Source organism: Parabacteroides gordonii MS-1 = DSM 23371 (genome assembly GCF_000969825.1).
Lineage (GTDB): Bacteria > Bacteroidota > Bacteroidia > Bacteroidales > Tannerellaceae > Parabacteroides > Parabacteroides gordonii.
In genome coordinates, this window is record NZ_KQ033920.1 from 1,415,075 (window position 1) to 1,472,745 (window position 57,671).

Here is a 57,671-nt window from a genome sequence, read left to right on the forward strand (position 1 = left end):
ATCAAAACCAATATCAATCAAATCTGCTACAGGCATGCTTCTTATCTTCTTCATTTTGTCATGCAAAGAAGATTTATCAGATTGCTTTAAGAAATAAAATCCCACTTTCTACTATTCTATTTTTTATTCAAATACAAAATCCGGTTTCTCTGAGTTACCTGTCAACCAACCATACAGTTGTCCCATCTGCTCTGACACTACGTTTACTGCATATTTTTCAAGGACTAACCTGCGTCCCCGCTCACCCATTTCATATAAAAGTCTTCTATCTAATGACAAAACTTCCCGAAGTACATCCATTAATGTTTCCAGATCATTATTCACCCACCAGCCACACTGATAGGTATTTAAATCCTCCCACGGTGTTGCTGTCGATCCGATAACGGGTACATTTTGAAGTAATGCTTCTGGAATGATCATTCCGAAGTTCTCAAAATCACTGGGTACAACCAGACAGGTTAACGAAGCCAGTAAACGTTGTTTTTCCATCCCGCTTACCCAACCAGTAAAGCGGACTTTATCCAATCCCGCCTCCTGCACTATCTTCCGTATCCCCGAAACATATCTCGGATCTCCATCACCCATTATCACCAACTCTCCGGGTTCATGCAGTTTTTTCCATATTTCGATCAGACGGTCTACCCGTTTATAAGGTTGAATACGTCCCAAATAGCCGACTCTTTTTATCTTATCTTTAAAAAAAGGATCGACCGGTTCACTGCAATCTATCGGGTTAGGTACTATTGCCACCGGATTAGTAAATCCCAGTGAACGATAATGTTTCATTTCCTCTTTACAAGTAACATGAACACAGGATGCCTTCTGTAGCTGCTTGCGTTGGTAAAGAGAAAAAGCCGTTTTTTTTATTAAAGAAGAATAAGACAATGCTTCCGGATGTAATGCTCCATGTAATGTTACCACATAAGGAAAGTGATTTTCAATTGCAAACCGGGCAGTAATATAACCTTGATATTGCCATATCCCCTGAATATGATAAATATCTGCCCCAGAAGTCTTTTTCAACACTTTACTCCAAGCTGGCGAATAGCCAAAACGACTGTTATAATAGGCTGGAAGTTCCAAATAATGAATAAACGGTTCTTCCGAAACTGGCATTTCTCCCGGTTGTATCCGGTTCGTTAATATCTTAACTTCCCATCCCAGGTTTTTCATACCCTGTACTGTTAGCAACGTTGTACAGGCCGGTCCTCCACAAGACTTACTCATGGAGTTTATTACATATACAATATTCATATCACCATCTCCAATAAACATTCTCTTTCAAAACCCTGGCAGGTACACCACCTACCAGACATTTCGACGGTACGTCCTTGGTAACGACAGCTCCCGCTGCAACAATAGCACCATCACCAATATGTACTCCTCTTTGTATTATTGCATAAGAACCGATCCAGACTGAATTGCCGATCACTACCGGTAGACATCTTTCCCTATCGCCCGACGCATCTCCATGATCATGACCGTCCGAATCACGGATGGTCACATTACGGCCGATTCCTACATCATTTCCGATCGTAATACTCGATTCACATTCTATATAAGTATCATTATTTATAACACAATCATCTATTATTAAATTAGCACCGGGATGAACCCAAAGTGTTATATTGTCAATCAATAAAAGTTTCTTTTTTATAATCAGATTACCTCCCTCTACCATAATTACACATGGCTTTTTTAAAACGGGAGTACTATATAATCGTCCCTCAATAGATAGATTTCCATTATTATTGATTCTTAAGTCCGATTTTTTTAATAGTTGTATTTTTCCTCGGGATTTTAAATAAGTCCATACCTTGTAGGTCAAAATAAAATTCCAATAATAGCCACCTCTTCTCCTGAGAAAAGTTATTTTCGATAATAATTTCTGTGTCATTTTTTCATATTCCCTATTTAAGTATTTAATAAGAAGCTTCGACTACCATTGATTCAAGCCTAGTAAGTCCCGGAAAGTTCACTTCATCATGTTTTTCTATGCCCCGAAGAGTTACATGTTCGCTCTCTCCTACTTCACATCTTTTTATTTTCTTATAGCCGCATTTCCGTAACAGCATTTCCAACGTTTTATAGTCATAAATCATCTGATGTCCCCAGTCCCGATAAAAGTTATTGATGACAAATACTTCCGGATATTTCCCTGGAAATAACTCTTCCACTTCCGGTAAAAATTTCTTTGTACACCATTTCAAATATTCCCGGTACTTCTCCGGATGAAAATACATATCCAATAAAAAGCCCATATCGGGTAAGGTTATTCTTAGGACACCGTTTTCCTTCAACACCCTTCTACATTCCAACAGCATACCTGTAGCATCTTTCAATGAAAGATGCTCGAACATATGTTCGGAAAAAATATAGTCGAAACTCTTATCTGCAAAAGGGTAAGGCTTTGTTGCATCCAAATAGATCTTTTCACCTCTTACCGGTACCAGAATATCCGTATTTAACCAACCTGGTATCTGATTTGCGCCACATCCTAAATGCAAACAATGAAGAACATTTTCACGTGCCATGTAAATCGGAACTTGTTTTCTGACATTACGGGTGATCAAGATTCTTCTCAGTAAATCATATTTCTTCATATCTATTATCAAATTAAAAGTTACTTGGCATTTGCATTATAATGAGAAAGATTTCCTTATACCTGTCGCTATCTTATGCAATAATATCTTTGCATTTATTATAGCCAATGAGTAATAACTCCTGCAATACAACTCAATCGTTCCTGCTATCGGTTCTTTCTTCCATATTGCAGGACATAAATCTCTGGTGTCTCTTTTCACACCGGAAGGTGCAAACCACGGAGTAGGACAAACGATCTTTTTCTCCGGATTCGGATTAAGCCACGCACCCCACCAGCCAAAGGAAGAATTACTAATTATATTGTGTGTACATAAAGATTGAAGATATAAATCTACAATCGGAGGTTCATCGTCTACAAAAAAGAAGTTTTCCCCTCTGAAATGCTTTTTACACCATGTAATATCATCACTGATAATAAGGAAAACAGAACCGGAATCAAAAGTTGCCATTGCTTTTTTATAATAGCTCATCTGACAGACCGGATGTTTGAATTGTAATTTCAAATAATCACCACGGCGCACTAGTATGGATACCGGAGTCCTCTCAAGTATATGACTATATTTCTTTCTTATATAGGACAGTGTTTCCGTATCTATACGGAACAAATTCCGGACAACATCTTCTTCAAAATATCTTTCCGATTGAAAATACCCGTGCAATACAATATCACTTTCTTCAGGAAGAGGTCGATAGGGAAAAGTCTGCTCTTGATATACTTTCTGATTTTCTGGATACTCATTCGAAAAATCAATATTACGTAATATTGATTTTCGAAATTGTTCCACATATTCCGAGATGGAACAATTATCAGGTTCCCCAAAGATATCCGGAGAACACGTCAATGCTTTAAACGGAACATTCCTTCTTTTAGCCAAGGAGGCACCTGCTGCAATTTCAAACAGGATATTACCCAGCCTTCCTTTTAAATAGGAATAAATCATAATTTTATATTTCTAAACCACCAGATCTTTCCTGTTTTGACTCTAAAAACAAACAATCAACAGATGGCGGATATACCGTATTATTTATCATTCAAATCATTAATATCTATTATCTTACTACACACTGCCAGTGATTCCGGACGATGTGAAATAACCAGCAATGTCATTCCCGGACATTCCTCCAACAAGCGAACAATAGCCTCGTTGATAGATTGTTCGGTAGCTTCATCCAAAGAAGAAGTAGCTTCGTCGAACATCAGGATCTCCGCCTGTTTATATAAAGCACGAGCAATACCCAGACGTTGTCTCTGTCCTCCGGAAAGCAGACAACCAGCCTCACCAACCGGAGTATCTACTCCCTGGGGCAATGTTCTGATGAAACTATCCAGACAAGCCTGACGGATTATCCGATCAATCCGTGTTCTGTCGACCTTCTCTTTCTCCGAGCTCATTATGATATTATCCAATAAAGTTCCTTCTACCATAAATAACTGTTGTGAGACATACCCGATCTTACTTCGCCAGGCAGACAGCCTGTCCGGCGATAACAATACATCATCAATATAAATCCCTCCCGAATCGGGTTGAATAAACCCCAGTAACAAATGAAACAAGGTCGACTTCCCTGATCCCGACTCACCACGGAAACCGATTATATCTCCTTTATGAATGTCCAATGAAATATTATTCAGCACCTGGATCTTTTTGTCGTATGAAAAAACAAGGGAACGAATTGAAATAGCTTGTTCAAAGTCTATCGGTTTCTGCTCCAATTCTTCCGATTCTGTTTGTTCAGCATCCAGATCCAGCAACAATTCGCCGGAATACGAATTCGATTTCATCTGAAAAATAAAACTGGTACTACGCACAAGACCAGGAAGAACACGGTAAACGGCAATAGCAAACAAGCCTATTATCAATCCTAAAGAGGGTAACTTAAACAACTGTGTTGCCAAGATAAGTACAACCAGTGAACAAACGATCGCTATTTCCAGTGCCTTCTGTATCGATCCGCTAAGCAGCAGCGTCCGTACATTGATATGATTCTGCCTTTCCATCAACTCGTCAAAACCGTTCACACTTTCAGGAAAAGAATTACTCATCTCCATATCGGTATACCCGACAAAAGTTTGTTGCAATATTTTATTCTTCAAAGGGATCAACTGAAACAACATAGTTCCGTAGCGCATCATGCGGGCACGGGAAAAACGGTAATATATTAATGTGATCGGAACAAAAGTCACCAGTACTAACAAGAATACATATATATTGAACAGCATCAGACCTATCAGAATGGAAATCATCACTGCACACTCACAAATCAACTGGGTATAAGGTACCAGATATCCCTGGATCAAACTCTGGGAAACCCCATTGACCCGGTTAATCAACTGGTGACTGTTATTCTGTTTGATATAAAGAAAACCCTTTGAATAATAATAACGATATAAGCGTAAGGACAAATAACTGGAAATGGTGAATAACCGCTTATTCTGTTTATATTGAAGCCAGGCACAAATCACAATACGACCGATTGAAAACAACAAAATAACCACACAAATAAAGATCATAAAAGAAAAAAAATCCTCGAAGCCACACCAATTAAACAACCCGGACATATACCGGTTCTCTGTTACTGCATCTTCATTCAGAACCAGAAGTAATACGGGTACCAACACCCCTATTCCTATCAGATCGAAAACAGACATTATAAAAATAGTCAAACCTGTCATCCAGATACGCAAACGGTACTGGCGAGGCAATAATAAATACAACCGGGATATGATCGACGGTATTATTGGAATCATACTTATAAAAACTTGTTATTACTATTTTGTAGAATTTGTTCGCCCTCCGATAAGGAAAGCCATAAAAGAAAACAGAGATAGGATCCGGAAGCTATGACAAATCCTTCAACCAGCATATGAACGCTAAACAGCGTCATGATAGAACCGACCAGCCCTCCGTTCAGACCAGTCCCGGAATCCTTATAAAGCATACATATTAAATAGATTATTGGTAATAAAAATGACAAAAAACCGTATAACCCAAGCGACGATAGCAGAAAAAGCCAGCTGCTACCTGGTTCTACAGTTCCACTTTGCAGGTTTATGGAATGTTCGCTCTGTATATAATTAAGATTATAACTGGCAAACCCTACACCAAAAATCGGAAAAGCTTTAAATTCTTTTATCCGATCCTCCCATAGCCCGTCACGACTAGACGTTAGACTACCGGTATTTTCACTCGAATCCATTTTTTCCCTTATTCTTTCGGTATAAGACCACCAGAGTGAGGAAGTCGATAATACCAGTAAAGAGAAAAATAATACTATTTTGGCTAACTGTCCTACGCGGTATTTATACAGACGCACATAAAAGAAAGCGACACCAGCTAATGTGGCAGCCAAAGCACCACGGGAACCCGCCAGTATCAATACCAGAAAAGAGACACCGGTATATATCATTTCTTTATACCGTTCTGGCTTTGTTTCCGACAAATAAAACCGGTAAATGCCATAAAGCATACAACCCCCCGCCAAAGGAGATAACAACATCGAATGGTTAGTCAGCCCTGTAAATCCAGATTTTCCCATTACCATATCAGGTGCTATAAATTTCAACAAAAAAGAAAGCAAAACTACCCAACGAAGAATAAGTAACGAACGTATAAATAAAAGCCTGCGCAAACGAACCAGATAATCGTTTATAAAAAACGGGCCAATTATAAAAACCAGACTGAAAAAAGCAATCACTCGGAACCAGACCCTGAATAAAGCTGGAATATCATTTAACCAGACTGAAAAAAGAACAGCAGAAATAAAAAAAAGATATTTCCAGGATATTCTTATTCCTCCTCTGAAAATAAACCAGATAAAACTAATTAAAAAACTCCCGTAGTAAATAACTTCCGGAAAAGAAGGAAACAAGGGAATCGCTTTAGATAAAGAAGCTATAAAAAGTATCCAAAATAATATTATATCCATACTGATTACAAGACTGTCAACAGGGTTTCAGCCACTCTTTCCGGAGTTATCAGTAAAGATAGCTGCCGGCTATTCTTACCCATTAACAACCAATCCGATTCCGTACAAGCTATGAATTTTTCTATCGAATGACGAATAGAACAGATATTGGCAGGAATAAACAGATATCCGTTTTTTCCTTCCTCCACAAACGAGGCTATCGCTCCACAACGGTTGGATGCCAGTATCGGCAAACCGGCACAAGCAGCTTCATGCAAAACCAATGCCCATTGTTCAAATATAGAAGGCAAAATAAATGCCCCGGAGTTTTCCATTACTTTCTGTAAATCCTTCTGTTCCATAAAATCCAGGATCTCTACATCCGGATAACCGGACAATCGTTCTTTCTCCGAACCATTTCCAACCAATGTCAATCGCCAACCTTTGCGATCCGGGATTGCATTCCAGGCCCTCAACAAATAACGAAGTCCTTTCTCCGGAGAAAAACGGCCAACGTACAACAACCTTTTAGGATAGTCCTTTTCCCGGCAATCGATATCTATCCGGCTGAATAAATCAATATCTGCTGAAAGATTATGCATCAATATCCTATCCTGCCTGAAACCCAGTTTCCGTGCATATTCTACCTGCCACTCTCCAGCAACGAACAGATGGCTGAACCAACAGCGTTGCCGGAAAGGGGATGTCAAAACATTCAACCATTGTTTTCCTCCACGCCATTGTGTGTCGCTACCTGCTACAACAGGGATACGCAATTGCCGACGGATCATTCCACATATTTCGTTATACAGTGGATCGATCCACCCGGCTGTCCACACCAGATCCGGTCTCAACGCCTCTACTAACCCGTATAAATGATTCCTATCCTGAAATGTAGAACGTTTATAGTAAGTTACGCCATCCAATAAAGGGGGGACATAAGGTGTTTCCCTCTCTCTGTCCTGTGATACGATATGCACACGACAGCCCTTTTCCACCAATACTTTTATAACTGCTATGTTATAAGGCATCAATTCCGTATATAAAATCAATATTGTAATCACCTTATTTACTCTTTGATTTCGGGAACAGAAACACCGCTGAAATCGAAATCATGCACTTTCCTGATATATCGTATCCTGATATCCAGAAGATAATTTATACAAATAGCCACCAGCATATTGAGAATAAACAATATATTCAGATTAAATATGCGGAACAATCCAATATTTACAATCAGCATAACTATAGCATAACCTATCAACAGACAAGTTGCCTGTAAATGGTTCAAGCCTGCATCCAAACATTTATGATGAATATGGTTACGATCGGCAAGAAACAACGGATGGCTCTGAAAAGCACGAACCACCATCACCCGCAAGGCATCGAAAACCGGCACAAATAAAAGGGAGAACGGAATGATCAGGCAATACCCATCCATTCCTTCTCCGGGAATATACATAACATATTTCACGGCAAAAAAAGATAACATATACCCCAGAGACAAAGAACCCGAATCTCCCATAAATAATTTACTGCCGCGAAAGGCCGATCCAAAGACATTGTAATAAAGAAATGGTAACAAGCAGCCAACGAAGGCAAATGCCAACATAGAATAAATCCATTCTCCTTTTAAAATATACAATATACCGAAAGTGATAAAAGCAACCAAAGCCATACCGCCAGCCAATCCGTCTATTCCGTCGATCAGGTTAATGGCATTCGTTACAAATACAACCAATACGATTGTAAAAGGGATTCCTATCAAGACAGGAATTTCATACACGCCAAATAACCCATATAAATTATTTATATAAAGGCCAGCCATCGGAAACAGAGCTGCGACAAAGAATTGAGCGATGAATTTCTTACGGTAACGAACTCCTATAAGATCATCCTTTACACCCACCAGATATAGAAACAGACTACCGGTCAGCAAAAACAACAATTCCTGCAGCGCATTGCCCGCTAATGTCGAATTTAAAGGGAAACTGATAAAGAAAAAGAATGCCGTAGAAAAAGAAAATGCGATCAGCACTGACGGTATAAACACCAATCCCCCCAAACGGGAGATCGCAGCCGAATGACATTTCCGGGCATTCAGATCATCGTATAAACGTTTTCGCTTAGAGATGATCATTATCCTCGGAAGCATAAATACAGAGCAGATAAAAGACATAATAAAACAAAGTAAAATGACAAATTCTGCTATCGTTGAATCCCGTTGTATAATAGAAAACATCATTGATAATAAACCTGTTACCATCTTTCCATGATTTAGTTTTTACATAACGAAGGTGGTCAGTCCCATCCCACCGGGTGACCACACAAATATTTTGACCCTTATTTACGGAATAAGGGTCATTGATTTTAAACAACTATATATCAACACTTTATTTAGACATTTCAACCAGATTGCAAATAAAAAGTCACAAATAAGCTCTTTTATGACCACCTTATTCAGCTTTCAAATAAATCATTTGAGGAAAGAAAAAAGGGGAAGGTATTATGAAGCGAAAATGAAGTGTTTATTTAGTAAAATAATATTACTGAAATCATGATCCTTTAAATAAATGTCAATAGATTTATTTTGATAATCAAATTGTCCTGCTAAGATCGGTTAACCGATTCGTAGCAGTAGGCATCACAATATACAACACATTAGTATTTAAGTAATTAAACTCTATTTTTTCGTGAAAAATCTGCTATATTATTTTAATTTTAATCTTTTTTAAAGGACAAGGAGTCCCCTGGCAAAAGTTTTATCAATTTATTTTATTTACCTTTGCAGTGTATAAAAGTATTAAGACATTTGTTTGAATTGGGATACGAGGGGTGTGGTTTTTATTCTACCTATTTATGGTAATGATTTGCAATGACCCTTATTCCGTAAATAAGCGTCAATATCTACAGCATTTTTAACTTATCCATTGCTCCACAAAGTTTATAATTTTTAGATTTGCCCGATCAATGATCGCTTGGTCTAAGCTTTCCAAATAAAATTGAGTTGTTTTTTCAGATGTATGCCCTAAGATTTGTCCGATTATTGCCACTGAAACAGAGTTTTCTTTTGCACGCATAGCCCACGAATGGCGTGCGACATATGACGTTAATTTTACAGGAACAGACAGCATATTCCCGATAACTGCCAGGCGACGGTTATAAGTACGCAATGCTACCTTATAACTCTCATAAGATGTATCCGGCGATTTAAGAATAGGAAACAATAACTCCGATTCAGGATCAGCATATTTATCCAACAAACGGCGCATCCCCGAAGTAATTGTTATACGAATCTCCCTTTTTGTCTTCACACGATAGTACACAAGTTGGTTCCCGCGAATATTGGCACGGGTAAGATGGGCCAGATCGACAAAAGCGATTCCGCAAGCCATAAAGCTGAACAGAAACAAGTCACGTGCAAACCTCAGGTTCTTTTTACTTTTCAAATCCATACGGGTAATCTCTTTAATCACCTTAGCCCCTACCGAACGCTTATAAGTCTGTATAGGACGCAAATAAACTTTCTGAAACGGATTTTCTTCCGGTGTAACCAACTTTTCCGATACTGCCGCATTATATGCTGCACGAAAAATACTCGTATAGTTACTAACTGAATTCTGACTTAAGGACAATGATTGCAGATGTCCCACAAACTCCTGTACCAAACGACTGTTTATACGTTTCATATTGAAGTCACGTTTATTCAGAAAATGTTCCAGCTGATTACGGGTTGCCTTATACAGACTTGCTGTTCCTTTTTTTCCGGAGTTATATTTCTCCCTTTCAAGGTAGTCCATATAACTCAAAACATCTCCATAAACATACTTCTTCTTTTTTTCTTTCTCTTGTTGTATTACCATAACTATCATTTTTGATGAAATATAAACAACAAATATAAGAGAAATGTTGTTGCCAATCATTAGGTTGGAGAAAAGACTGTGAACCATTTCAATATAAAAATGAGACAGCATAGAAATTGTATGTATCTCTCCAAATAGCCGGTCTGAGTCCGAACCAGTTATACCTAAAAAAGAAGAATGCCCGCAATACCAAATGGTAAAGGGGCATTCTTTATTTGTTTATAAGATAATGTATCCGTCTATCAGAAGTTGTATCCGACACGAACACCTAAGATCGGCTGATCGAAATCCTTAATGATATTGTATTTGAATTCCAGGCCTACAGTGATCTGGTCTGTCGCATATACTTCACCACCTAAACCGATATTGGCTCCAAAGCGAGTCATATTATGACTCCAACCACCGGCACCAAATTTCCAGAAGGAAAGGTCAAGACCTGCCAACGGATAGAAACCGAACATTTCACTCAACTTAAATACATAATGGACATTCATATCGATAGCCCATGCACTCAGTCCATTGTCCTTGACAAAATACGTCAGAGAAGGAGCGAAACGAACCTCATCGGTAAAATTATAACGATAATCAACTCCCAACAGTGCATTCCCATTATCATTAAACCCATAACCGATATTGAAACCGAAAGACGATTGTCCCTGCTGGGTTTGTGCGAATGCACTCATGCTGATAATTGCCAGCATACACATAACAATTAATTTCTTCATACTCTCATTAATTTAGTTCAACATTATGCGCAAATATAATTATTTTACTTTAAGTCTGTCACCTGCGCTTTTTACGATACTACGGTAATAATCCTCGTCATAGCCAGGGAAATCAGGATATTCGGACAATCCGTAACCGTTCTGCTTAAACTGGCCATTTTCTTCTTTCTTAACATTACCGTCCATATATTTTACTAACAGGTACTCACCTAATTTCTTCCAACGGGCGGTTGCCTGATCGGCAGTCGTTGTACTGAACCAGGTAAGGAACTTTACAGCCTCTGCCGGGTTCTTGGCATACAGCTCCGATGCAGCCTTGTCGATAGCCGGAATTGCTTCCTTATAACTGTTTTCCAGCTCCTGCTGAACCGGACGGATATCCTTGATCATAAAGCTGTACTTTGAATAAGCCTGGTTGGCTACCCAGTTGTGGATCCAGAAAGCGGAAGTCCATGAGAAGTTCATGATGTCTCCGTTTCCTACCCGGTAACACTCCGGCGACTCCGTGATAGAACAATACAACGGAGTGAAGACAGCCATATCGGCATCATCCACACCGAACCAAAGAATTCCACCGACAGCATCCGGCAACCAGTTACGCATCTGCGGAACGATCACAAAACCGGTCTGCTGTGTTGCAATGGCACGTTCGTTCGTATAGGTTTCCCCATCCACCTTAAACGTCATCGGACGCCAGCGATACGGCACCTTGTATGAACCGGCTCCGGCATCATTCGTCATATCCAGATCAGTGCCTTCGTAATGGTCGCGCATGCCGTTCTGCACATCCTGAACGGACAACAAACGGTTAGGCTTCACGTACAAAGGCATCGGCTCTTTAGAAGGATCCCCTTTAATAAAGTCGGTATATTTATCCATTGTGTTATCATATTTACGGAAGAAAGACCATACACGGGCTTCACATCCTCTCAGGCCGCTGAAATCGTAAGGACAATACGCTTTCTGGAAGCTGAAGTCCTTATCTTTTCCTGTGAAGTAACCTTTCTCACGGGCAAAAGAAACTACGTCCGGCGAATACAGGCAGTTCTCCTTATCGTCGAACGGAATCTGCTGTATGCGCGACTGGTTGGCATGTGCCGAGATACAATCGTCGGGAACACGAATGGCTACCCATACCGCTCCTTTATTACCTGTTCCTTTTCCGATCAGTTCCATCACCCAGGCTTCATTCTTATCAGCGATAGAGAAAGTTTCGCCACTGCTGTAATAACCGTGATCCTTCACCAGGTCTGTCATCACCTTAATCGCCTCACGGGCAGACTTGGAACGCTGAAGGGCTATGTAGATCAGGCTACCGTAATCGATGATACCTGTTGTATCCACCAGCTCGGGACGACCGCCCCACGTGCTTTCCGTGATCGCTACCTGATGTTCGTTCATATTACCTACCACCGAATACGTCTGTTCCACCTGCGGGATTTGTCCGAGCGGTTTATTTGTATCCCATTCCCTTACTTCCAGCATAGCCCCTTTCGGCCAGGTTGCCGCCGGCCAACGGTAAAGCTCCCCATACAAAGTATGCGAGTCTGCTGCATAACTGATCATGACCGATCCGTCGACCGATGCTTTCTTTCCAACCAGCAAACCTGTACAAGCCATAGCTTCCATTCCGGAAAGCAAAACAGCGCAGGCCGCCGCAATAATCCATTTTCTTTTCATATAAATAAGTTTAAGCGAATAATAGCATATATACTGCCGCACCGCAAATATAACCAATCAATGCCAGAATTGAAAATCGCTTTGTATAGTACATAAAATCTATCTTCTCCAATCCCATCACCGTTACACCGGTTGCCGACCCGATAATCAGGATGCTACCACCCGTTACGGCACAGTAGGCCAGGAAAGTCCAGAAGCCGCCGTCAGCCACAAAATACTGTGCATAAGGAGCCAGATCGGCCGCCTGCTGCACAACAGGGTACATACCCATCGTAGCCGCAACCAAAGCCACGTTGTCCACACAAGATGACAGTACACCGATAACAAAACTGATCAGATACGGATCATGTACATGCTTATCGAGATAAGCGGACATCAACCCCAGCTGCCCGGATGTTTCCAGAGCTCCGACAGCCATCAGGATACCCAGGAAGAAAAAGATAGTGGCTAAGTCTATATTAGGCAATAACCGGGAAATACGCAGTTTCTCCGACTCATGCACATGCAAACGGCTATACATGATATCGGTATAGATCCACAGGATAACCAATCCCAGCAATACGCCCAGGAAGGGAGGTAAATCCGTCACCATCTGGAAGACAGGGACTAATGCCAGTGATAGCACACCGATCACAAAGATAGTACGCCGTGCCCGGTTCGATATTTCGGGAACAAACTCGTCCGCCATTTCCTCTTCACTCATTACACGCAGCTGCGAGTCTTTCTTGAACAACCAGAAATGAGCGATAGTAAGCGGAACCAGCATATTGACCAGGGCGGAAATGAATACATGCGATATCTGATGCATCGCCGTAATATTCTTACCTACCCAAAGCAGGATCGTCGTCACATCACCGATAGGCGACCAGGAACCGCCGGCATTGGCCGCAATAATGACCATACAGGCATACTTCAAACGGTCTGTCCGGTCGGGAACCAGTTTACGGAGTACGGCCATAATCACGATAGCCGCCGCCAGGTTGTCCAGTAAGGCAGAAAAGAAGAAAGTAGCTATACTGATATACCATAACAATTTGCGTTTATTGGCAGTCCGGATATATCCCGTAACAGCCCTGAAACCACCATGTTTATCTACAATATCGACGATCAGCATGGAACACATCACAAAGAACAATGTTTCAGCAACATTACCCAGATGGTAGACAATAGAACGGTTGGTTATAAAATTAATAAACTGATCTTTCGCCGGCAGGTTAGCCATATCAGGATTCTGCGCCAGAAACTCGGCAAATAAAGGATTAGCACGTTCAACAAAAATATTATAGGCGTCAAACATCAGGATCATCCACAAAGAAATTGCCATAAAAAGGGCTGTCGCTGCCTTATTGATCTTGATCTTATCTTCAAGCGCAATAGCCAGGATACCCACAACGAAAATAATTGGCATTAATATAAACATAGCTGTTAATGTATTTATGTCGACCTTCTTACCGAAGGGACTTATTAGTATATGGAAAAAGAGGAGACTTACAAAAGTGCCCCTTCTCCCTGTAATTCTCTTCTATAAAGTGTATAAATAACTGATCTCCTCCGCCCAGATCGACTCATCAGGGGTTTCCAGAATCAGTGGTATGTCGTCGAAACGAGGATCTTGCATGAGCATTTTAAAGGTTGTGATGCCCATCACTCCTTTCCCTATGCTGTCGTGCCTGTCCACACGAGTCGCCAGGTCTTTCTTCGAGTCGTTGATATGCATTCCGCGCAGATAAGAGAAACCGATCACCTCGTCGAAATGACGGAAAGTATCTGTAAACCCTTGTTCTGTTTTGATGTCGTATCCCGCAGCCAGCGTATGGGCCGTATCGATGCAAACCCCTACCCTCGATTTATCTTCAACCTTGTCGATAATGGCAGCGATCTGTTCAAACGTATATCCCAGGTTCGTACCCTGTCCGGCCGTGTTCTCTATGACGGCACAAACACCGGCGGTCTGGTCGAGTGTCCAGTTGATCGACTCGGCAATACGTGCCAGACAATCGTCGACAGACAGTTCGTTCAGATGGCTTCCCGGATGGAAGTTCAGGCGATCCAGTTCCAACTGTTCGCAACGTTGCATCTCATCCAGAAAAGCATCACGCGACTTTTGCAACCCTTCCGGATCGGGATGTCCCAGATTGATCAGGTAACTGTCGTGCGGAAGGATATGCTTCGCTTCATAACCGAATTCCGCACAACGTTCCTTAAACAAGGATATACTTTTCTTTGTCAACGGGGAAGATTTCCATTGACGCTGGTTTCGGGTAAAAAGGGCGAAAGCTTTCGCCCCGATAGCATGCGCGTTCAGCGGTGCATTTTCTATCCCACCTGACGCACTTACATGAGCTCCTAAAAATTTCATTTGTTAATCGTTTACTTTATTCTTTTTGTCTACTGATCTATTTTTCATCTTCGGTCTTGCAGCCTGCAAAATGAAACTTCTCCGTTGCCTGTTCTTTAGTGACAACAAAATATACGATATCCGCACGCGAACAAAGTTCGTTCTGCGAGTTGTATATCTCCGTTTCAATAAATATAGCATTCCGTTTCTGCTCTTTGATGCGCCCCCGCACCATCAAGCGTGGTTCGCGGGTCGAGATGCTTTTCAGGAAGCGTGCATCCAGGCGGGATGTTACCCCCGACGTCTGCAATTTCCTCAATACTACCCAACCGGCCAGTTCATCCATCATAGTCGTCTGGATTCCCCCGTGCAATGTATCCAACCATCCCTGATAATGACTTTCAGGCTCCCAGAAAGCAACAATGTCATCATCTTCTTCGTAAAACTCCATGTGAAGACCTTGCGGGTTTTCAGGCGCACACCCGAAACACATATAGCCTTCCAGTCCCTCCCAGGGATTAATAATCTTTTTCATACAACAACAGCTTTAAACGGATTGTTTCTTAAATAAAGAAAATTTTATAGCATAAGTCCGATACAAATATAACAAACTTACAGCGAGTTTTCCGGCTGGAAGCAAAAAAACAGAGATAAAGACTAAGCCTTACCTCTGTTTCCCCTACTAATAATCAGGTATCTCGTTTATCTTTATTCTTCGATTACAGGCATTAAGAAGTCTACAAAACACAGGGCAGCCAAAGCTGTACCGTATCTCTTCTCGATGGTAATACCTTCTGTTATAAAGTTAAGCTCACCCAGATAATACTTACCGTACGTTTTCTGATGAAGATCGTTGATTACACGGATCAAACGTGACTCCAACTCTTCGATACGATAACGGCCGCTGACCTCACATACCAGGGCTCCTACCTTCTCATCGAAGTTTTCGTCCTTGTACATCCAGGCGTAAACCACACCGGCAGATACAAACTCATCCTGATACCCGTGAGACACGGCCATAATGGTCTTCAGTTCCGTACCAAATGGAGGAAGGTCTATTTCATCCATGGTAGCAAGATGTGCAGTGGCGGGTATAACAGACGAATACGTCATAATGTTAAAGTCTGAAATACCAGCATCATAAAGGGCCATGTGATAAGAACCTGCATGTTTTTCCAGATCCGAGTCACCACTACCCTTTGTAATAAAAAAGGTGTTTGGAATTAAATTCCCAACTTTCTTTACCATCTACAAATATGTTTTACTTATTAATAATATTGAGGGCACAAAAATAGAAACTTCTTCGGGATTATTTTCTATACAAATGATAAAAAAACAGCTTTTTACATATTATTATTCATTTTATTACATGCCCGACCGAAACAAGCTGATAAATCGCTCTCTTTGAGGGTAAAAGTTAAGCCGGATAAATTTTATCTATCGTTTAATCAAAAAAAGTTATAGCAAATCCCCCCTCCCGGCATGAACAAATAACGAACCGCCGATGTTAGATTAGTAGAAACAACATAAAACATATTGGTTATGCTTACATTATGTCTTAGTTTATTATTGTTGATCACAAATAACAGTAATTATAGTCAAACAACAAATAAAAAAGAAGAAATTATGAAATTCGAATTAATCCAATTACCCTATGCAGCCAATGCGCTGGAACCGGTTATAAGTAAAGAAACTATTGAGTTCCATCACGGAAAACACCTTCAGGCTTATGTAAACAACCTGAATAACCTGATCCCGGGAACCAAGTTTGAAAATGCTCCTCTCGAACAGATCGTAGCTGAATCAGACGGTGCTATCTTTAATAACGCCGGACAGATACTTAATCACAATTTGTATTTCACACAGTTCTCACCCAAGGGAGGCGGCAAACCATCAGGCAAATTAGCAGAAGCTATCGACAAGACCTGGGGTTCGTTTGAAAACTTCCAAAAGGAATTTAACACAGCAGGTGCAGGTTTGTTCGGTTCCGGATGGGTATGGCTGGCAAAAGATAAAGACGGCAAACTTTCAATTACCAAAGAAGCTAACGGTAGCAACCCTGTTGCCAAGGGGCTGACTCCAATTCTGGGATTCGACGTATGGGAACATGCTTATTACCTGGATTATCAGAATCGCCGTCCCGATCATCTGGCTGCCTTATGGAAGATCGTTGATTGGGATGCCGTTGGCAAAAGATATTAATATTAATAGTAGTGTAAAGTAAAACCAGATAAGGCCGTCCGGAGCAAGTTTCTCCGAACGGCTTTTTATTTACATCCTGTTATCCGAAGTAATAATGTCAATTATTAAGGAAAAACAGCCAATTGTTACAGGAATAAAGGGTTGTAACTTTGTTATGTAAATAGAAGCAAGAATAATAACTAAATAACGAGGAGTTATAATTATGAAAATTAATGAGTTAACAAAGCAGGAATTTCTAAGTAAAGTAGCCAACTACGAAGCAAGCCCCGACAAATGGGTGTACGAAGGTGATAAACCTTGTATCGTAGACTTCTTCGCTACCTGGTGCGGCCCTTGCAAAATGATCGCCCCTATCCTGGAAGAGCTGGCCGACGAATATGCCGGAAAGATCGATATCTACAAGGTAGATACGGAGAAGGAAGAAGAACTGGCCGCCTCTTTCGGTATCCGGAGCATACCTTCCCTTCTGTTCTGTCCGATGGGTGAACAACCGCAGATGGCAAGAGGAGCCATGAGCAAGGCTGATTTCAAAAAGGCCATCGAAGAAGTGCTTTTGAAGAAAGAAGAAAAGTAAACATACGCGTTCAATGTAAACTCCTGAAAGTACAGGCCTGTGTAAGCAGGCTCACTTTCAGGAGTTTTTATGTTGATGAGTTTGTTATCCGTGTAATACACCCTGCATATCGATCACAGGCCAGGGCTTATAGTCGCGCCAGGCACCCCGGGTAAAGTCGGGGATAGCCACCGAACAACTCTTATTCAGCACAGAGCGTTCGCTTAACTCCACGATACATGACCAGGCAGCAGCATCGTAAACGCTCTGATCGAGCGGGTAACCGTTTTGAAGGCAATAGATCAGGCGCCAGTCCATGATAAAGTCCATACCGCCATGACCGCCTACTTTCTTGGCCCGCTCACCGATATATTTACTTAACGGATGTTCGTACTGCGCCATCACATCCTTATGATCCCCCTCTTTCAGGTACGAATGTGTATCGGGCTGCACAGCCACTTTTTGGTTAGGGTACTTAACGGCCATCCCTTTCGTGCCCTGCACCAGATGGATACGCGAATAAGGACGCGGCGAAGTGGTGTCGTGCTGGATCATGATAGACTTGCCGTTCACGGTGTGAATGATCGTCGTATTCATATCCCCCAGCATATAACGTTCCGAATGCGTGATACGTTCGTCATTCTCCAGGTTTTCTTTGGCCCAGAGTGACAGGCCGTATTGGTTGGTGGAGACGGAAGAGAGATAATCCATCCGGTCACCCTGGTTGATACCCATTATCTGGGCGACAGGCCCCAGTCCGTGAGTCGGATACGGGTTTCCGGTGTGGTATTTACTGTATTCAAGCCGCCAGTGTTTATAATAGCCTTTAAACTTCTCGCCTCTCAAGTCGTGTATATAGGCACCTTCGGCATGGATCACGTCGCCCAGCAAGCCCTGACGGGCCATATTCAGGGTAGCCAGTTCAAAGAAGTCGTAACAGCAGTTTTCGAGCATCATGCAGTGAAGCTGGGTTTCCTCGGCTTTGTCCACCAGCGCCCAACAGTCTTTTACGGTGAGGGCGGCAGGAACTTCAATAGCGACATGTTTACCATGATCCATAGCGTAAAGGGCGATAGGGACATGCAGTTCCCAGGGGGTGGCATTGTAGATCAGGTCGATATCATCGCGTTGGCAGATCTTTTTCCAATCTTCTTCGCCGGTGTAAGCAACGGCTTCTTTCCGGTTACTGTTCTTCAGGGTTTTCTGGCTGTTTTCCACCCGCTTAGGGTTCAGGTCGCAGATGGCAACAATCTCCGTGCCATCGATTTGCGCCAGACGTTTCACTGCTCCCGCACCACGTCCGAGACCGACAACGCCGATGCGGACAGTTTTTAAAGGTTTGCATCGCAATCCTAATACAGATTTCCCTTTCGAAGGCGGACTGGCATCTTCCGCCTGAAGCGGCAATGTTCCTACTGCGGCCGGAGTAGCAGCTCCCAGCTCTTTACCTACAACGACAGCGGCACTTCCGGCCAGCGATCTTCTTAGAAATTGTCTTCTGTTAATACTCATGGAAGTAGATTTATAGATTAAGTAAATATGTTTTCAATTGCCAAAATAAGAATTTATTTTCACTCTTACTATTTTAAATAAAAAATTATACATTCTTTATCATTAGCAATCAGAGACATAGCTTGCTATTGAAGAGGAAGCAGAGAAAAAACACAGAAAAAAACACGCTTACCTATTGCATGGTTTAAAATATTCACTACCTTTGCACTCGCAAAACAGAAATACTGAATGCCTCTTTAGCTCAGTTGGCCAGAGCACGTGATTTGTAATCTCGGGGTCGTTGGTTCGAATCCGACAAGAGGCTCAAAGGAAAGATAGAGATCGATCCTATAAAACGAAAGTTTTGCATTGGGCAGTTACCAGAGTGGCCAAATGGGGCTGACTGTAACTCAGCTGTCTTTCGACTTCGGTGGTTCGAATCCATCACTGCCCACAGAGAACCTCAGGAATTTATTTTCTGAGGTTTTTTGTTTTAAATATACCGACACTTTTGTCATTCCCCCCTGTTCTTTTTCCCGAAAGATATAGACTTTTTACACAGATATACTTGCTTCTTATTGTCAGGATACCCGTTTCAGCCCATTTTACACCCCCATCTCAACGATGCGCACACCCGGGTGTCGGTGGCGTCGAGACCCGGGTGTCAAGCAACATTTACTACTATCTATTTGATTTTTAGTAGTATACTTATTAAAAAGAAGTAGTGGTCTGAGCAACTTTTTAAACAAAGAGTGATAGTAGGGTGATAGATCAGTGATAGTTAAAAACAAGAACTGTCACTACCTCAAGGATTGATTTTCAAAGCAAAAATCCAACCCGTGATAGTAGTGACAGTTATTTTCAAAAACACTAAAGTGAATTACACGATAGAAGTCTTCTTTGTAAATTCAATGATTTCGCTGATACGGCCGAAGGCAAGGCCGGTAACAGTATCCGCACAACCATAATAGATTGCGATACGGTCTGATTCCGGATCATGCAAAGCGGCACACGGGAATACGACGTTAGGAACATCCCCCATACATTCGTAATCCTTCTGCGGAGACAACAGGTACGGACCTGAACGGAATTTCACCTTCCAGGGTTCGTCCAAATCCAACAGCGCAGAACCGAAGCTATATACATAGCCATTGCAGGAACGCAATACACCATGATAGATCAGCAACCAGCCTTCCGACGTCTCGATAGGGATAGGGCCTGCACCGATCTTCATACACTGCCAGGCGCTGTCTTCGAATGCAGCCGGAGACATTACATGGCGATGCTTGCCCCAGAAACACATATCCGGCGATTCGCTGTAGAAGATATCGCCGAACGGAGTATGACCGTTGTCGCTCGGACGGCTCAACATGGCAAAGTTGCCGTTGATCTTACGAGGGAACATCACACCGTTACGGTTGAAAGGCAGATAAGCATTTTCCAACTGGTGGAATGTTTCGAAATCGAATGTATAGGCCACTCCGATCGTCGGGCCGTGATAGCCGTTACACCAGGTAACATAATAGCGGTCTTCGATAAAGCAAACGCGCGGGTCGTAAGCATAAACAAACTCACCGATCTCTTTGTCGTCGCACTCGAATTCGAGCTTCGTTTCCGAGATATTCCAGTGGATGGCATCCGCACTAAAACCGACATGCAGACGCATGCGGCGGTTGGTATCGTCGCAACGGAACACACCGGCATAACCACCCTTGAACGGAACGACAGCACTATTAAATACACTGTTGGAAGTAGGAAGGATATCGCGGGGAATAACGGGATTCTGCGAAAATCTCCAGATCACATCCTTACAATCAGCCGGGCGATCTTCCCAAGGCATATCAGGCAGCGGCTCGCCTATAATTTTCAGTTTATCCATTTCTTATTGATTTGTTATATAATTGACAATGCAAAATTACTTCTTTTCGTCCAATTTCAACTCTTTCATCAACTCATTATACTCCACTTCGTCTTTGCTCATCTTGTCGTACCAGTTCTTTTTCAGAACCAATGTAGTGATGGCAAGGATCAGAATGCTTGTAACCAGCGGCATACCTTCACGGATAACGATATACATCGGAATAATGGTCAGACACATCTGCCAGATGATACCGACAGCCACGTTGAACATATCGCGTTTGAAATTCTTATTCGCCTTCACCTGCGGATATTTGGCAACAACCTTGTTGTAAACCGGCTTCCAGAATCCCCACGGACGGACGGTGATGTAGAAACGTTCCAATGTTTCATCTTCAACAGCCGGAGAAGCATAGGTGCCGACCAGACAACCGATCAGTGAAACAACAAGCAACACCGGGAAGTAGAATAATGGCAGCATCGGCGCATTATTGGCAAACTCTCCCACTCTTTCCACAAAGTGACCGTCTACCATCGTATAGTTATCGAAGATGAACGGGCAAACCATAGCCGCCAGAATACCGGAAATCATTCCCCAGAAATAACCGTTACCGTTGAAACGCCACCAATGCCATTTCAGCAGGTTGGCCGCGATATAACCACCATACAGGGCAGAAGTGATCCATTGCAGCACCGAGTTCACGCTCTCCACAAAGAAACCGATCACGACGCTGACCACCACTACTCCTACGGTCACGATGTAACTGGCACGGATCATGGTCTTGTTGCTGGCATTCGGATTGATATATTTTTTGTAGGCTAAGCACCCAGCGCCTTGTCATATTTCTATGGTAGGTTTCCAAATGCTCGCCCCCGAACCGGACTTACACCTCTCAGCGTATCCGGCTCTCCACTAATTTTAGTCTATCTTTCCGTCATGTATCTTTTTGTGACAACTCCTGCACACGGCAATCGTTTTGCGTTTGCGGGCAATCATGTGTCGTTCCCAGCTTTCCTTACCCTGCAAGTTCTTTAGTTTCCTTACATGGTGCATAACAAGGTCGTCTGTCGCTCCACATAATTCACACTCATGGGCTTTCAGCCTTTCAACAAGACTTGTCCGCCCCGCAGTATAAATTGTTCGTGGCATGGTGTCACATTCCGATTTATAGGTGGGCTTCTTGCGTTTGAAGCCACCGTCGTAAAAGTATCTTTCCTTTACACCTGTTTTAGTCATGTGCTTTATGATAAACCTACCGTTCTTACGATATTTCTTGTTTACCTTGCGTGTGCGGCACTTATATTTGCCTGCAAACGTTTTGTACATGCTGTATTCCATGATGTACTTGAAATTATTCAAGGCATGGGCACAGTTGTTGGCTATGGAGTAGTAATTATAGAAACCCACGATTTCCCGATTATAGCTATCAAGGATTTCAAGGTCGTCATTGAATATCAGTCCCGATTTACATTTCGGTTTCCATATTTCCTTTCCGTTACGGTTTGTCATTTCCAAGACTCCCCAATCGAACAGTTTTTTACGGACAGTTTCCATACTGACATTCAAGCAGACCCTTTTACCATAGGTTCTTCTTAATCTACCCCGTTTATCACGTCTTTGGTCGTTGGACTTTCTTACAGTAATTTCATATCCGAGAAACTTGGCAGGTCTTTCGGTATGGGTGACAAGTGTCTTTTCATCAGACAGTTCCAATGCCAGTTTATCAGCAAGGAAGTTTTTAATATCTCCCTTTATCTGTTGCGCATCTTGCTTACTTCCGATAATTCCCACGAGAAAATCATCTGCATATCTCGCATATTTCATTCTCCTGTAATCGGCATCCATTTCTTCGCCATTGGGATATTTAGCCCGTCCTTGTTCTATTGCTTTCAGTTCAAGGATTAGCTTTACCCTTTGCCTTTCGTCTTTTACGGACTTCAATCTTCGCACAATACGTTTTCTTGCATTGCCGAAGTCCAAACTTTCTCTACTGAATTTTCGTTTCTTCCCTTTATCGAATTTGGCTATGTATTCCTTTATATACTTATCCAGCTTGTCAAGGTATATATTAGCCAATATCGGGCTGATGATACCCCCTTGCGGTGTGCCACTGTAAGTATTGTGGAATTGCCATTCTTCGATATATCCCGCTTTCAAAAACTTGCGTACTAAGCGTATGAAGCGTTCGTCCGCAATGCGCTCCTTGAGTATGTTTATTAATACATCATGGCTTATATTATCAAAGAAACCTTTTATATCTCCCTCTACAAACCACTTTGCACCGCTAAACTCCTTTTGGATGTGAGTTAATGCAGTATGGCAGCTTCGATTGGGTCGAAACCCATGCGAGGTGTATTCAAAATTTCCCTCGTATATGGCTTCCAATACCATTCTTACTACTTCTTGTATTAACTTGTCATTGAAAGTCGGTACGCCAAGAGGTCTTTTCTTACCGTTTTTCTTCGGTATGTACACCCTCTTTGACGGTTGGGGCTGGTACGTTTCATCTTTTAACGTATCAATCAACTTTTCAATTCGTTTCAGGCTCATGTTGTCAATGGTCTGACCGTCCGAACCTTTAGTCATGTTGCCCTCTTTGGCGTAGATGTGCTGATAGGCAACATAGAACATTTCCTCATTGAACAAAATTCTGTAAAGACGTTCAAACTTGTAGCTTACATCCTTACTGTGTTCTGATAGACTGTTTAATACTCTTTCTGGACTTCTCATAATGTCTCTCACATTTTCCGTTAATTGTATTAATAATTAGCTGCTTCCCTTCGCCATGTACAAGGCGTTACCTTGCTCGGACTACTATGGAAGCTCCGTTACCACTCCGAATTTTCATAGGTCAAACCTAATAGCCTTTCGGCACTTCGGGATAGGTAATCCCCGTTTATTACATCGTAACTGTTGGCATGATAGATTGTCGGATACGACTTCCGTCCTTCACTCGCTTACTGCGGTTGTGTCGTGATAAGTTCTTGCTACATTCATACCTATACACTGAAGTAGTATCACGATATGGCGATTGATAGTTACCTTACGCCATAGCCTAAAGGGGAACCACTCGGACTATCGTTTAATCAATTCGGACTTTATCCTCATATCTATCTTTTCATCTCGCCATTCAGTCGCAGTTTGGTAACTAACTGACTTATGACTTTTCCGACATGCTACACTCCCTGCTCGGTTAAGTTTTCCCGAAAACAGATAAGTCGGCTGATGATAGGTTATTTTCAAAGAACACTTTCCTAATCTCTTGCCAAAGAGATGTTTACGATGCAACCTTTACGGGCGCACATAGATATCATTTACAATATAAGCAGGCGCCGCATTAGCCGTAGAAGCAAAAGTAGACATAAAGGCGGCAAGCAATCCGGCAAGCAGCAATCCGCATACTCCAACGGGCACGAACTGGTTGATGGCATTCGGCAGGATCAGCTCGAAGTCGATCGCCCCGGTCTTTGTCGTCAAGTCCAGATCTTTGAAGAAAGCCAGCGCCAGAATCGTAAATCCCATAATCATCAGGTAACGCGGGATAAGCAGGATGACAGGGACAGAACCGCTCATCAAGGCTGCTTCCTTACCGTTACGGCAGGAAAGGATCTTCTGCATATCGTAGTTGGGGGCAGGCCCCGCCATACTGTTGAACACTCCTTTGAAAAGCATCATCATAATAAAGATCCCGAACAGGCCGAACTGGTCGTTCATTATCTTGGTATTTACGTCGCTGAAGATGTCAGTCCATTTCAGATCGAGGTTCCATCCGGGAACCAGGCTATCCCAACCGGCAGGTACAATGGCTGCGATCGTTTCCGGGCTCACCTTCATCATAGCGATAACGGCAATCGTTACACCGGCCACAGTCATAATGGCAAACTGAACCACATCCGTCCACACGATACTCAGCATACCACCCAGCATCACATAAATCGTGGCAATAGCCGTAAAGAATATACCATACGCATGCGGCACATATTCGGCCGGAATATTGAACGGTACGTACTGGGAAACAAAATCCCAGGGGAAGAAGATCTCCATGAATTTACCTACGCCGATAAAGCCGTAGCTCAGGAAACCCAGCACACCGATCAACGCGTAGATCACTACGATGGTATGGGATAAATTAGCTCCTTTGTTCTTTCCGAAGCGTGTCTGAATCCATTCCGCCCCGGTCAGTACATTCGACCTCCGCAACCAGACCGACAGGTAAACCATCAGGAAGATCTGGTTGAATACGGGCCACAGCCAGGGAATCCAGGCACTTTTAATTCCATAAATAAAGGCTAGCGTAACCATCCACATGGTACCAGAGATATCGAACTGGCCGGATGCGTTAGACAAGCCTAACATATAAAAAGGTAATGTTTTTCCTCCTAAAAAGTAGGAGTCCATGTTTTTCGACGCCTTTTTCTTCAGCACAAGGCCGATGACGATCATTGCCACCAGATAAAGTGCAATAATGAAAATGTCGATGGGTTGCAATTTCATGATATTGAATTTTGTTATTAGGTTTAACGTTTGGCAAATATAATATAAAAAACGGAAGGGGGAATGCCAAAAAACAATTAAGGAACGCAGATAACGCAGAATACGCAGAGAAACGCAGACTTTTTATTAATTACAATATTGTCTGCGTTCATCTGCGCTCCGTCTGCGTAGTCTGCGTTCCTAATTATTACTTTAATCGATCGGACAAACTGAAGAGATCATACCGAATGTATCGTTGTCATTCAGACTCCAGATAACTTTATTGTTACCGTCTATTTCCATCAACTGCGGATTGTTCGATTCCTTTGCACTGGGATCGTGTCCCTGCCAGTTACAGATATACAAGCCATTGTTTGAAGTTGGCAACAACTGGGCAACAAAGAATAAAGAAACACCTTCGATGTCCTTTTCTCCGATTCTACGGATCACTTCGCCTTTGTCCAGGTTTACTTCCATCAAGGAATGTCCGTCGCCACAAGCAACCATGTAGTTGCCGTTGTTCAGCAATACCGTACCGTACGGGGTACCTTCCAACTTAGTTGTCCGAACCAGTTCGCCGGCCGGAGAGATTTCGCGTACTTCAGAAGTAGCGAAAAGAGGCATCAGGTAGTTGCCAGCCTTGTTCTTGTTCACCTGACGGAACTGAGCGTGCGGGTTCTCGATACCTGTTTCATATTCCGTTTCCGAAAGGATTTCACCCTTTGGGCTTACTTCCATGATTTTAGCCGGATGTCCGCACCAGGCCAGCAGGTAGTTTCCATCAGGCAATATACGTGCAGTCTGCATTTCGCAAGTATCCGGTGCCGGGATATTCCATAATTCCTTTTGATCGCGGGTGATCAGTTTAGCCCCCTTCTTATAGGCAAACAAGATGTTACCGTCCGGGGTTGCCACAGCCGAGTTACACTCCCAACCTTTCTGTATGGGATGTTCCCATTCGATTTGCTTCGTATCCTTGTCAATAATGACGATCTTATTCCAACCCGAACCGGCCAGTAATAACTTCTGAGCCTTTTGCTGGCAAGATGTTGCTGCAAAAAGGAAAAGAGCAGAGCACAGTAATGTGAATATTTTTTTCATGGTAATTCAATATGTATTATGTTATGTTCAAATACAACGAGGGGCAGAGCAGAGCCCCGCCCCTTCGAAGTGTATCGTTTGATTATTTAGATAAATCCTGGAACAGTTCAAATCCCTGCTGAGGAGTCAGATTCTGATGAACCACTGCGTGAACAGCCTGGATCATAGCAACCGGATTTTCAGACTGGAATACGTTACGTCCCATATCGACACCGGCAGCACCGTCGTTGATCGCTTTGTAACACAGATCCAATGCTTCCAGTTCGGGTAACTTCTTACCGCCTGCAATTACAACAGGAACCGGGCAGGCAGCAACTACCTTTTCGAAACCGTCGCAATAGTAAGTCTTCACGATGTTTGCACCGTTTTCAGCACAGATACGTGAAGCCAGACCGAAGTAACGGGCGTCGCGTGCCATCTGTTTGCCGACAGCTGTCACACCCATCACAGGAATACCATAACGTGCACCTTTGTCTACCGCAGCAAACAGGTTGGCGATCGTTTTAGCTTCGTGCGCTTCGTCACCGATAGCCAACATCACAGCCATAGCTGAAACGTTCATACGGATAGCATCTTCGATATCGATCACTACGTTATCGTTCAGTTCAGTCAGGATAGATGTACCTGCATCCGAACGCAAACAGATCGGTTTGTTTGTTGTTGTCGGGATTGAAGACTGAAGAATACCGCGTGTACACATGATACAGTCTGCATATTCGATCAGCGGTACGATATTCAGGTCGATACGTTCCAGACCGGAAGTCGGGCCCATAATGAAACCGTGGTCGAAAGCCAGCATAACCGCTTTGCCTGTTTTCGGGTTGAAGATACGTGATAAACGATCTTTCATACCCCAGGAAAGGTTTTCAGCACCCTTCACATGGAAGCTTTGCTGCGCGGAGCTAACACCTAAACCAAAGTTACTGCCTTCTCTCAAATCATCTAAATCTGCCATTTTTTCTATTTTCTATATTAAAAAGTTAATTACTTAATTACAATGCTTCTGCAAAAGCAGCCAGCATACAGCTCCATGAAGTAGCACCGCTATCGGCATAACCGATCGAGCGTTCGCCGTAGTTACGGGCACGTCCGAAGTTCGCTTTCATGTTTACGGTCTGTTCAGCTCCCTGAAGGGCAGCTTCAGCACCTGCTGTCATTACTTCCTTGATATCGTCGGATGTAGAAGCTTCGATTGCTTCGATTGCCGGGATCAGGGCGTCCATCATGGTTTTATCACCCTTCTTAGCCTGTGTCTGTTTCTGCACGTTTGCAAGACCTCCGGCGAACATCTTCTTAACAGCAGCCGCATCCAGTTCGGTTCCGGCAGCGTTATCGCTCATACCCAAGAAAAATGCACCTAACAGGGTACTTGTCGATCCGCTTGTTTCCAGCATCACGCCAAATCCCATATCATTCAGCATAGATTTGAATTCCGTTCCTTTTTCCGAAGCCTTAACAACAACAGAGAAAGCGGTTACGATAGCTTGTCCGTGATCACCGTCACCGATTACCGCATCCAGTTTAGAGAATTCGTCTTCACGGGCTTTGATATGCTTTAAGGCGTTAGTCAGCATACCTCTGAAACCCTCAATAGTCAATTGTTTCATGTTATTTGTTTATTTACCAATAGTTGTCCAATATGGTGCGTTTGCACTCTTGTTCTTTAAATAATCGATATGATCTGCGTCCAGAATACCCATGATCATCTGGAAACCGGCTTGTTCCTGTACAGTCAGGATTTCCTGGATACGGCCGAATACTACTTCCATGCCACGAGCTTCCAGTTCTTTGTAAGCTTTGCGGAAGATAATATTCAATTCCATGTGGGTAGTTGCACCTACGCCGTTGATGATCAACATCATCTTGTCACCGGCTTTCGGCTGTAACTGCTGGCACAACAGGTCGACCATTTCAGCAGCAGTAGCATCGGCAGATACCAACGGTTTCTGACCGCCACCACCTTCACCATGCTGTCCCATACCGATTTCCATGATACCGTCAGGAAGGTCGGTGATCGTAGCATTGTTCTGCGGATGCGTACAAGAACGCATAGCAACAGCCAGAGTTGCAGCTTTTGCATTGTAACGTTCGCCGATCTCGATCAGTTCGTCGATAGACTTGCCTTCGTCGGCAGCAGCACCCAGGATCTTGAACAAAGGTACGCAACCAGCCAGACCGCGACGGTCGTTAGTCGGAGCACCGATACCTGCACTGATGTCATCGTGAGTCAGGATCTGTTTCACCTTGATGCCTACACGTTCTGCCAGCTGGCAAGCCATGTTTGCGCTCATCACGTCACCTGAGTGGTTCAATACAACCAACAGGATACCGGCTTCACGCTTCATCAACTGCAAAGCCTGGAACAAACGTTGTGCACCCGGAGCAGCAAAGATATCCCCTACTACAGAGCAATCCAGCATACCGTCGCCAACGAAACCGCTCAATGCAGGTTCGTGACCGGAACCGCCTAATGTTACGATAGCTACTTTGTCTTCGCTTTTCGGATTGGCACGAACAACGATGTTTTCAGCAGCCAGCTTTACCTGTTCAGGGTAAGCCAATACATAACCTTCCAGCAACTCCGGAGTTACTTGTTCGGGATCATTTATAAATTTAGTCTTAATTTCTGCCATGGTATTTTCCTCCTTGTTTTTGTTTAGGTTTATAAATTATTTGATTTCCATTAACTCGATAGCAATGCCTTCTTCTTCGATGAAAGCAATAGTAAGATGTTCGTCGCAAACAGCCGGGCCAAAGATAACTTTAGCATCCTTCAGCGCCTCGTCCAGTGAAGGAACAGTATAAGCGATATGACCATTTGATTTAACCAGATCAGGCAAGCAGCTCGCAGCAGGATCGTCAAATTTCAGGAATTCGATCTTGTTAGGGCTTTTGCTGTAATCGGTTAACCATACGTTCAAACCTTCGTTGAACATAGCACCTTCTTGGTTTTCGTTGGTAATGATACCTACATGATTAAATGTTCTCATGATCACTAAAATTTAATGTTTAACTACTATTTAATTAATTCTACTTTATTCTTTATCCTTTGTTTTGTTATATCCGATCCTCGACAATATAGCCAAGACGATGACAACAGCACCGGCCATATACAAATAAGTAAAGATACCGTGTACATTATCGTTCTGTCCGTACGAATGCATACCGCTCAGGAAATAGTTCACTCCGAAGAAGGTCATCAATACGGAAGCGAATGCCACTACCGAACAAAGATTGAACAACCAGTCGCTATACCAGCGTTTCACCAGATGAAGGTGTGTTACGACCGCGTAAACAACCATTGTGATCAGCGCCCAGGTTTCCTTCGGGTCCCATCCCCAGTAACGTCCCCACGACTCGTTCGCCCAAACGGCACCGAGGAACGTTCCGACCGTCATCAAGGCCAATCCGACCAACAGCGACATCTCGTTTACGATAGTCAGCTCTTTTACGCGGGTTTTCAGCAAAGCTGTATTTTTCTTTCCGGCAATACTTGTCATCACCAGGTTAGTCAAACCGATCAGGCAGCTGATACCAAAGAAACCGTAAGCAGCAACGATCACAGCCACATGGAACATCAGCCACGGAGATTTCAGTACGGGAACCAGCGGGTTGATTTCCGGATCCATCCAGTTCAACCCCGAAACGAACAGGATAATACCCCCGAACAAAGTGGCCAGAGCGAATGTAACCGTACTGCGTTTCACGAATAACAAACCAGCCAGCACGGTTGCCCAGGCAACATACACCATTGTCTCATACGAGTTACTCCACGGTGCATATCCGGCAATATACCAACGCATCCCCATCCCATACATATGGTAAAAGAACACGGTCAGCACAGCAATACCCAATATCCAGAGACTTGCCGTCATCCATTTCTGCTGTTTGAACAACATGGCAAACGAAAGTACCAGCATCAATCCACCCAGGATCAGATAACCGATCTTGCAATAGCGGAAGATATCCATTTTATTATACTTCAGTTCCGCCTGTATCTTCTTCGGTGAAATATCCAATGTCTTGTTCTTTGCCTGCTGGTAAGTGCCGATCATATCGATCACTTCATCCGATTTCGACCAGTCGCCGTTTTGCAGGGCATCTTGTACTTCGGCCAGATACCAGTCAAGGATACGGGATACGAACAAAGAGTCTTTGCCGGTGAATGCCGACAAGTCGTCCCCCGGCGCATACCATTTATGATTGGGATCGTCTTCCTTCGGGAAAAGGTTCAGCATCTGATGGTTGATCAACTGATGGAAGATATTGATTTGTTCGTCCAGTTTGAGCAGGTCTTTATCGAAACGACTGCGTTCGGCAGGCATCTTGTTGTAGGCCTCTTCCAATTTCTCCTGCAATTTATAATTTCCGTTGTTGTCGAATACCTGCAGATAAGCACATTCGCCGTCGGTCAGATCGTAATAATTTGCCAACTCCTGGTTAGATAGAGCGATAAAAGGAACGCGCATCCACATATCCGGCATCGCCAGCATACTCAGCAGGAACTGGTCGGAGTTCATCTTGCCGATCTTATCCGCCTTATGCAGTTTACGAAGTATTTCGGAAGAGAAAGTATTGACAGGCATCATACGGCCACTTCGCGACTGTACGGGTAGAGAACCGAACTTGGCAGCATGTTCCGGAGTAATCATATATTTCTGTACGGCATCCAGCATAGGAGACTTTTCTTCTTTCGCCTGTATCGATGTCGATACAACCAGCAACACCAGTACCATTGCCGCAGATTTTGCAGCCGAACGCAGTTCTTTCAGACGACGGCTTAATTTCATAAAGCGGGTGTTCTTCCCTATCAGGGAAATGATCAATCCGATTACCAACATAAGATAACCGGTATACGTTATATTCCGTCCGGCCACATCACGGTTGACGGAAAGGATGGTTCCGTGTTCGTCCGGATCATAAGAAGCCTGGAAGAAACGATACCCTTTTACATCTAATACATTATTCATAAATATCCGTTCACGGCGTGTGCTACCGTCTACATGAACCAGCACTTCGCTTTCATAGGCAGACGGACTTGATGAACCGGGATAACGGGTTAAAGTAAATTTCTCGAGTTCCACAGTAAAAGGTAAGGTATGGAAAGTGGTCAGATCGCCCGAGCGGACTGCTATCTGATCGGTTGCTTCGCCTTCGCGAAGGTGAAGGATGCCTTCTTCGCCGAACTGGAAGGATGTGAGGGCGCCCAGAAGGATCACAATAAAGGCAGTATGAACAACCAGCAATCCCCATCTGCGCTGTTTGATATACTGGTATTTGATAAGAACGGCTATAAAATTAACCACTAAGAGGAATTGCAACAGGAAGAATAACGGGGAATAATAAATCATTGCTTTGGCAGCTGCTGTTCCATGATACTTTTCTATAAAAGTGGCGACAGCCAGACCAAAACCGTAAATGAGTAACAAGACGATTGTCGTTACAAAGGAAGATAGTATTCTTTCGAGAGTTGCTTTCATTTGTTGTTTTATTAAGTTATGTCGCCAAAGATAAGAATTTTCAATTAAGTGACCCCGGCCACGCCAGGGCCACTTAATAGATTTTATCTATGTCTAGGACATATCTTGCAGATTAGTCTTCGATTATAACACGGAAACCAACATTAAATACACGCTGATACGGATAGTACGCTTTACGTGCATAAGAAGTAGAGAACTTCGGACGTTCGATATATGAACCACCACGAACTACCTTGTGGTCGGAAGTTACTTTAGCCTTTTCATTATAAGGATAAGGAACATAATCTGAACGAGTCCATTCTGAAACATTACCATGCATGTTGTACAAACCGAACGGGTTAGCTTCGTAAACCTTTTCGCCTGTCTGGATCAACTGACCATCGTCTACACCTTCTTCTTTCGGCAGATAAGTATAATACTTGTACCAGTAAGAATTAGGAGACATCGGTTTCGGGTCTACACCACTTACTGCGAACAGCAAAGTAGTCTTGTCAGCCAAGTTTTCGTATTTACCAAAGTCTGTATTCATATTACCATACCAGAAATCACCATCGCTACCTGCGCGGCAAGCCCATTCCCATTGTGCTTCTGTCGGAAGCGTAATGTTCAAACCTGTCTTTTCGCTCAGTTGCTTGCAATAATCCATAGCATCGTTATAGTTTACACGGATAACCGGTTGATTCGGTTCATTAGCCGGATAACCCTGTACCACGTGGTCTTTCCACAACTGGTCAACGAAACGGCTGTCGTGATCCGGATAGATAACATTGAACTGTTGGTTCGTTACTTCCATTTCACCCATCCAGAATGCTTTACCGATCTTCACCTTAGCAGTAGGATAAGCATCCGATTCGCCCTGGTAGCTACCCATTACGAATTCACCTGCAGGGATACGAACGAAGTTGATCTTCACACCCGGAGCGATCTCAACCTCTTTGCGGTTGCTCTGTTCCTTAGCAAGCATCTCTTTGATAGCAGCCTTATCGAACGGCCAGCCTTTAGCCTTCACAGTCTTTTCCTTTACAGGAGCAGCTTTTTCAGGCATTACCGGAGTGATCGGGCCTTGAGCTTTCAGATAAGAAGCATAGTCTGCGATTTCTTTCTTCCAGTCTACACCCATGCCGTTAGCATATTTGTCAGTCAGTTCTTTACGACGCTGGATCTGGTCGAATCCCTGATACGGGATGATTTCCTTACCCAAAACGTTTGCATCGAAGTAACCTTTATCAGGAGCGTTATAGTCGATCCAGTTGTATAGTTTCAACCATTCTGCGTCAGTCAGCTTCACATTGTGGTGACCCTTCTTCAGGATACGAACCAGTTCGCTGGTGTTCGGATGATATTCATACGGCTGAAGAACAACCATATCACCTTCACCACCCTGACGGTGTACGTACGGATGAATGTTCAGATAAGAGGTACCATAACCCAGTTTGTCTTTCTTACCGCCACGCAGGTCGAATGCTTTGCCTTCGCCATTGTGACAAGCGATACAAGCACGATCCAGGATCGGCTGAACTTCCAGGTCGAAAGTGAATGAACGAACACCACCTTCAGGAGCCTTCAACGGAGTAGCCGCTTTCTGTGAAGCGATCACACGCTTAGGAATAGGTATCTGGTTCTGGTCTTCATGACAACCGATACAAGATACAACTTCACCCGGCTGACCTGTAAACCAGCTACGCATCCACTGAACAGCTACGCCATCTTTGTCGATCGGCTGGATAGAGATCGGAGTATTAGCCGGAACTTTGAAGATAACCGAACCGTCTTCTTCAACAGGAACAGTACCCAACAAACGTTTGATATCCCAACCACTCTGGATACCATGCCAGTTGTGGTCTGAACGAGTCTTCACATAAGCATATTCGTAAGCATGCAGACGAAGTTCTTTCACTGTTCCGCGAGGAATACCACGCAGGCCTTCGCCTTCATAGATATCCTGAATAAATACAGTAGCTTCCTTCTGGTCTAACTTAACACGATCAGGAATTGACGGTGGGGTTTTTGCTTCCTTCACCAGGATCGGGCTGATATAACCTTCACCTTCTGCCTGCATCAAACAAGTAACGTTATCATAAACGTCCACCAGATAAAGTCCCCACAATGACTGCGGATCCAATTTAGCTGCAACCAGGAAGTATTTATCACTCAAAGCTGTCGGTTTAACGAACTGCGGCCATACACCGTTCACCAATTCGTCTTTGATCAGCTCCTGGATAGGACGGTTACGGTGAGGAATTTCCTGTACCATACCGGCTACACTCTTACGTCCCTTAGACGGATCGAAAACGATCAGACGTCCTGAACGGGCTACACCGTGGTGACCGGAGATAACGCCTACGAAAGCAGACCCCTGTCCGGGCAACGGCTGAATATCGAATGTACTGTTCGGGAACATAGCACCGCTACCATAAAGGGCTTTGTTTTCTGTTCCGTCCGGGTTCATATGCATTACGATACGAGAATAGTAGTGAGTCAGGTCGGTATATTCCCAACGAGTGTACATTACACGTCCGTTGTTCATTACAACCGGGTTCCAGTTGGCATCCTGGTCGAATGTCAAACGGCGCAGATTTTTATTCTCGGGAGTATAAAGAACCATGTTTCCTACAGGGTCATCACCACTAACGCAAGGTACACCCTGGTAACCGATGTTAGAGTTGGCAATAACGCGTCCGTCAGGAAGGTAAGTACCATCATAGAATTCCAGATCCGGCTCTTCGTTTTCAACGAGCGGTTTGTAACCTGTTCCATCCAATTTCACTTCGTATACATTCCAACGTCTGTCTTTCTCTCCCATCAGGGTAGTAAACATCACGCGGTCTGCATCCCAGTGCATTCTCAGGTCGGCGATAGAAGCATCCTCTACCTTAGGACGGAAGATACTCTTCATCTGCATGTCACCACGCAGGTCGCTCAGTTCGACGATCTCAGCATTAAATCCGCTACGACGAGCCGATTCCTGGTTACTCCAGTTATTAGCCTGCGTACCCAGATCCGGAGCCATAGCCTGACGAGCTCTTGAACCTAATTTATAACGAACAGCAACGATCTTGTCTGCATCCAACAGCGGGTTACCCAACAGGATAGCCTTTTTGTTATCCAAAGCCTTACGGGCATTAGCTAAAGCCTGCTCGTCTCCTTTATAAATACCGCTGAAACCTTTCTGTTCAAGTTGTACCAACTCGTTCAGTAGTGTTTCATATTTAGCTGCATCGAAACCTTTCTGCTTTTTCATGTCTGCAAAAGCCAACTTAACAGCTTCCACATTCAACCATTCAAGGTCGTTCTGAACAGCATAAACATCCTGAATCTTTTCAAACAGTTCCAGATATTTACGGATCTGTGTATTCACATCCTTTTCAGAAGCGATCTGCTGGATAATGCTCTTATAATAAGAACCGTCTTTCAGCTTGGTGATCAAAGACTCTACTGCTTGTTTCTCAACAGAAGCATCAGGAGTGATCAACCAGGTATCCAGGCCGTCCATCATAGCACCCAACATACCGATCTGTCCCGGATATTTAGCGATCAACTCGTCACCTACAAATTTAGGAACGACATTCAAAGCCTGGAAATATACGCTACCACCGGAAGAAGTATCATCGATACCTACTTCAGCTTCAAAGCGAACATATTTACCTTTTACCGGATAAACCAATGTTCCGTTTGCATGACAGAATACACCATGTTTGTATTCTTTTCCTGCAATAAAGATCTCATGGTCATAGGCATTCACATTCATTTTCGGTTTAGCCCAGCCGGCCACACCATATTCGAAAGGAACTTCATCCAACCATACGGAAGAACCGTCGGCTGCAATCAAACGGGCATTACCCCAAACAGCTTGGTCGTAATCAGAACCATCCGGGCCACCGGCAGTGATAAGCACCAACTTATCCACGCCTTTCAAATCAACCACGAACGGTTCAGCCTTTTCTTTATGCTTCTTAAAGGTAGAAATGATAGGCATACCTGCCTTCTGAAGCTCATTACGCAGTTCCGTCTTGGCCTTGATGGAGGCATCAATCCAGGTATCCGCCTTTTTTTGCTTCGGAGCAGCCGAAGCAAAAAGAGAGGAAGATAAGAAGAGTGATACTAATAAAAAATATTTATTCATGTATCTATTAATATAAGGTGTTAACAACTACAATTGGATTACAGAGCAGCCTTAGAGTTAGTGAAACGCAGACCGTCATTATCGTGATAGCATGCCCACTCGTCAACGATAGCACCTTCCGGACCAGCCATAAGGAAATGGAATGATTCGATTTTCTTCAACGGTAATACTTCACCAACCTTCTGAACAGTAAAGTTCTTACTCTTGATCGGACCGTGAGTAGCAGGAATTGCCGGAGCATTAGGAGTTTCGTCTCCTATTTCAGAGAAGTTGTAAGCCCATCCCTTTTCAACCATCCATGTTTCATGTTTAGCCGGGAATTTAGTTTTTACGTGAGCATGTTCAGGGATCATCTGTCCCGGAAGCAGATAGATAGCGTGAGCGAAGTAACCGTGTTCTGCATCGTTAATCCAGAAGATACCACCCATACCTACATTTTCGAAGTCACCCAAACCGAAGTCGGTAACCCACATTTCTTTGGCCATCATTTCAGTGAATGGAACATCATAGAACTCAAACATGTCTTTCATAGCCTTCATAGCTACTTCCTGATCGAACTTGCCGTCTTTATAGAAATCGGCATTTGTGTACTTTTTTGAATAAGTCATTTCTTTATTAGTTTTACAATTAGAATTTTTATCGCATTTGCATTGTTCAGTGCATCCGCCCTCTCCGTTGCAACAAGTAGCGTCACTTGTTTTGTTACCAGTACATGCCACCATCGAGCTTAATAAAAGCCCCACAGCCATTGTTTTAATACTTAATCCTTTTTTCATTTCGCTTTTAATTTATGTTAGTAATATTTGCTTTCTTTCGCCAAACGGTCAACATGATCCGGCAGAGGTCATTATAACACTGCAATCCCCTCAATCTCTATCAATAATTCATCCCGACAAACATCCGCCCACATATAGGAGATGGGGATATTCAACTTATACTCATTCAACAGCCTTTCCGCATCCTTGTAGAATGACTTGTCTTTCAGATACACCCGGAGCATTTTCAACTTAGCCTCACCGATCAGCTCGGCTATATTCTCCATAGTGATATGAAGCTGACGCTCCAGCCCCACTCCGATCAGGCTCTCTTCGCCACGAATAGCTGCCGTCCCGGAGATATAGATCAACTCACGGTTGCCGAACGTCATGCTCTTGGCACGCTCGAACTTCGGAGTCGTCTTTTTGCTGTTAGCCGCTTCCAGCACCCCTTCCGAATAAGCATGTGCAGCAACCTGCAACTTATTATCGATAGGAGTAGCAAAACAATCCGGGTTTGAGAATACCGCCGCATCCAGATCGACCAGTACTCCCCCCAGGTTGGCACCGATACCTGTCGCTGCAGGATAACCATTTTCCCAGCTCGTTTTACCATAATACTCGCTACGGGAGTTATTAAATATCTGGTAATGCTGGTCGTCGCCGTCGAACTTGGTGATCTCTTCAATATAATTCCACTGGCGGATAATACAGTTGATCGGGAAACCTTCCCTTCTCATCAGATCCGATACCAGCTGGAACACCTCTTTCGACTGTACTTCAATACCGAAATTTATTACGTCGCCGTGGAAACCACCGGCAAACAGGAAACGGCCGCTGCCATTTTCCAATACAACATACGGGAATGTCCCGATATGTTTATACGTAATATGATCTCCTTCGTCGGGAGTGTAAGTATGGGCTTCAAGAATCAGTCCTCCGTTTAATGGCGGTTGAGACACATAGCTCAATACCGGCTCATGATTGCCGTAATACTTACGCACCTTTTCACGCAGCAAGATGCGGCGCGAAACATACTGTTCATTGCTACTTGGCATGCCAAAAAAGGCAAGCCTGAATATTTGTTCGTTCTGCGGAAGCTGGGCTAGCAGCTTATCGACCATCTCTCCAAATTCCGCTTTTTCAGTAGTGTAAATATTGTATTCTATCTTATCGCAATAATTCATTGGTTCCTCCTTTTAGAGTGAGTTTACATATTCTGTCAAGGCTTCAATATCTTTCTTGGAAACTTTCTTATCGATACCATGCTTATGCACTTCAAACACTTCCTGCATTGTTGCGGCACGTCCGTCGAAAAGATAAGGGGCCGTACGCCATACTTCCCTCAAAGTCGGAGTATCCCATCCCTTTTCAAATTCGATATCCTCGCCGATACGGTGCATCTTCATATCCGTATAATAAGGGCCGCTGTGGCAATCGCCACAACCCAACTTTTCAAAAACCTTACGTCCTTCTTTCGCTTTGTCCGACAGTTCGCCATTCACCAGATAAGGACTGGGAACGGGACGTAACGACATCAGATAGTCGTCCACGCATTTAGCATCATGTTCGGAAATATCAAAGAACTGGATGAAGTTATAACCCGCACGTACAGCCACTTCAGCCGATGCACGGATACCGGAAATCATATTGGGTGGTGTAACATGGCTAAACAACAAGCTCTTACAGTTCTTCGAGTTACCCACACCATCGTTCATCAAATCCCAGTTCATACCATCCGTACGGGCTTCTCCCGGGTGGCAACCGTTACAACTCTGCCAGTTCTGGAAACAGTGGGAAGCATCGTTGAAGTATTTTTCTCCTTTATTAATATCAGACTCCGTACGTCCCGGATTCAACTCGGTAGCCGTTACCTCACGGGTATTGATATCCACCACATTCAGTACGTCTGCGAAATAAGTCGGAAGGATCAGCTTGTCTGCAGTCAGCACCATCGAACGGGGGCCGTTACCTTGCAGGGGAATACGTTCACGAATCCCATACAGGAAGTTCAGGTCATAGTCCAACATTGACTTATTGGGATAGTTCTCAAACTTTTCGCGTAATGCCGGATGATCGATCACACTGATCTCATGCGTACCGGAATGCGAGATAAAAATAGCATCATCATTACAGTCGATACTCCAGATACCGGCAGCCCCTCTTTCCGGCTCGTCGACAACCACTGCACCGACAAATTCCTGCTTCTCCGTATCGATCACGCTGAATGCGCTGGTGTTCATCCAACCCTGTTGCAACTGTGAAGTCGGTACGGCAAAACGTCCGAGGTTATGGGATACATAAATATATTTACCGTCGGGTGTGATACAGATACCGCGCAACGCATTACTACCGTTGGCCAGCTTAATATCCTTTACTTTGGTAAAGCCGTCCATTTCGATAACGGAGACACAAGCTGCCACGTAATCCAGATCCGCCCGTTGTGCCGGAAGGAAATTCGTTACATACAGATATTTGCCGTCTTTGCTGAATACAGCCGACTTCGGTTCGCGAAGCACTTTTACCGTACGCAGTACTCTATGATTGACTGGATCGATCTCCGATACGCTATCATCAAACTGGTTGCATACATAAATCGTTTTCTTGTCAGGGCCAAACATCGGATGGCAAGCACCCGAACCGGTTGGAATGGCAGCCTCTATCCTACCCGACTCCAACAACAGTATCTGTAATTTCCCAGTGTTCTCAAAAGTAGTTACATACGCCTTATCACCGTCAAGAAGAATACCGGTAGGCGTTTCATCCATCGGGTAAGAGCGTAAAAGTTGTTTGCCATCAGCAGAGAAAATATCCACCCGCTTCAGACCTTTCTCTGTCAGAAGCATTTCACCCTTGTCATTCAGCTTGATGTCAGTGGTGAAAAATGGCGGATTGTCAGCAGATGCAAAAGAGATGCAGCAGCTGACAAAGCAAGCCATCAATGAGCTTTTTAACATGTATTTCCGTGTGTTCATGGTATGTTATTTTTTTGTGTTCTTACTATATCCTAATTCAGCGGAGATAGACTGCACTACCTCCTTAATATTATCGACCGTCGAACGAAATATTTCTTTTGTCAATCTGTCTTTAGGACCGGATATCCAGATAGCTCCGCAAGGATAACCCGTATAGTTAAAAATAGGAGCACCTACACAAATCACTCCATTCAGTTCTTCTTCATTATCCATAGCATAGCCTACTTTACGAACTCTTTCCAGTTCTTCCAGATAAGCCTCACGTGTAGTTATTGTCCGGGAATTATACCGTGCGAAAGTCATATACGACAAATAACGGTCGCGAACCGTATTCGGTAGATAAGCCATGATAGCTTTTCCCGGTGCCGAGCAATGCAGTTCGAAGGGTTTTCCCGGCGACAAGACAAAGCGGAACGTATGATGTCCCTGCGCCTGTTCTATAAAAATACCCTTCTCATTTCCTAGTACACCAAAACATGCAGTCTCCCCCACTCTATCGCGCAGATCACGTAAACGGGGTAAAACTGTCTCCAACAAATTGTGTTCATTCAACGATCTGAAGCCCAAAGTTAGCAATTTGCGCGATAACTTATAGCGTTTCGTATCTTCATTATAGTTAAGATAATCCAAACGAACCAATGTATTCAAAATACGGTAAGCAGTAGTCTGGGAGATATCCAGCTTACTCTTAATATCCTGCAGCGTCTCACCCTGTGGGTGGAGCGAAAGATATTCAAGCACCGCAATCCCTTTTTCCAGATTAGGCACCTTATAATTCTCTTCTCCTTTTTCCATATTTGGAATAACGCTTTCCATATTTGAAATATTGTTTCAGATTTGAATCAAATATAAAAGAGTAACGTTAATAAAGAGGAAATTCCATGTAAAAATTAGTTAAGTATGCTGTAGAACATTCCCTTCAGACAACTTCTGTTCTCCCTTCTGAACTTCATCAAGGAGTATTAATGAGTTCCTGAATCACAAAATATCCAACTTTTATTTCTTCCTGTAGCTAACCACCGCCATCACATTAAAGAACAGTGCAAACAGACAAACAATAATAAAGTGTCCGCTAAAATCAGCAAACGTACTTCCTTTCAGATAGACCATACGCATCACCTCTACAAAATAACGGACAGGATTGAGCAAGGTCATATCCTGCGCCCACTCGGGCATACTGCTGATCGGGGTAAAAAGACCACTCAGCTGCGCAAAGATGATCAGGAAGAAGAAAGCGGTAAACATAGCCTGCTGCTGCGTAGACGATATGGAAGAAATAGCCAGCCCAAAGCCCGTAAAAGCAATCAGGTAGACAGCCGCAAACAGATAAATGATCCCCATATTTCCGATCGGGACAAGGCCATACACGATCCAAGCCACGATAGCGCCGATCGTCAGCAGGATAAAGCCGATAATCCAGAAGGGTATCAGTTTCGATAACAGGAACAAGGTTTTAGGAACCGGTGTTACGTTGATCTGCTCAATCGTACCCTTTTCCTTTTCACTGACAATATTCAGTGCGGAGAGGAAGCCCCCGATGATGGTCAGCAGAAAGACCATGATACCGGGCACCATATAGTTTTTATAATTCAGATGCGGATTGAAGAGGTTCGTATGACGTACCCCGCTAAACACTGAGCCGGAAGTAAAACCCTTCTCCCGGTTAAAGTCCTGGATGATCTGCGACAGATAAGAGCTGCCCATCCCCCCTTTTGTGCCGTTCACGGCATTGGAAGCGATCAATACATCTGCCTGCCCTTCACGCCCCAGATCCTTTTCAAAGTTGACGGGTATTTCAAGCAGCAGATCAGACTCGTTACTCTCGATAGAGGTTATAGCCTGGTCGTAACTGGCAGACACGTTCGTCAGACGGAAATAGCCGGACGAAAGTATTTTCTCCGTCAGCTGGGTGGAAACGACGGAATGGTCGTTATCTATCACCCCCAGGTTGATGTTACGCATCTCGAAGTTCGCCGCAAAAGGCAGGATGATCAGCTGCATCAACGGAACAAGAAAGATGATCCGGGGCAAGAACCGGTCACGTTTGATCTGTTTGAATTCCTTTTCCAATAAATATCGTAATGTTCTCATCGCTTTTCTATCATAAACGGGTTTTAAAACGCTTCACACTCAGTACAACCAGCAAGACGGCCATCAACGACAGGATACCGATCTCTTTCAGGATCGAACCGGCGCCAAGTCCTTTTATCATCACATCCTTCACGGCAATAATATACCATTTGGCCGGTACGATATTGGAGAGCCATTGCAGGATATCCGGCATATTCTCTATCGGGAACACCATGCCGCTAAGCAGGATCACCGGAAGCATCAGCACCATCGCACTGATCAGCATGGCCGCCTGCTGGGTATCAGCTATCGTGGAGATCAGCAGCCCGAGGCAGAGCGACACCAGGGCGTAAAGGATGGAGACCGACACCAGAAGGATCAGACTGCCCGCTATCGGGACTTTCAGCAAGAAATAGGACAGGCAAAGGATGGTTGCCACATTCACGATACTAAGCAGCAGATAAGGAGCTGCCTTGGCCAGGATGATATAAATAGGTTTCATGGGCGAAACCAGTAATATTTCCATTGTCCCCATCTCCTTTTCCTTTACGATACCGACGGATGTCATCAGGGCACAGATCAGGATCAGGATCAACCCCATCACTCCGGGAACGAAGTTGTAGGCGCCTTTCATGGTCGGATTATACAGGAGGTGAACCACCGGGGTGATACCTGCCTGCCTAAGTTCTGTATTCGCCGACGACAGCTGTCCTTGTATCTCCGCCCGGGCAGAAAAGATGATCGAGGTGGCATAGGCCGTAAGCTGCGTCGCTTCGTTCGGGTCGGTGGCGTCGGCCAGCAACTGGACGGAAGCATCCGCCGTAGAAGCGTACCGGGGCGGAAAGACAACGACCAGTTTCACTTTTCCCTGTTTGAAAAGCGCCTGTGCTTCTTCGTTGCTGTCGATCATCTTATACAGCTCGAAGTATTCACTGGAACTCAGATGTTCGATAATCTTGCCCGTTACCTCGTCGCGGCTCTGGTCGAATACGGCGATAGAGACGCATTTGATCTCGGTCGTAATGGCGTAACCAAACAGGATGATCAGGACGATCGGCATCACCAGCAGGATCAACATTGTCCGTGTGTCACGGAATATATGGTAAAACTCTTTGCGTATAAAAGATAGAAACTGTTTCATACTATTCTCCTCGTTGTGCTTTCCTTGCCAGGGCATGAAAGACTTCGTTCATATTATCGGCTTTGAAAGAGGTTTTCAGGGCGGCCGGGCTGTCGAGAGCTTCGATCTTTCCGTCTACCATGATGGAGACACGGTTGCAATATTCGGCCTCATCCATATAATGGGTGGTGACAAAGACGGTGATATTCCGTTCGGCCGCCTTATAGATCAGTTCCCAGAATTGACGGCGGGTAACCGGGTCGACACCCCCGGTCGGTTCATCCAGGAACACGATACGGGGCTCGTGGATGATGGCGACGGAGAAAGCCAGTTTCTGCTTCCAGCCCAAAGGCAGGGCATCGACAAGGGTATTCCGTTCGGCTTCCAGGTTCAGGACATCGAGCAGTTCGTCCGTCTTGTCGGCAAGCTTTTTCTCCGGTAGGCCGTAGATACCGCCGTACAAGCGGATATTCTCCCAGACTTTCAGGTCGCCGTAAAGGGAAAACTTCTGGCTCATATAACCGATATGCCGTTTGATCTGCTCGGTTTCCTTATATACATCAAAACCGGCGACTCGGGCTTCTCCGGAAGTCGGGTTGGAGAGCCCGCAAAGCATGCGCATGGCTGTCGTCTTTCCGGCACCGTTGGCACCGAGGAAACCAAAGATCTCTCCCTCTCCCACTTCGAAACTGATATGGTCTACCGCCGTAAAGGTCCCGAAGCGCTTCGTCAGGTTGTTTGTTTCTATTACGTTCATTATATATATTGTTGACAAAAATATCATATATTGTGATACTGTATTCTCATATATTATAATACTCTAGTATCACAATATATGATACAACATTTTACCCTATCGTTTTTACAAGGCCATAAAGCAATCTTCCACACTCGGTTCGGCCGGTTCGATAACAACGTCGGTATAGCCTTTCTCCTTCAGGAATTGCAGCAGGGCATTCATTTCCCGGCCATCTTCCTTCAATGTCAGATGATGCGCATCACCGAAGGCATAGCAGGAATGAGTCCCGGGGAAGACACGGAGGTCGACCAGCAGCTTATACATGGATGCCGACCGGACAATCCACAGCTGCCTGCCGAAGGAAGAACGGATGCCTACCGGCGTATCGACGGACAGGCACCGGCCGGAACGCATCAAAGCGATGCGGTCGCAACGGGAAGCCTCATCCATATAAGGAGTGGAGACAAGGATGGTTATCCCCTGTTTCTTCAGGCGGTCGAGCATATCCCAGAACTCCACGCGCGAAACGGGATCGACACCGGTGGTCGGTTCATCCAGAAAGAGTACTTCCGGACGATGGATCAGAGCACAGCTTAACGCCAGTTTCTGCTTCATACCTCCCGACAGCTTTCCCGCTTTCCGTTTCTTGAACGGCTCGATCTGCACATAGATATCCCGTACCAGCTCGTAGTTTTCTTCTACGGTCGTATTGAATACGGTAGCGAAGAAATTCAGGTTTTCCTCAACGGTCAGATCCTGGTACAACGAGAAGCGGCCCGGCATATACCCGACCATCGTACGGATCTTCTTATAATCGCGTACCACGTCGAGACCGCAAACTGTCGCTTCCCCCTTGTCGGCCAGCAACAAGGTGGTCAGTATACGGAACAAAGAGGTCTTACCTGCCCCATCCGGCCCGATCAGGCCGAACAGTTCCCCCGAATGTATATCCAAAGAAATATCCTGCAAGGCCTCCACCTCACCGTAATTCTTGAATACTCCTTCAACCCGTACTTCGTTATTCATTATCAACTATACATTATTAATTATCAATTGAACACCGTTTCCCCATATTGCCCGATCTTCAGATAACCGTCATTCTTCACGGCGATCTTGATGGCATATACCAGATTGGCGCGTTCATCCTTGGTTTGGATGCCTTTAGGGGTGAACTCGGACTTATCGGAGATCCAGGTGATCGTACCGGGATATTCGCGACGGTCGTCGGTACCGTAGTCGGCAAAGACACGGACGGACTGCCCCTGCTTCAAGGTCGACAGCTGATCGGCTGTTATGTAGGCACGCAGGTAGAGCAGGTCGGTATCGGCTATTTTATACAGGGGCTTGCCGGCTGCTGTCACTTCACCCGGTTCGGCATACTTCACCAGGACTGTTCCTGCCTGGGGGTTGACGATCCGGCTTTTCTGCAACTGGTCGTCCAGCTGCATGATCTGGTATAGTATTCCTTCGGCTTCCGCATCGGCTCCTCCGGTTGTTTTATTGAGGGTGGAGTATTGTGCATCCAGTTGCTTTTGCAGGTATTTGATATTGTTTACGATATCGTCTACCTGCTTCTGGTTGCCCGCTTTGGCTTTGACGAGGTTCTCCATACGCTGCTGCTCGGTACGGGCGGTGGCGATCTGTTGTTCGAGGGCGGCGATCTGTTTGCGGATATCCGGTTTACGGACATCTACGGAACGCAGGCCGGCTGCCAGCTGCATCTTTTTCAGGTACAACTGGGTACTGTCTACATAGCCCAGCAGGGCACCGGCATCCAGGCGGTCGCCCTCCTCCATGTTCAGTTCCATGATCTTTCCGTTTGCTTCAGACGAAACCAGTATTTCGGTCGCTTCAAAGGTACCGGTAGCATCAAAATGATCGTCTCCCCTATTGCAAGCGGCCAGGCAGCATAATCCGGTCGTCAGGATGGCTAAAGAAGCTATTCGTTTCATATTCTCTTTCATTATTAATTCTGATTATTCGTTGTTTGTCGTATACATATAATTATAAACAGCATTCAGGTGCTGGATGCGATGGGCGGCAGCCGCCTGTTTGGCCAGGTCTTCCGAGTTGATCTCGCGGATCAGGTCGGTGACGGAGATAACACCGTTTGCCAGCTTCACCTCGGCAGCGTTCTTGATGCTGGTACGCAGGCGGATTATTTCATCATCCGCTTTCATCAGGTCGGCTATCTTCTGTATCTCCGTATTCTGTTGCATTAGTTGCAATGAGGTGTTAAACAGGAATGTTTCGCGCTGAACCTCTATCTGCTGCATATTGGTCGATACCTTACGGCGGTCGTTCTTTAAGGTATAGAGCTTGCCCATATTCCAGGAAAGGCGCACGCCTGCCACATAATAGGGATTAAAGCTATCTTCCAGCATATTCAGTCCCGGACGGCCATAGCCCCCCTGCACGAACGCACCGATACGCGGCATCAGCCCGCTGGTGATCTGCTTGTTCTGGATATCCAGCAAATGGCTTTTAGCATCCAACGCCTTCAATTCGGGACGGTTTATCTCTGCCGACAGCGGATTTCCCGGCACGGCGGGAATCTCCAGTATGCGGTCTTTATCGTAAGGTTTCCCGATCAACGCGCTCAACATACGGCTGAAAGCGACCCGCGATGCTTTCAGTTCGATCTCTTTCTGGCGGGCATTCAGCAATTCGACCTCCATACTTTCGCGGTCGGACTGGTTGGCTACGCCGTTTTCCATCATGGCCGTTATACGGTCGATATTGATTTGCAGTTCCTTCTGGAGCAGACCGTTTTGACGGATCAGTTCTTCCTGAAGCAGGCAACCGAAATAAAGCTGGTTCACCCGATCGTTCAGGGCATAGAGATCGCTTTCCAGTTGTTCCCGGTCTGCTGCGGCCTGTGCCTTGGTCAGCTGACGGGTGGTGTGGATGGTACCGCCATCCCAGATGTTCTGGTTCACTTCGGCTACCACCTGATACTGGTCTTTGCTCAGTGTAGGAATTTCCAGTCCCGGCAAAACGGCCGACAGCTTTTCCGTATCGAAAGGCAGCTTGGTGACTTCACTCTGGTAGGTGGCCTTTGCATTCACCGTCAACTGGGGAAGCCAACCTTTCGCGGCGTTCGACAGATTATATTGTTCCGTCTGTCCGATCAAGCCATATTGGCGTATCTGCGGATAATTGGCATGCGCCCACTCATAGCACTGTGCCAACGTAATAGTCTCCTGCCCTTGTACTATTCCTGACAACAGGGGGAGACATAAGAATAAGATTACACAAATCCGTTTCATAGGGGTATTTATTTATGCTGTATATGATCGTCCGGTGTCAGCAACCGGATCATGATATCGGTAACGAACGGGATACGTTCCTGCAAAAAGTCTTCGTATTTCTCTGCATCCCCACCCATAAAAATTGCAGTGAACGGGTTGCGCACCAACATGGGGAAAACCAGCAGGCTTATCAAAGTCGTTGCCACATAGTACACCGGAAGTTTCTTTAGCAAACCTTGCTCCATTTCTTTCTCCATCTGCTTGCGCATACGGATAATCGGTTCGATCCGGGAAGGATTTTTCAGTATGGAATGGTAAATATGTTCGGGTGCTCGCTCTAATTCATTAATAACAAATATGGGAAATAAAGGGTTCCGCTGCAATGTCTTTACATATTGATCGATGATCTTCGGCAACTTCTCCAAAAAAGAGGTATTCTCGTCTATAATCGCTCCCAGGTTGGGAAGCAAAGCGCCTATCAGCTGATCGAAGATCGCATCGAACAACATTTCTTTCGTACGGTAATAATAATGCAAGGCAGTACGGCCTATGCCCGCTTCGGCTGCTACGTCGCCCATCTTCGTCGCCTCATATCCTTTCCTGACAAAGACCTGCTTTGCCGCTTCCAGGATACGGTTCTCCATCGTGATAACGTCTTCTGTACTCATTGTATATCTTGTTTTTACTTCATTTGTCACAACTGTCTGTCAAATATGTTTGACATTATTGTTTGACAGACGTGTCAAAAGTAGTATAAAAAAAGAAGGGTGCAACTACCGCATCCTTCTTTTAATATCTTTTACACAATAGAGCAGACCTATTTTATCTTTCTTTCCGCTACTCCTTCGAAGGTCATCTTAACCGGATTGATGTATCCATCCTTATCGAAAGTCATCCGGTCGATACACGTTGCCCGGTGATCGCGCCCCGTATCGCCCAGCGGACGGCGGTGGTAAACAATATAATAATCTTCCGAGTTGGGTACATGCATAATGGAGTGATGGCCGGCACTGGTCGCAACCTCCGGATCCTGTTCGAGGATCGTGGCAATCCGCTCGAATGGCCCGAAAGGCGAGTCGGCAATCGCATAAGCGACACAATAGTCAGGGCCTCCCCAACCTCCTTCGCTCCACATGAAATAGTATTTACCGTTCTTCTTAAACATGAACGGGCCTTCCACATAGTTCTCCGGCGTTATTTCCTTATAGATGGTTCCATCTTCAAACGGCACCAGCCCGGTAAAGTCGTCGTTCAGCTGCACGACGTTGCAATGCCCCCAGCCACCATAATACATATAGTAGCGGTCGCCATCCTTAAAGACGAACTGGTCGATAGGCTGTGCCCCGTTCACGATCTCGTTGATCAACGGCTTACCCAGCAAATCTTTGTACGGGCCTTCCGGACGGTCGCCGACAGCGACACCGATACCGCCCACTTCGCCTTCATGCACATCGTTCGCACCGAAGAAGAAATAATACTTGCCATCCTTGCTGATCACAGACGGCGCCCACATGGCCCGTTTCGCCCACTTCACTTCGGACGTATCCAGGACAGAAGAATGCTTCGTCCAGTTTACAAGGTCTTTAGAGGAGAAACAGTCGAAGAAGGTCTGATTCTCGTACAGGTCACTCCAGGTAGGATAGATCCAATACGTATCATCATAGATAATACCTTCGGGATCGGCATACCATCCTTCAAACACAGGGTTGCCACTTTTCGCCACCTCTGCAGACTGCTGTTTCGGTTGTCCGCAAGCCGACATCAGGGCGGCGGCACAAACAGCTATAACACAACTTTTATTCATATAAATATAGGTTTACTATAATAGTCTTAATCTCCGTACTTCTTGGCCAGTCCGCCTTCGGAAGTTTCCTTATACAGGCTGGGCAGGTCGTTACCCGTCTGGCGCATCACTTCCACTACCTGGTCGAAGCTTACACGGTGTTTGCCATCCGAGAAGTTCGAGAAGGTATTTGCATCCAGTGCACGTGCGGCGGCAAATGCATTACGTTCGATACAAGGGATCTGAACCAGTCCGCAAACCGGGTCGCAAGTCAGCCCCAGGTGATGCTCCAACCCCATTTCGGCAGCATACTCGATCTGGGCAGGCGTCCCACCAAACAACTGGCTGGCAGCGGCTGCCGCCATCGCACAGGCTACCCCTACTTCACCCTGGCAACCTACCTCCGCTCCGGAAACAGAAGCGTTGGTACGTACCACATTTCCGAACAACCCGGCAGTAGCCAATGCACGCAGAATGCGTGAATCGCGGAAGTCGCGGGTATCTTTCAGGTGATACAGAACGGCAGGTAATACACCGCAGGAACCGCAGGTCGGAGCCGTTACGATCTTCCCCCCGCTGGCATTCTCTTCGGATACAGCCAACGCGAAAGCATATACCATCCCCCGGCTTTTGATGCTGCTGCCGTAACCTTTGGCACGGATCAGGTAATCGGATGCCTTACGACGTATTCCCAGGCCACCCGGCAAGATACCTTCCGCTTCCAGGCCGTTAAGTACAGCCTGTTGCATCACTTCCCATACTTCAGCCAGATAGTCCCATATCTGCGGGCCTTCGCACTGCTCCACATATTCCCAGTAAGAGTGGCCGGTCTTTTCGCACCAGGCTTGTATGTCCTTGATGGTGCTCATTTCGTACACTTTGGCCGTCTTCAGCTCATTGAACGTTTCGTTGGCAAGCGTACCGCCACCGATACTGTAAACCGTCCACGCCTCCAGCTTCTCGCCTTTATCGTTGAATGACTCAAACAGCATCCCGTTCGGATGGAACGGCAGGAATGTTTTAGGTTCCCAGATTATGTTGGTCGGGGCAACCGGTTGTAATACTTCGAGGACGGCGGCATCCGTCATGTGACCCTTTCCGGTAGCAGCCAGACTGCCATACAACGTTACATCAAAGCGCACTGCCTGCCGGTTACGTTCCAGGAACATACGTGAAGCACGTATCGGCCCCATCGTGTGGCTACTCGACGGGCCATGACCGATCCGGTATATCTGTTTGATTGATTCCATTTTCTGTTTTCCTTGTTTTGTGTGTTTTTATACTTTAAGAAATATATTACGTTTATAAAGCCACCACAAAATTACATAAATAACCAATATGTTTGACAAGCTGATCAAAAAGGAATAATAATTCCCCATATATTGCTGAAGCCCATAAAACAAGGACTCGCCCAAACAGCTGAAATTAATCACATTAGCCAGCATATAGGCCACGATAGAATTCATTCCGTACACTTTCAGCCAGGTGATATTTTTATTATATCCCTTATAATCGATCAGATAATAGAACAATCCCATCAACAGGAAACAGTAACCGCTGCTGACCAGTACCATAGAACTTGTCCATATCGTTTTAATGACCGGCATCTGCAATCCCCACAACCATCCGGCTGCCACCATCGCTGCTCCGGCTCCGAAATACCATTTCAGTTTATATACGTCGTTCGTCTTATCCTTGGCAATATATCCGGCAAACAGTCCGGTCAGCACCGTAACGCCGAAGTTCAGGCTGCTCAATATCCAGGTGTAATAATATCCGGGAGAGAAAACCACTTCGCCGTCCACCACTTTCGCTCCATCCCGGAAACGTCCCAGCACGGTACGGTCTATCCATTCCGCCAGGTTTCCTTCAGGCGTATAGTTACCTCCCCCGTAGTTGCCGACGGTAATAAACTGCATGACCGCCCAGTAAACAAGCAATAAGATGATGGCTACCCCTATCTGTGTGCGACGACTCGTATAGAGGAAAAGTACGGCAGTGATCAGGTACCCCGCCGCAATAGCCTGCAAAGTATTAGAATATAAATAGATACGGTTCGGATCGAGCCCCAGCAGGTTCCCCTGGCACATCATACCGAAAATCCACAACAACAGAATACGTTTACCCAACCGGCGGAACAACGCTTTCTTATCCGAAACACCTTTATAGCGGGACAAGGCAAACGGCATAGACGCCCCCGACATAAACAAGAACAACGGCATGATCAAGTCCCAGGGAGAAAAACCCACCCAGGCTTCATGATTAAACGCCCACATACAACTATGCAACCATTCCACGTCAGCCGCACGGGCCAGTGAATGTGCCAACGGCCCCAGAGCCACCAGATAAAAAAGATCGAATCCGCGAAGTGCATCAAGCGACTCCAGTCGCTTAAAAGTAGTTTTTTCCATTTGATAATTATTTTAGACTTTCAAGAAAATACGTTGACGATACAGGAAATAAAGGAAGCCCCAGCAAATGGCGATATAGGCTATCGCTCCGAATAGCGGTTGGGCTGATTCCGGCATCAGGCTGGTCAGGCCGCCGAAGATCGCATTAGCGGTAAAGGTAAAGTCTACGAATACCTGAGCCAGGTAAATCGTGATCGAGTTCATTCCGATTACGGTAAAGAAAAGCGTCCAGCGGCGTATCCCCTTCACATCTACTATATAATAGAATAAGGCAAACAACAACATGGAGATACCGCCGACAGTACAAACAAAAGAGCTTGTCCACAGATATTTATTGATCGGGAAAAACAATCCCCACAACAGGCCGGTCACCAGCAACGCAGCTCCCCCGCACAGCAGATAAAGCACCTTCTTCGTTTCCGTCAGCCCTTCTTTCTGCAATTTGATAAACTCTCCGGTGAACATCCCCAATAAGGCCGTTCCGATAGCCGGCAGGGTAGACAGCAGGCCTTCGGGATCGTAGTTGCCACCGTGCAAACGCCCCGGCAATAACAAGCGGTCGATGTAGCAGGCAAAGCATCCCTCGCGGGTAAACACCTCCGCCCCGTTCCCGTCGGGTGCCGGTACAAAGGCCAGCAGCAACCAGTAGCCGACCAAGATAGCAGCTACGATTCCTACCCGCGTGATCGTCCGTGTATTGACAAAGATCAAAGCCCCGAACATCCAGGCCAAGCCGATACGCGCCAGCACACTGGCATAACGCTGTGTCTCGAAATCAAAATTCAGCAGTCCGTTATAAACACAACCCAGGACAACGAGTGTAATTCCCCTGCGGATGATCTTTTTATAGATCGCCGCCTCCGACATCCCATGTTCCCGTTGTTTCGCCAGGGAGAAAGGCAAGGATATCCCCGCAATGAACAGGAACAGAGGGAAAATAATATCTTCTACCGTAAATCCCGCGCCCCACTGTGCATGGTGCATCTGGGCTGCCACCGATTGGAAGAAAGGAGTAGGAATTAAAGTCGCCAGTGCGATAAAGAGGGAACCGCCTCCCATGATAAAGAACATGTCGAATCCCCGCAGTGCATCGAGCGACTGAAGCCGTTGAGTTTGTTTTTGTTTTTCCATTGTATCGAATTTAGAAATTAGAATGTAAGGAATGCAAATATAAGAAATAATGTAATAAAACTCCTGCTTTTTCATTAGTTTTGCAGCCATGATGAAACAACACCTGAAACCGATTATGTTCGTTGGCACTTGTTCCGATGCAGGAAAAAGTGTGATCAACGCTGCTTTTTGCCGTATCTTCAAGCAAGACGGATACCGGCCTGCCCCTTTCAAGGCGCAGAATATGTCGCTCAACTCCTACTCCACGCCCGAAGGGGGCGAGATGGGGCGTGCCCAGGTGGTACAGGCCGAAGCTTGCGGTATTGCACCGCATACGGATATGAATCCCGTTTTACTGAAACCGACCAACGATAAAAGCTCGCAGGTAGTGCTGAACGGGAAGCCTGTCGGCAACATGTCGGCAAAAGACTATTTCGGTATTCAGAACCAGAAAGAAGAACTGTTCAAAGAGGCGATCGCTTCCTTCCGCCGGCTCGAATCGCGTTACAACCCGATCGTGCTGGAAGGAGCCGGAAGTATCTCCGAACTCAACCTCCGCGACCGCGACATCACCAACATGCGCATGGCCATACAGGCGGATGCATCCACCTTCCTGGTGGCAGACATCGACCGGGGCGGCGTATTCGGTTCCGTCTACGGCACTATCGCTTTGCTCAAACCCGAGGAACGGGCACAGATGAAAGGGATCATCATCAATAAATTCCGTGGAGACGCTTCACTGTTTGAAGAAGGACGTACCATCCTGAAAGAGCTGACAGGCATACCCGTAGTCGGCGTTATCCCCTGGTTCCGCGACATCAAGATAGAAGAAGAAGACTCGGTTGCCCTGGATATGAAAACGAACACCTGGCAAGACGGCAAGATCAACGTGGCCATCGTCCTGCTGAAACGCATGTCCAACTTCACCGACTTCGACGTGCTGGATATGGATCCGCGTTTCAACCCGTACTACACAAGCAATACAGACGAGGTGGAAAAAGCGGACATCATCCTCTTGCCCGGTTCGAAAAACACCCTGTCAGACCTGCAAAGCATCCGTGCCAACGGCATTGCCGATGCGATCGTCCGGGCGTATAAGAAAGGGAAAAAGGTGATCGGTATCTGCGGCGGTTACCAGATGATGGGCGCCCGCCTGGAAGATCCCGAAGGCATCGAAGGGAACCTGCCGGCAGTTCCGGGTCTGGGCTTGCTTCCGCAATGCACCGTGATCGAGCAGGAGAAGATTACAAAACAAAGTACTTTCACCTTCCTGCCGGGCAACGGCTCCACCTGCCGCGGATATGAAATACACATGGGACGCACCACCCTGCTCGGCAATGCTCCGGAAAGCCCCGTAGCCCGCCTGGAAGACGGACGGATGGATGGATATTACCTCGACAACCGTTGCTGGGGCAGCTATATGCACGGTATCCTGGATAACCCGGTCGTGTTGGATAATCTGGCGGAAGGCTTTAACAAAGAGGCCGATGCCGCCCCGTTCGACTATGCAGCCTTTAAGGAAGAACAATACGAGAAACTGGCAGATCTGGTACGCCAGCATGTGGACATGGAGTACATTTACAGTACCCTGTAATCAGCCCCACAGCGTTTCATTCCCCCGCATCAGCCTTTCTACCGCCTCAAACTGGTCTTTTTTCAGTTTGAGGGAGCTGTAGAAGCTACGGTAATTGAGTGAATGGATATCGGTTCCGACAAAGTCGTAACAGCCCCTTTTCAGTAAGGTAGCGGCGGTCTTATTAGGCAACGGCCCATAGAAACCGGCCAGGGAAAATATGTTCAACTGGAACTTGCAGCCATGTTCCTTCAGCTTCATCAACTCGTCCACATTCCAGAAACCGAAACGCTCCGGGTGAGCCATGACAGGGATAAACCCGTTCAGCTGCATATCATAGAGTTTTTCAAACAGATCGCCGGGCGCTTGCAGGAAAGAGACTTCCACCAATACATGCTGTCCGTCATAGGAAAGCAACCCCTCCTTCATGCGGTCGTAAAAGCATTCGTCCAGCATATATTCGGCAGCCAAGCGGAGCTCGACAGGTATGTCCGTGCATTTACTGCGGAAGAGATCGAACCTTTCCTGAAGGAACTCCCTGCGGTTCTTTGCAAGATCCGCCATGATATGGGGTGTCAGAAAGAGACGTTTCACCCCGCATGTACCCAGGAACGAGAGCATCCCCAGGCTTTCCTCCTCCAACGAAAACCCATCATCTACCCCCGGCAGCACATGAGAATGGACATCAGTCATGCCTGGCCACAAAGGCTTTTTCCGGGTAAATAAATCAGAAAGGAATGCGTTCATAATATATTTATATTGAAAAATAACCCGCCAAAGGTAGCATAAAGTACCACGATTTCCAAATCATCCCCCTTCCCTCCCGCCCTAAACGACAAAACCCGCTGCCCGCAGCCGTCCGTAGGGGGACAGCCGCAAGCAGCGGGAATACATCGCTATCTGATACGTATCCTAAGGGATAGTTTCAAACAAAGGATCAGCCCTCGCCGAAGCAGGTGGCACAGGACGCGGATAAGACTCGGCAATGTCGGGTGTTTCATCATCGGGTACAGGTTTAAAGTGAAACAAAAAGTTAAGCAAAGCAAGAATGAACTGAAGGATTTTTTTGAGTTTTGTCATGGGATATAAAAGTTTAGAGTTCCTAAATCATTGCCACAATCGCCCGGATCGTCCGTTCGATGCTGACCAGGCTGCGGCGGTAGGTTTCGCGGTCGTCGCCATTGAGTTCGCTGATGTAAGGGCTGTAAGCGATCTCTTTGGCGTAAGCCGGCATGTCGTTGCTGACCGACCAGGCGGAACGATACCCGTCGCGGATCAGGCGGGCGAAGTCGAGGAAAGAGTTTTCGCGCGTGTCGTACCGGCGGAAATCCATCGAATAACCGGTCGCCTTCACGGTCGTTTTTCCGCCGTGCCAATACGCATTACCGGCACCATAGGCAGTCAGGCCGAAGAAGTTGTTATACTTTCTCGACAGGTCGCTGGTACCCCAGCCACTCTCGAAAGCCGCCTGCGAAAGGATAGCCATCGGGTTCATGTTGAAAGCAGCCCCCGCAGACACAGCCGCCTGCAGGGAGTCTTTTACAAAAGAAATTTGTTGTGCCGTCATAGCATTCAGTATTAAAAGTTTACTACTCGATTACAGGGCGGTCGTCTTCACCTCCGCCACCACCGCCGTCGGCAGAAGGGCCGGCTTCAGTGGCGATGCGCTCGAAGCTCACCTTGTTCAGAATATCCTTCAACTCCACGCTCGGACGAAACACGATGCGCGGTTTGCGGATCATAGAGGCCTTGAACTCTTCCGCCGTAGCCGCCCCCGAACTACCGACATTCACCTGGAAACGTCCGAAATCCCCCATCTGCACGATCTCGCCGCGAAGCAGGGAATCTTTCAGGACAAACAGCAAACCATCTATCACCAGGTGCACATCCCCCGGCGAAGCCGTGGAATAAGCGGCGATAGCCTGGCACATCTGCTTGTAGGCCAACGTCCCGTTGTTATTGACTGATGCATAAATCTTCTGTGCCCCCTCGGGAGCATCTTTCGACAGGTCTTTACGCTTGACCAGTTTGTACCTTACTGACATAATTTTAAATTTAAGGGTTAGTGTTTCGTATAACGTAATCCGGTTAAAGAAGAGGCCTCGTTCTTGATTACATTACAAATATACGACACGCCAAGCCCCCGCAGCGGACATAATCCGGTGAAGTCCGGCAGCGTCCGGCATTCACGGGTAAAAAGATCTATAAAACCTGATTTTCAAGGCATAAATATTTGTTTATCTCATTCTTTTTCCTTACCTTACGAGTACTAAATCAATACAAAAACGATCATGGAAGAAAAGACGAATTACTCCCGTGTATGGGCTTTTTACGAACTGGCCCTCTGTTATTTCCCCGAATCGACCCCCAAGGTGGCGAGCGAACGGCTTACAAGATGGATCAGGCTCTCGGGGAACCTGAAAGAGAAACTGATCGCCCTGGACTGGAAACCGGGACAAAAACTACTCACCCCCCGGCAGGCCATGTGCATCGTCGGCCACCTGGGAGAACCCTGACAACAAACAAGGTGTAACCTACAATTTACAACAGTATGGAAAATAAAGAACAACATTTCTCATGGTACAGCAACGTTTACAGTATCAGGGAAGAAAAGAGAATGACACTTACACAGATTTACGGGCTGATCCAAAGCGATAAGCTCAGGTTCATCACCAAAGAGATCAGACGGCTCACGGCCGAAGGACGGCATAAGGAAGCCCGCCGGATGAAGATGCAGCTCCCCGCCTTCGTGGTCGCCGCCCTTTTCCCGGAAGAACGGAAAACGGAACAGGCCGGCCCCTACACCGGCTATGTGCTGGTGGACGTGGACGGGATGAAGGCGCCGGCTACCGACTATCTGGAACGGTGCAAGGCGTTCCCCTGGCTCGCACTGGCGTATGTCAGTACACGGGGATGCGGCGTGCACCTGATTTTCCGGGTGACGAACGGGGCGGAACAACATGCCGCTGTCTGCCGCGCACTACAGGATATGGTGGAGACAACGCTGGGAGAAGAGGTAGACCGGGGATGTACGGATCTGGTGCGGACAAGCCTGGTTTGCTGGGATGCGGAATGTTATTTCAATCCCGGCGCAGAAGGGTTTACTTTGGAGAGGAAAAGTGATTGTTGTCCAACTACTAATCAGACAACGGAAGCGGAACGGCTCGATAGGTATCTCGACCGGGTGGATATGGGGAACAGTTGGGTGAAAGGGCAACGCCACGGGTTATTGGTTAGCCTTGCATTTTGCCTGAACCGTGCCGGGTTCGACCAACGGATCGTGGAAAGCGAATGCCTGCGCCGCTATGCGGAGCCCGATTTCGATGCAAAGGAAATTACAAAAACTATCGCCTCCGTCTACACCCGTGCACAGGCCGAACACGGAGCGAACCGGCACGAAAAACCGTTCGTCTTCCCCGAAAAGTATGCCACTTCTGCCAACTCTGCCAATAGATACGCAAAAAACGATACGCTCCCGGCCGAAGAA

General features: G+C 45.5%; 48 protein-coding genes, 2 tRNA genes and 3 pseudogenes (1 of these 53 cut by a window edge). 7 read left to right on the forward strand and 46 right to left on the reverse strand.

Going from position 1 to position 57,671, the window contains the following annotated elements; translation table 11 throughout:
* Positions 1 to 123 precede the first annotated feature (123 nt).
* From HMPREF1536_RS22965 to HMPREF1536_RS23035, 15 genes and pseudogenes are all read right to left on the reverse strand, one after another.
* Positions 124 to 1,227, reverse strand: coding sequence for a glycosyltransferase (locus HMPREF1536_RS22965; RefSeq protein ID WP_225608046.1), 1,104 nt, complete (start codon positions 1,225 to 1,227; stop codon positions 124 to 126).
* Positions 1,228 to 1,255: 28 nt separating this feature from the next.
* Positions 1,256 to 1,432, reverse strand: a pseudogene (locus HMPREF1536_RS28475) (DapH/DapD/GlmU-related protein); the annotation flags it as partial.
* Between the two features lie 490 nt (positions 1,433 to 1,922).
* Entirely contained in the window at positions 1,923 to 2,603 is a 681-nt protein-coding gene (locus HMPREF1536_RS22975) for a class I SAM-dependent methyltransferase (RefSeq protein ID WP_081693375.1), read from the reverse strand.
* A 36-nt stretch (positions 2,604 to 2,639) separates the two neighbouring features.
* On the reverse strand, positions 2,640 to 3,545 hold the full coding sequence (locus tag HMPREF1536_RS22980) for an alpha-1,2-fucosyltransferase (RefSeq protein ID WP_028728895.1): 906 nt from the start codon (positions 3,543 to 3,545) through the stop codon (positions 2,640 to 2,642).
* Between the two features lie 80 nt (positions 3,546 to 3,625).
* Positions 3,626 to 5,353, reverse strand: coding sequence for an ABC transporter ATP-binding protein (locus HMPREF1536_RS22985; protein WP_028728896.1), 1,728 nt, complete (start codon positions 5,351 to 5,353; stop codon positions 3,626 to 3,628).
* Between the two features lie 2 nt (positions 5,354 to 5,355).
* On the reverse strand, positions 5,356 to 6,531 hold the full coding sequence (locus HMPREF1536_RS22990; protein ID WP_044192942.1) for an O-antigen ligase family protein: 1,176 nt from the start codon (positions 6,529 to 6,531) through the stop codon (positions 5,356 to 5,358).
* 5 nt (positions 6,532 to 6,536) lie between these two features.
* Positions 6,537 to 7,574: a glycosyltransferase family 4 protein gene (locus HMPREF1536_RS22995; RefSeq protein WP_028728898.1), complete on the reverse strand. Its 1,038-nt coding sequence runs from the start codon at positions 7,572 to 7,574 to the stop codon at positions 6,537 to 6,539.
* A gap of 5 nt (positions 7,575 to 7,579) precedes the next feature.
* Positions 7,580 to 8,650: an MraY family glycosyltransferase gene (locus HMPREF1536_RS23000; protein WP_225608048.1), complete on the reverse strand. Its 1,071-nt coding sequence runs from the start codon at positions 8,648 to 8,650 to the stop codon at positions 7,580 to 7,582.
* Positions 8,651 to 9,428: 778 nt separating this feature from the next.
* Complete coding sequence (locus tag HMPREF1536_RS23005) at positions 9,429 to 10,373, reverse strand: tyrosine-type recombinase/integrase (protein WP_028728899.1); 945 nt, start codon at positions 10,371 to 10,373, stop codon at positions 9,429 to 9,431.
* A 242-nt stretch (positions 10,374 to 10,615) separates the two neighbouring features.
* Positions 10,616 to 11,098: a porin family protein gene (locus HMPREF1536_RS23010; RefSeq protein WP_028728900.1), complete on the reverse strand. Its 483-nt coding sequence runs from the start codon at positions 11,096 to 11,098 to the stop codon at positions 10,616 to 10,618.
* Positions 11,099 to 11,137: 39 nt separating this feature from the next.
* Entirely contained in the window at positions 11,138 to 12,778 is a 1,641-nt protein-coding gene (locus tag HMPREF1536_RS23015; protein WP_028728901.1) for a dipeptidase, read from the reverse strand.
* A 10-nt stretch (positions 12,779 to 12,788) separates the two neighbouring features.
* Positions 12,789 to 14,198: a sodium:proton antiporter NhaD gene (nhaD, locus tag HMPREF1536_RS23020; protein ID WP_028728902.1), complete on the reverse strand. Its 1,410-nt coding sequence runs from the start codon at positions 14,196 to 14,198 to the stop codon at positions 12,789 to 12,791.
* A 102-nt stretch (positions 14,199 to 14,300) separates the two neighbouring features.
* Positions 14,301 to 15,137, reverse strand: coding sequence for a deoxyribonuclease IV (gene nfo / locus HMPREF1536_RS23025; RefSeq protein WP_028728903.1), 837 nt, complete (start codon positions 15,135 to 15,137; stop codon positions 14,301 to 14,303).
* Positions 15,138 to 15,174: 37 nt separating this feature from the next.
* The gene (locus HMPREF1536_RS23030) at positions 15,175 to 15,651 is read right to left on the reverse strand and encodes a PaaI family thioesterase (protein ID WP_028728904.1); all 477 of its coding nucleotides are present in this window, start codon (positions 15,649 to 15,651) and stop codon (positions 15,175 to 15,177) included.
* A gap of 173 nt (positions 15,652 to 15,824) precedes the next feature.
* The gene (locus HMPREF1536_RS23035) at positions 15,825 to 16,364 is read right to left on the reverse strand and encodes a pyruvoyl-dependent arginine decarboxylase (protein WP_028728905.1); all 540 of its coding nucleotides are present in this window, start codon (positions 16,362 to 16,364) and stop codon (positions 15,825 to 15,827) included.
* A gap of 294 nt (positions 16,365 to 16,658) precedes the next feature.
* Here HMPREF1536_RS23035 and HMPREF1536_RS23040 point away from each other — a divergent pair, with 294 nt between their 5' ends.
* Both HMPREF1536_RS23040 and trxA read left to right on the forward strand, forming a co-directional pair.
* A complete protein-coding gene (locus HMPREF1536_RS23040; RefSeq protein ID WP_028728906.1) occupies positions 16,659 to 17,318 on the forward strand; it encodes a superoxide dismutase in 660 nt (219 codons plus the stop codon).
* Positions 17,319 to 17,520: 202 nt separating this feature from the next.
* A complete protein-coding gene (gene trxA, locus HMPREF1536_RS23045; RefSeq protein WP_028728907.1) occupies positions 17,521 to 17,892 on the forward strand; it encodes a thioredoxin in 372 nt (123 codons plus the stop codon).
* An 84-nt stretch (positions 17,893 to 17,976) separates the two neighbouring features.
* Here the strand turns inward: trxA and HMPREF1536_RS23050 are convergent, their stop codons facing one another.
* On the reverse strand, positions 17,977 to 19,383 hold the full coding sequence (locus HMPREF1536_RS23050) for a Gfo/Idh/MocA family protein (protein WP_028728908.1): 1,407 nt from the start codon (positions 19,381 to 19,383) through the stop codon (positions 17,977 to 17,979).
* A gap of 230 nt (positions 19,384 to 19,613) precedes the next feature.
* Here HMPREF1536_RS23050 and HMPREF1536_RS23055 point away from each other — a divergent pair.
* Both HMPREF1536_RS23055 and HMPREF1536_RS23060 read left to right on the forward strand, forming a co-directional pair.
* A tRNA-Thr gene (locus tag HMPREF1536_RS23055) sits at positions 19,614 to 19,687 on the forward strand.
* 46 nt (positions 19,688 to 19,733) lie between these two features.
* Positions 19,734 to 19,816 (forward strand) — tRNA-Tyr (locus tag HMPREF1536_RS23060).
* A 426-nt stretch (positions 19,817 to 20,242) separates the two neighbouring features.
* Here HMPREF1536_RS23060 and HMPREF1536_RS23065 read toward each other — a convergent pair.
* From HMPREF1536_RS23065 to HMPREF1536_RS23190, 26 genes and pseudogenes are all read right to left on the reverse strand, one after another.
* Positions 20,243 to 21,241, reverse strand: coding sequence for a glycoside hydrolase family 130 protein (locus HMPREF1536_RS23065; protein ID WP_028728909.1), 999 nt, complete (start codon positions 21,239 to 21,241; stop codon positions 20,243 to 20,245).
* 36 nt (positions 21,242 to 21,277) lie between these two features.
* Positions 21,278 to 22,036 (reverse strand): annotated as a pseudogene (locus HMPREF1536_RS23070) (sodium:solute symporter); the annotation flags it as partial.
* A gap of 102 nt (positions 22,037 to 22,138) precedes the next feature.
* Positions 22,139 to 23,950, reverse strand: a complete 1,812-nt coding sequence (locus HMPREF1536_RS23075) for a reverse transcriptase/maturase family protein (RefSeq protein ID WP_046151773.1) — start codon at positions 23,948 to 23,950, stop codon at positions 22,139 to 22,141.
* Between the two features lie 567 nt (positions 23,951 to 24,517).
* Positions 24,518 to 25,714 (reverse strand): annotated as a pseudogene (locus tag HMPREF1536_RS23080) (sodium:solute symporter family transporter); the annotation flags it as partial.
* A gap of 192 nt (positions 25,715 to 25,906) precedes the next feature.
* A complete protein-coding gene (locus HMPREF1536_RS23085; RefSeq protein ID WP_028727389.1) occupies positions 25,907 to 26,794 on the reverse strand; it encodes a beta-propeller domain-containing protein in 888 nt (295 codons plus the stop codon).
* Positions 26,795 to 26,876: 82 nt separating this feature from the next.
* Positions 26,877 to 27,749, reverse strand: coding sequence for a 3-hydroxy-5-phosphonooxypentane-2,4-dione thiolase (gene lsrF / locus HMPREF1536_RS23090; protein WP_028727388.1), 873 nt, complete (start codon positions 27,747 to 27,749; stop codon positions 26,877 to 26,879).
* 37 nt (positions 27,750 to 27,786) lie between these two features.
* Entirely contained in the window at positions 27,787 to 28,401 is a 615-nt protein-coding gene (locus HMPREF1536_RS23095; protein ID WP_028727387.1) for a DAK2 domain-containing protein, read from the reverse strand.
* 9 nt (positions 28,402 to 28,410) lie between these two features.
* Positions 28,411 to 29,427 (reverse strand): dihydroxyacetone kinase subunit DhaK, encoded by a 1,017-nt coding sequence (locus tag HMPREF1536_RS23100; RefSeq protein WP_028727386.1) that lies wholly within the window; start codon positions 29,425 to 29,427, stop codon positions 28,411 to 28,413.
* Between the two features lie 36 nt (positions 29,428 to 29,463).
* Positions 29,464 to 29,784, reverse strand: coding sequence for a hypothetical protein (locus tag HMPREF1536_RS23105; protein ID WP_028727385.1), 321 nt, complete (start codon positions 29,782 to 29,784; stop codon positions 29,464 to 29,466).
* A gap of 45 nt (positions 29,785 to 29,829) precedes the next feature.
* Positions 29,830 to 32,274, reverse strand: a complete 2,445-nt coding sequence (gene ccsA, locus HMPREF1536_RS23110) for a cytochrome c biogenesis protein CcsA (protein ID WP_028727384.1) — start codon at positions 32,272 to 32,274, stop codon at positions 29,830 to 29,832.
* Between the two features lie 112 nt (positions 32,275 to 32,386).
* Positions 32,387 to 36,397 carry an SUMF1/EgtB/PvdO family nonheme iron enzyme gene (locus HMPREF1536_RS23115; protein WP_028727383.1) on the reverse strand — a complete coding sequence of 1,337 codons (4,011 nt, stop codon included), beginning with the start codon at positions 36,395 to 36,397 and terminating at the stop codon, positions 32,387 to 32,389.
* 38 nt (positions 36,398 to 36,435) lie between these two features.
* Positions 36,436 to 37,173 (reverse strand): cupin domain-containing protein, encoded by a 738-nt coding sequence (locus tag HMPREF1536_RS23120; RefSeq protein WP_028727382.1) that lies wholly within the window; start codon positions 37,171 to 37,173, stop codon positions 36,436 to 36,438.
* Between the two features lie 71 nt (positions 37,174 to 37,244).
* Entirely contained in the window at positions 37,245 to 38,339 is a 1,095-nt protein-coding gene (locus HMPREF1536_RS23125; protein ID WP_028727381.1) for a chorismate transformation FkbO/Hyg5 family protein, read from the reverse strand.
* A gap of 12 nt (positions 38,340 to 38,351) precedes the next feature.
* A complete protein-coding gene (locus tag HMPREF1536_RS23130; RefSeq protein ID WP_028727380.1) occupies positions 38,352 to 40,127 on the reverse strand; it encodes a YncE family protein in 1,776 nt (591 codons plus the stop codon).
* 6 nt (positions 40,128 to 40,133) lie between these two features.
* On the reverse strand, positions 40,134 to 40,943 hold the full coding sequence (locus tag HMPREF1536_RS23135) for an IclR family transcriptional regulator (protein WP_028727379.1): 810 nt from the start codon (positions 40,941 to 40,943) through the stop codon (positions 40,134 to 40,136).
* 180 nt (positions 40,944 to 41,123) lie between these two features.
* Positions 41,124 to 42,218, reverse strand: a complete 1,095-nt coding sequence (locus tag HMPREF1536_RS23140; protein ID WP_028727378.1) for an ABC transporter permease — start codon at positions 42,216 to 42,218, stop codon at positions 41,124 to 41,126.
* Between the two features lie 10 nt (positions 42,219 to 42,228).
* The gene (locus HMPREF1536_RS23145) at positions 42,229 to 43,338 is read right to left on the reverse strand and encodes an ABC transporter permease (protein ID WP_028727377.1); all 1,110 of its coding nucleotides are present in this window, start codon (positions 43,336 to 43,338) and stop codon (positions 42,229 to 42,231) included.
* Position 43,339: 1 nt separating this feature from the next.
* On the reverse strand, positions 43,340 to 44,074 hold the full coding sequence (locus tag HMPREF1536_RS23150; RefSeq protein WP_081693296.1) for an ABC transporter ATP-binding protein: 735 nt from the start codon (positions 44,072 to 44,074) through the stop codon (positions 43,340 to 43,342).
* A gap of 105 nt (positions 44,075 to 44,179) precedes the next feature.
* Positions 44,180 to 45,082, reverse strand: coding sequence for an ABC transporter ATP-binding protein (locus tag HMPREF1536_RS23155; protein ID WP_028727376.1), 903 nt, complete (start codon positions 45,080 to 45,082; stop codon positions 44,180 to 44,182).
* Positions 45,083 to 45,105: 23 nt separating this feature from the next.
* The gene (locus HMPREF1536_RS23160) at positions 45,106 to 46,020 is read right to left on the reverse strand and encodes an HlyD family secretion protein (protein WP_044191930.1); all 915 of its coding nucleotides are present in this window, start codon (positions 46,018 to 46,020) and stop codon (positions 45,106 to 45,108) included.
* 12 nt (positions 46,021 to 46,032) lie between these two features.
* Positions 46,033 to 47,325 carry a TolC family protein gene (locus HMPREF1536_RS23165; protein WP_028727374.1) on the reverse strand — a complete coding sequence of 431 codons (1,293 nt, stop codon included), beginning with the start codon at positions 47,323 to 47,325 and terminating at the stop codon, positions 46,033 to 46,035.
* An 8-nt stretch (positions 47,326 to 47,333) separates the two neighbouring features.
* Positions 47,334 to 47,975 (reverse strand): TetR/AcrR family transcriptional regulator, encoded by a 642-nt coding sequence (locus tag HMPREF1536_RS23170; protein WP_028727373.1) that lies wholly within the window; start codon positions 47,973 to 47,975, stop codon positions 47,334 to 47,336.
* A gap of 149 nt (positions 47,976 to 48,124) precedes the next feature.
* Complete coding sequence (locus HMPREF1536_RS23175) at positions 48,125 to 49,111, reverse strand: glycoside hydrolase family 43 protein (protein WP_044191927.1); 987 nt, start codon at positions 49,109 to 49,111, stop codon at positions 48,125 to 48,127.
* A 26-nt stretch (positions 49,112 to 49,137) separates the two neighbouring features.
* Positions 49,138 to 50,340, reverse strand: a complete 1,203-nt coding sequence (locus HMPREF1536_RS23180) for an L-serine ammonia-lyase (protein ID WP_028727371.1) — start codon at positions 50,338 to 50,340, stop codon at positions 49,138 to 49,140.
* A 27-nt stretch (positions 50,341 to 50,367) separates the two neighbouring features.
* On the reverse strand, positions 50,368 to 51,501 hold the full coding sequence (locus HMPREF1536_RS23185; RefSeq protein ID WP_028727370.1) for an acyltransferase family protein: 1,134 nt from the start codon (positions 51,499 to 51,501) through the stop codon (positions 50,368 to 50,370).
* 12 nt (positions 51,502 to 51,513) lie between these two features.
* Positions 51,514 to 52,632: an acyltransferase family protein gene (locus HMPREF1536_RS23190; protein WP_028727369.1), complete on the reverse strand. Its 1,119-nt coding sequence runs from the start codon at positions 52,630 to 52,632 to the stop codon at positions 51,514 to 51,516.
* Between the two features lie 91 nt (positions 52,633 to 52,723).
* Here HMPREF1536_RS23190 and HMPREF1536_RS23195 point away from each other — a divergent pair, with 91 nt between their 5' ends.
* Positions 52,724 to 54,205 (forward strand): cobyric acid synthase, encoded by a 1,482-nt coding sequence (locus tag HMPREF1536_RS23195; protein ID WP_028727368.1) that lies wholly within the window; start codon positions 52,724 to 52,726, stop codon positions 54,203 to 54,205.
* Here HMPREF1536_RS23195 and HMPREF1536_RS23200 read toward each other — a convergent pair whose 3' ends face one another.
* The 4 genes from HMPREF1536_RS23200 to HMPREF1536_RS23210 form a co-directional block, all read right to left on the reverse strand.
* Entirely contained in the window at positions 54,206 to 54,931 is a 726-nt protein-coding gene (locus HMPREF1536_RS23200) for a tyrosine-protein phosphatase (RefSeq protein ID WP_044191924.1), read from the reverse strand.
* Positions 54,932 to 55,096: 165 nt separating this feature from the next.
* Positions 55,097 to 55,264 carry a hypothetical protein gene (locus HMPREF1536_RS27985; RefSeq protein WP_167331498.1) on the reverse strand — a complete coding sequence of 56 codons (168 nt, stop codon included), beginning with the start codon at positions 55,262 to 55,264 and terminating at the stop codon, positions 55,097 to 55,099.
* A gap of 22 nt (positions 55,265 to 55,286) precedes the next feature.
* Entirely contained in the window at positions 55,287 to 55,751 is a 465-nt protein-coding gene (locus HMPREF1536_RS23205) for a glucosaminidase domain-containing protein (RefSeq protein WP_028727366.1), read from the reverse strand.
* Between the two features lie 22 nt (positions 55,752 to 55,773).
* Positions 55,774 to 56,229: an HU family DNA-binding protein gene (locus HMPREF1536_RS23210; RefSeq protein ID WP_028727365.1), complete on the reverse strand. Its 456-nt coding sequence runs from the start codon at positions 56,227 to 56,229 to the stop codon at positions 55,774 to 55,776.
* Positions 56,230 to 56,475: 246 nt separating this feature from the next.
* Here HMPREF1536_RS23210 and HMPREF1536_RS23215 point away from each other — a divergent pair, with 246 nt between their 5' ends.
* Complete coding sequence (locus HMPREF1536_RS23215) at positions 56,476 to 56,700, forward strand: DUF4248 domain-containing protein (RefSeq protein ID WP_028727364.1); 225 nt, start codon at positions 56,476 to 56,478, stop codon at positions 56,698 to 56,700.
* Positions 56,701 to 56,735: 35 nt separating this feature from the next.
* Positions 56,736 to 57,671: the start of a DUF3987 domain-containing protein gene (locus HMPREF1536_RS23220; RefSeq protein ID WP_028727363.1), read on the forward strand. Its footprint extends 1,386 nt past the window's final position; the window shows 936 of its 2,322 coding nt (coding positions 1-936); it begins with the start codon at positions 56,736 to 56,738; its stop codon lies off the right edge, out of view.

Bases quoted from the DNA above. Each gene is read 5' to 3' on its own strand.
- HMPREF1536_RS23120 (WP_028727382.1), bottom strand. From the start codon at position 37,173: ATGAAAAAAGGATTAAGTATTAAAACAATGGCTGTGGGGCTTTTATTA.
- HMPREF1536_RS22985 (WP_028728896.1), bottom strand. From the start codon at position 5,353: ATGATTCCAATAATACCGTCGATCATATCCCGGTTGTATTTATTATTG.
- HMPREF1536_RS22980 (WP_028728895.1), bottom strand. From the start codon at position 3,545: ATGATTTATTCCTATTTAAAAGGAAGGCTGGGTAATATCCTGTTTGAA.
- HMPREF1536_RS22965 (WP_225608046.1), bottom strand. From the start codon at position 1,227: ATGAGTAAGTCTTGTGGAGGACCGGCCTGTACAACGTTGCTAACAGTA.
- HMPREF1536_RS23010 (WP_028728900.1), bottom strand. From the start codon at position 11,098: ATGAAGAAATTAATTGTTATGTGTATGCTGGCAATTATCAGCATGAGT.
- HMPREF1536_RS27985 (WP_167331498.1), bottom strand. From the start codon at position 55,264: ATGACAAAACTCAAAAAAATCCTTCAGTTCATTCTTGCTTTGCTTAAC.
- HMPREF1536_RS23140 (WP_028727378.1), bottom strand. From the start codon at position 42,218: ATGAGAACATTACGATATTTATTGGAAAAGGAATTCAAACAGATCAAA.
- HMPREF1536_RS23065 (WP_028728909.1), bottom strand. From the start codon at position 21,241: ATGGATAAACTGAAAATTATAGGCGAGCCGCTGCCTGATATGCCTTGG.
- HMPREF1536_RS23165 (WP_028727374.1), bottom strand. From the start codon at position 47,325: ATGAAACGGATTTGTGTAATCTTATTCTTATGTCTCCCCCTGTTGTCA.
- HMPREF1536_RS23015 (WP_028728901.1), bottom strand. From the start codon at position 12,778: ATGAAAAGAAAATGGATTATTGCGGCGGCCTGCGCTGTTTTGCTTTCC.
- HMPREF1536_RS23005 (WP_028728899.1), bottom strand. From the start codon at position 10,373: ATGGTAATACAACAAGAGAAAGAAAAAAAGAAGAAGTATGTTTATGGA.
- HMPREF1536_RS22990 (WP_044192942.1), bottom strand. From the start codon at position 6,531: ATGGATATAATATTATTTTGGATACTTTTTATAGCTTCTTTATCTAAA.
- HMPREF1536_RS23040 (WP_028728906.1), top strand. From the start codon at position 16,659: ATGCTTACATTATGTCTTAGTTTATTATTGTTGATCACAAATAACAGT.
- HMPREF1536_RS23085 (WP_028727389.1), bottom strand. From the start codon at position 26,794: ATGAAAAAAATATTCACATTACTGTGCTCTGCTCTTTTCCTTTTTGCA.
- nfo (WP_028728903.1), bottom strand. From the start codon at position 15,137: ATGAAATTTTTAGGAGCTCATGTAAGTGCGTCAGGTGGGATAGAAAAT.
- HMPREF1536_RS23190 (WP_028727369.1), bottom strand. From the start codon at position 52,632: ATGGAAAAACAAAAACAAACTCAACGGCTTCAGTCGCTCGATGCACTG.
- HMPREF1536_RS23185 (WP_028727370.1), bottom strand. From the start codon at position 51,501: ATGGAAAAAACTACTTTTAAGCGACTGGAGTCGCTTGATGCACTTCGC.
- HMPREF1536_RS23145 (WP_028727377.1), bottom strand. From the start codon at position 43,338: ATGAAACAGTTTCTATCTTTTATACGCAAAGAGTTTTACCATATATTC.
- HMPREF1536_RS23135 (WP_028727379.1), bottom strand. From the start codon at position 40,943: ATGGAAAGCGTTATTCCAAATATGGAAAAAGGAGAAGAGAATTATAAG.
- HMPREF1536_RS23180 (WP_028727371.1), bottom strand. From the start codon at position 50,340: ATGGAATCAATCAAACAGATATACCGGATCGGTCATGGCCCGTCGAGT.
- HMPREF1536_RS23075 (WP_046151773.1), bottom strand. From the start codon at position 23,950: ATGAGAAGTCCAGAAAGAGTATTAAACAGTCTATCAGAACACAGTAAG.
- ccsA (WP_028727384.1), bottom strand. From the start codon at position 32,274: ATGAAAGCAACTCTCGAAAGAATACTATCTTCCTTTGTAACGACAATC.
- HMPREF1536_RS23200 (WP_044191924.1), bottom strand. From the start codon at position 54,931: ATGAACGCATTCCTTTCTGATTTATTTACCCGGAAAAAGCCTTTGTGG.
- HMPREF1536_RS23050 (WP_028728908.1), bottom strand. From the start codon at position 19,383: ATGAGTATTAACAGAAGACAATTTCTAAGAAGATCGCTGGCCGGAAGT.
- HMPREF1536_RS23130 (WP_028727380.1), bottom strand. From the start codon at position 40,127: ATGAACACACGGAAATACATGTTAAAAAGCTCATTGATGGCTTGCTTT.
- HMPREF1536_RS23160 (WP_044191930.1), bottom strand. From the start codon at position 46,020: ATGAAAGAGAATATGAAACGAATAGCTTCTTTAGCCATCCTGACGACC.
- HMPREF1536_RS23035 (WP_028728905.1), bottom strand. From the start codon at position 16,364: ATGGTAAAGAAAGTTGGGAATTTAATTCCAAACACCTTTTTTATTACA.
- HMPREF1536_RS23215 (WP_028727364.1), top strand. From the start codon at position 56,476: ATGGAAGAAAAGACGAATTACTCCCGTGTATGGGCTTTTTACGAACTG.
- HMPREF1536_RS23205 (WP_028727366.1), bottom strand. From the start codon at position 55,751: ATGACGGCACAACAAATTTCTTTTGTAAAAGACTCCCTGCAGGCGGCT.
- lsrF (WP_028727388.1), bottom strand. From the start codon at position 27,749: ATGGCAGATTTAGATGATTTGAGAGAAGGCAGTAACTTTGGTTTAGGT.
- HMPREF1536_RS23100 (WP_028727386.1), bottom strand. From the start codon at position 29,427: ATGGCAGAAATTAAGACTAAATTTATAAATGATCCCGAACAAGTAACT.
- HMPREF1536_RS23170 (WP_028727373.1), bottom strand. From the start codon at position 47,975: ATGAGTACAGAAGACGTTATCACGATGGAGAACCGTATCCTGGAAGCG.
- HMPREF1536_RS23030 (WP_028728904.1), bottom strand. From the start codon at position 15,651: ATGAAAAAGATTATTAATCCCTGGGAGGGACTGGAAGGCTATATGTGT.
- HMPREF1536_RS22975 (WP_081693375.1), bottom strand. From the start codon at position 2,603: ATGAAGAAATATGATTTACTGAGAAGAATCTTGATCACCCGTAATGTC.
- HMPREF1536_RS23150 (WP_081693296.1), bottom strand. From the start codon at position 44,074: ATGAACGTAATAGAAACAAACAACCTGACGAAGCGCTTCGGGACCTTT.
- trxA (WP_028728907.1), top strand. From the start codon at position 17,521: ATGAAAATTAATGAGTTAACAAAGCAGGAATTTCTAAGTAAAGTAGCC.
- nhaD (WP_028728902.1), bottom strand. From the start codon at position 14,198: ATGTTTATATTAATGCCAATTATTTTCGTTGTGGGTATCCTGGCTATT.
- HMPREF1536_RS23155 (WP_028727376.1), bottom strand. From the start codon at position 45,082: ATGAATAACGAAGTACGGGTTGAAGGAGTATTCAAGAATTACGGTGAG.
- HMPREF1536_RS23210 (WP_028727365.1), bottom strand. From the start codon at position 56,229: ATGTCAGTAAGGTACAAACTGGTCAAGCGTAAAGACCTGTCGAAAGAT.
- HMPREF1536_RS23000 (WP_225608048.1), bottom strand. From the start codon at position 8,650: ATGATCATCTCTAAGCGAAAACGTTTATACGATGATCTGAATGCCCGG.
- HMPREF1536_RS23105 (WP_028727385.1), bottom strand. From the start codon at position 29,784: ATGAGAACATTTAATCATGTAGGTATCATTACCAACGAAAACCAAGAA.
- HMPREF1536_RS23175 (WP_044191927.1), bottom strand. From the start codon at position 49,111: ATGAATAAAAGTTGTGTTATAGCTGTTTGTGCCGCCGCCCTGATGTCG.
- HMPREF1536_RS23125 (WP_028727381.1), bottom strand. From the start codon at position 38,339: ATGAATTATTGCGATAAGATAGAATACAATATTTACACTACTGAAAAA.
- HMPREF1536_RS23115 (WP_028727383.1), bottom strand. From the start codon at position 36,397: ATGAATAAATATTTTTTATTAGTATCACTCTTCTTATCTTCCTCTCTT.
- HMPREF1536_RS23095 (WP_028727387.1), bottom strand. From the start codon at position 28,401: ATGAAACAATTGACTATTGAGGGTTTCAGAGGTATGCTGACTAACGCC.
- HMPREF1536_RS23195 (WP_028727368.1), top strand. From the start codon at position 52,724: ATGAAACAACACCTGAAACCGATTATGTTCGTTGGCACTTGTTCCGAT.